The 55,892-nt window shown below is 72.5% G+C and carries 52 protein-coding genes (1 of these 52 running past the window's edge); 19 read left to right on the forward strand and 33 right to left on the reverse strand.

Annotated elements, in window-relative coordinates; all coding sequences use genetic code 11:
• A partial coding sequence (locus tag ACWC94_RS09920; protein WP_450795994.1) for an amino acid adenylation domain-containing protein occupies positions 1-5,294 on the reverse strand: 5,294 nt, incomplete at its 3' end.
• 166 nt (positions 5,295-5,460) lie between these two features.
• On the opposite strand from ACWC94_RS09920, the gene ACWC94_RS09925 reads away from it, so the two are divergent.
• On the forward strand, positions 5,461-6,012 hold the full coding sequence (locus tag ACWC94_RS09925; protein ID WP_450795996.1) for a hypothetical protein: 552 nt from the start codon (positions 5,461-5,463) through the stop codon (positions 6,010-6,012).
• On the opposite strand, the gene ACWC94_RS09930 is transcribed toward ACWC94_RS09925, so the two are convergent.
• From ACWC94_RS09930 to ACWC94_RS10045, 24 genes are all read right to left on the reverse strand, one after another.
• Complete coding sequence (locus ACWC94_RS09930; RefSeq protein WP_450795998.1) at positions 6,009-8,741, reverse strand: amino acid adenylation domain-containing protein; 2,733 nt, start codon at positions 8,739-8,741, stop codon at positions 6,009-6,011. The two genes, ACWC94_RS09925 and ACWC94_RS09930, sit on opposite strands and share 4 nt — an antisense overlap.
• A 69-nt stretch (positions 8,742-8,810) precedes the next feature.
• Positions 8,811-9,680 carry an SDR family oxidoreductase gene (locus ACWC94_RS09935; RefSeq protein WP_450796000.1) on the reverse strand — a complete coding sequence of 290 codons (870 nt, stop codon included), beginning with the start codon at positions 9,678-9,680 and terminating at the stop codon, positions 8,811-8,813.
• Positions 9,677-10,384 (reverse strand): thioesterase II family protein, encoded by a 708-nt coding sequence (locus ACWC94_RS09940; RefSeq protein WP_450796002.1) that lies wholly within the window; start codon positions 10,382-10,384, stop codon positions 9,677-9,679. The genes ACWC94_RS09935 and ACWC94_RS09940 overlap by 4 nt, the downstream gene beginning before the upstream one ends.
• Positions 10,385-10,611: 227 nt before the next feature.
• Complete coding sequence (locus ACWC94_RS09945) at positions 10,612-10,827, reverse strand: MbtH family protein (RefSeq protein ID WP_450796003.1); 216 nt, start codon at positions 10,825-10,827, stop codon at positions 10,612-10,614.
• 52 nt (positions 10,828-10,879) lie between these two features.
• Complete coding sequence (locus ACWC94_RS09950) at positions 10,880-11,500, reverse strand: DsbA family protein (protein ID WP_450796004.1); 621 nt, start codon at positions 11,498-11,500, stop codon at positions 10,880-10,882.
• Positions 11,501-11,564: 64 nt separating this feature from the next.
• A complete protein-coding gene (fabG, locus tag ACWC94_RS09955) occupies positions 11,565-12,311 on the reverse strand; it encodes a 3-oxoacyl-[acyl-carrier-protein] reductase (protein ID WP_450796006.1) in 747 nt (248 codons plus the stop codon).
• 24 nt (positions 12,312-12,335) lie between these two features.
• Positions 12,336-12,815 carry a 3-hydroxyacyl-ACP dehydratase FabZ family protein gene (locus ACWC94_RS09960; protein ID WP_450796008.1) on the reverse strand — a complete coding sequence of 160 codons (480 nt, stop codon included), beginning with the start codon at positions 12,813-12,815 and terminating at the stop codon, positions 12,336-12,338.
• Positions 12,812-13,213 (reverse strand): 3-hydroxyacyl-ACP dehydratase FabZ family protein, encoded by a 402-nt coding sequence (locus ACWC94_RS09965; RefSeq protein WP_450796009.1) that lies wholly within the window; start codon positions 13,211-13,213, stop codon positions 12,812-12,814. The genes ACWC94_RS09960 and ACWC94_RS09965 overlap by 4 nt, the downstream gene beginning before the upstream one ends.
• A complete protein-coding gene (locus ACWC94_RS09970; RefSeq protein ID WP_450796011.1) occupies positions 13,213-13,461 on the reverse strand; it encodes an acyl carrier protein in 249 nt (82 codons plus the stop codon). Before ACWC94_RS09970 ends, ACWC94_RS09965 begins: the two co-directional genes overlap by 1 nt.
• A gap of 45 nt (positions 13,462-13,506) precedes the next feature.
• Positions 13,507-14,619 (reverse strand): beta-ketoacyl synthase N-terminal-like domain-containing protein, encoded by a 1,113-nt coding sequence (locus tag ACWC94_RS09975; RefSeq protein WP_450796013.1) that lies wholly within the window; start codon positions 14,617-14,619, stop codon positions 13,507-13,509.
• 81 nt (positions 14,620-14,700) lie between these two features.
• Positions 14,701-15,102: a hypothetical protein gene (locus tag ACWC94_RS09980; RefSeq protein WP_450796015.1), complete on the reverse strand. Its 402-nt coding sequence runs from the start codon at positions 15,100-15,102 to the stop codon at positions 14,701-14,703.
• Complete coding sequence (locus ACWC94_RS09985) at positions 15,102-15,509, reverse strand: hypothetical protein (protein WP_450796016.1); 408 nt, start codon at positions 15,507-15,509, stop codon at positions 15,102-15,104. Before ACWC94_RS09985 ends, ACWC94_RS09980 begins: the two co-directional genes overlap by 1 nt.
• Positions 15,510-15,872, reverse strand: a complete 363-nt coding sequence (locus ACWC94_RS09990) for a hypothetical protein (protein ID WP_450796017.1) — start codon at positions 15,870-15,872, stop codon at positions 15,510-15,512.
• A complete protein-coding gene (locus ACWC94_RS09995; protein ID WP_450796018.1) occupies positions 15,869-16,855 on the reverse strand; it encodes a hypothetical protein in 987 nt (328 codons plus the stop codon). Before ACWC94_RS09995 ends, ACWC94_RS09990 begins: the two co-directional genes overlap by 4 nt.
• Positions 16,852-17,700 (reverse strand): alpha/beta fold hydrolase, encoded by an 849-nt coding sequence (locus ACWC94_RS10000; protein ID WP_450796020.1) that lies wholly within the window; start codon positions 17,698-17,700, stop codon positions 16,852-16,854. The genes ACWC94_RS09995 and ACWC94_RS10000 overlap by 4 nt, the downstream gene beginning before the upstream one ends.
• A 41-nt stretch (positions 17,701-17,741) precedes the next feature.
• Positions 17,742-18,623 carry a beta-ketoacyl synthase N-terminal-like domain-containing protein gene (locus ACWC94_RS10005; protein ID WP_450796021.1) on the reverse strand — a complete coding sequence of 294 codons (882 nt, stop codon included), beginning with the start codon at positions 18,621-18,623 and terminating at the stop codon, positions 17,742-17,744.
• Positions 18,620-19,771, reverse strand: coding sequence for a beta-ketoacyl-[acyl-carrier-protein] synthase family protein (locus tag ACWC94_RS10010; RefSeq protein WP_450796022.1), 1,152 nt, complete (start codon positions 19,769-19,771; stop codon positions 18,620-18,622). Before ACWC94_RS10010 ends, ACWC94_RS10005 begins: the two co-directional genes overlap by 4 nt.
• The gene (locus tag ACWC94_RS10015; RefSeq protein WP_450796023.1) at positions 19,768-21,066 is read right to left on the reverse strand and encodes a beta-ketoacyl-[acyl-carrier-protein] synthase family protein; all 1,299 of its coding nucleotides are present in this window, start codon (positions 21,064-21,066) and stop codon (positions 19,768-19,770) included. The genes ACWC94_RS10010 and ACWC94_RS10015 overlap by 4 nt, the downstream gene beginning before the upstream one ends.
• 31 nt (positions 21,067-21,097) lie before the next feature.
• Positions 21,098-21,352, reverse strand: a complete 255-nt coding sequence (locus ACWC94_RS10020) for an acyl carrier protein (protein ID WP_069777941.1) — start codon at positions 21,350-21,352, stop codon at positions 21,098-21,100.
• A gap of 132 nt (positions 21,353-21,484) precedes the next feature.
• Positions 21,485-22,258 carry an IclR family transcriptional regulator gene (locus ACWC94_RS10025; RefSeq protein WP_450796024.1) on the reverse strand — a complete coding sequence of 258 codons (774 nt, stop codon included), beginning with the start codon at positions 22,256-22,258 and terminating at the stop codon, positions 21,485-21,487.
• Positions 22,252-23,004: a thioesterase II family protein gene (locus ACWC94_RS10030; RefSeq protein ID WP_450796025.1), complete on the reverse strand. Its 753-nt coding sequence runs from the start codon at positions 23,002-23,004 to the stop codon at positions 22,252-22,254. Before ACWC94_RS10030 ends, ACWC94_RS10025 begins: the two co-directional genes overlap by 7 nt.
• A 32-nt stretch (positions 23,005-23,036) precedes the next feature.
• Positions 23,037-23,960: an ACP S-malonyltransferase gene (locus ACWC94_RS10035; protein WP_450796026.1), complete on the reverse strand. Its 924-nt coding sequence runs from the start codon at positions 23,958-23,960 to the stop codon at positions 23,037-23,039.
• Positions 23,961-24,187: 227 nt separating this feature from the next.
• Positions 24,188-24,979 carry a LuxR family transcriptional regulator gene (locus tag ACWC94_RS10040; protein ID WP_450796027.1) on the reverse strand — a complete coding sequence of 264 codons (792 nt, stop codon included), beginning with the start codon at positions 24,977-24,979 and terminating at the stop codon, positions 24,188-24,190.
• 110 nt (positions 24,980-25,089) lie between these two features.
• A complete protein-coding gene (locus ACWC94_RS10045; RefSeq protein ID WP_450796028.1) occupies positions 25,090-25,878 on the reverse strand; it encodes a DNA-binding response regulator in 789 nt (262 codons plus the stop codon).
• 631 nt (positions 25,879-26,509) lie between these two features.
• On the opposite strand from ACWC94_RS10045, the gene ACWC94_RS10050 reads away from it, so the two are divergent.
• From ACWC94_RS10050 to ACWC94_RS10085, 8 genes are all read left to right on the forward strand, one after another.
• Entirely contained in the window at positions 26,510-29,374 is a 2,865-nt protein-coding gene (locus tag ACWC94_RS10050; RefSeq protein WP_450796030.1) for an alpha/beta fold hydrolase, read from the forward strand.
• The gene (locus ACWC94_RS10055; RefSeq protein WP_450796031.1) at positions 29,371-30,324 is read left to right on the forward strand and encodes an NAD-dependent epimerase/dehydratase family protein; all 954 of its coding nucleotides are present in this window, start codon (positions 29,371-29,373) and stop codon (positions 30,322-30,324) included. Before ACWC94_RS10050 ends, ACWC94_RS10055 begins: the two co-directional genes overlap by 4 nt.
• A 16-nt stretch (positions 30,325-30,340) precedes the next feature.
• Positions 30,341-30,808, forward strand: a complete 468-nt coding sequence (locus tag ACWC94_RS10060; RefSeq protein WP_450796032.1) for a nuclear transport factor 2 family protein — start codon at positions 30,341-30,343, stop codon at positions 30,806-30,808.
• Positions 30,809-31,015: 207 nt separating this feature from the next.
• On the forward strand, positions 31,016-31,354 hold the full coding sequence (locus ACWC94_RS10065; protein ID WP_450796033.1) for a hypothetical protein: 339 nt from the start codon (positions 31,016-31,018) through the stop codon (positions 31,352-31,354).
• A 65-nt stretch (positions 31,355-31,419) separates the two neighbouring features.
• The gene (locus tag ACWC94_RS10070) at positions 31,420-32,196 is read left to right on the forward strand and encodes an ATP-binding cassette domain-containing protein (protein WP_450796035.1); all 777 of its coding nucleotides are present in this window, start codon (positions 31,420-31,422) and stop codon (positions 32,194-32,196) included.
• 71 nt (positions 32,197-32,267) lie between these two features.
• Positions 32,268-33,479 (forward strand): DUF7224 domain-containing protein, encoded by a 1,212-nt coding sequence (locus ACWC94_RS10075; protein WP_450796239.1) that lies wholly within the window; start codon positions 32,268-32,270, stop codon positions 33,477-33,479.
• Positions 33,479-34,099 (forward strand): hypothetical protein, encoded by a 621-nt coding sequence (locus tag ACWC94_RS10080; RefSeq protein WP_450796037.1) that lies wholly within the window; start codon positions 33,479-33,481, stop codon positions 34,097-34,099. Before ACWC94_RS10075 ends, ACWC94_RS10080 begins: the two co-directional genes overlap by 1 nt.
• A gap of 12 nt (positions 34,100-34,111) precedes the next feature.
• Positions 34,112-35,569 carry a glycosyltransferase family 39 protein gene (locus tag ACWC94_RS10085; RefSeq protein ID WP_450796039.1) on the forward strand — a complete coding sequence of 486 codons (1,458 nt, stop codon included), beginning with the start codon at positions 34,112-34,114 and terminating at the stop codon, positions 35,567-35,569.
• Between the two features lie 77 nt (positions 35,570-35,646).
• Here ACWC94_RS10085 and ACWC94_RS10090 read toward each other — a convergent pair whose 3' ends face one another.
• Together ACWC94_RS10090 and ACWC94_RS10095 are read right to left on the reverse strand one after the other, a co-directional pair.
• Positions 35,647-36,228, reverse strand: coding sequence for a Uma2 family endonuclease (locus ACWC94_RS10090; RefSeq protein ID WP_450796041.1), 582 nt, complete (start codon positions 36,226-36,228; stop codon positions 35,647-35,649).
• A gap of 40 nt (positions 36,229-36,268) precedes the next feature.
• A complete protein-coding gene (locus tag ACWC94_RS10095; RefSeq protein ID WP_450796043.1) occupies positions 36,269-37,252 on the reverse strand; it encodes an SMP-30/gluconolactonase/LRE family protein in 984 nt (327 codons plus the stop codon).
• A 117-nt stretch (positions 37,253-37,369) separates the two neighbouring features.
• Here ACWC94_RS10095 and ACWC94_RS10100 point away from each other — a divergent pair, with 117 nt between their 5' ends.
• Entirely contained in the window at positions 37,370-37,807 is a 438-nt protein-coding gene (locus ACWC94_RS10100; protein WP_450796045.1) for a MarR family winged helix-turn-helix transcriptional regulator, read from the forward strand.
• Here ACWC94_RS10100 and ACWC94_RS10105 read toward each other — a convergent pair.
• Positions 37,773-38,993: a serpin family protein gene (locus ACWC94_RS10105; RefSeq protein WP_450796047.1), complete on the reverse strand. Its 1,221-nt coding sequence runs from the start codon at positions 38,991-38,993 to the stop codon at positions 37,773-37,775. The genes ACWC94_RS10100 and ACWC94_RS10105 overlap by 35 nt on opposite strands.
• A gap of 351 nt (positions 38,994-39,344) precedes the next feature.
• Between ACWC94_RS10105 and ACWC94_RS10110 the strand changes: the two genes are divergently transcribed.
• The 5 genes from ACWC94_RS10110 to ACWC94_RS10130 all read left to right on the forward strand — a co-directional run bounded on the left by ACWC94_RS10110 (position 39,345) and on the right by ACWC94_RS10130 (position 44,574).
• Positions 39,345-40,097, forward strand: a complete 753-nt coding sequence (locus tag ACWC94_RS10110) for a GntR family transcriptional regulator (RefSeq protein ID WP_450796049.1) — start codon at positions 39,345-39,347, stop codon at positions 40,095-40,097.
• Positions 40,098-40,528: 431 nt separating this feature from the next.
• A complete protein-coding gene (locus ACWC94_RS10115) occupies positions 40,529-40,720 on the forward strand; it encodes an SPOR domain-containing protein (RefSeq protein WP_450796050.1) in 192 nt (63 codons plus the stop codon).
• Between the two features lie 30 nt (positions 40,721-40,750).
• A complete protein-coding gene (locus tag ACWC94_RS10120; protein ID WP_450796052.1) occupies positions 40,751-41,188 on the forward strand; it encodes a (deoxy)nucleoside triphosphate pyrophosphohydrolase in 438 nt (145 codons plus the stop codon).
• 100 nt (positions 41,189-41,288) lie between these two features.
• Positions 41,289-41,717, forward strand: a complete 429-nt coding sequence (locus ACWC94_RS10125) for an ATP-binding protein (protein ID WP_450796054.1) — start codon at positions 41,289-41,291, stop codon at positions 41,715-41,717.
• Positions 41,718-41,988: 271 nt separating this feature from the next.
• On the forward strand, positions 41,989-44,574 hold the full coding sequence (locus ACWC94_RS10130; protein ID WP_450796055.1) for a SpoIIE family protein phosphatase: 2,586 nt from the start codon (positions 41,989-41,991) through the stop codon (positions 44,572-44,574).
• A 72-nt stretch (positions 44,575-44,646) separates the two neighbouring features.
• Here the strand turns inward: ACWC94_RS10130 and ACWC94_RS10135 are convergent, their stop codons facing one another.
• On the reverse strand, positions 44,647-46,221 hold the full coding sequence (locus ACWC94_RS10135; RefSeq protein WP_450796056.1) for a hypothetical protein: 1,575 nt from the start codon (positions 46,219-46,221) through the stop codon (positions 44,647-44,649).
• A gap of 80 nt (positions 46,222-46,301) precedes the next feature.
• On the opposite strand from ACWC94_RS10135, the gene ACWC94_RS10140 reads away from it, so the two are divergent.
• Positions 46,302-47,474 (forward strand): hypothetical protein, encoded by a 1,173-nt coding sequence (locus ACWC94_RS10140; protein WP_450796057.1) that lies wholly within the window; start codon positions 46,302-46,304, stop codon positions 47,472-47,474.
• A gap of 89 nt (positions 47,475-47,563) precedes the next feature.
• Positions 47,564-47,869 carry a hypothetical protein gene (locus ACWC94_RS10145; RefSeq protein WP_450796058.1) on the forward strand — a complete coding sequence of 102 codons (306 nt, stop codon included), beginning with the start codon at positions 47,564-47,566 and terminating at the stop codon, positions 47,867-47,869.
• On the opposite strand, the gene ACWC94_RS10150 is transcribed toward ACWC94_RS10145, so the two are convergent.
• Genes ACWC94_RS10150 through ACWC94_RS10165 form a run of 4 tightly spaced genes read right to left on the reverse strand, consistent with a single transcriptional unit; the run spans position 47,850 to position 51,751 of the window.
• Positions 47,850-48,620 (reverse strand): succinate dehydrogenase/fumarate reductase iron-sulfur subunit, encoded by a 771-nt coding sequence (locus ACWC94_RS10150; RefSeq protein ID WP_450796059.1) that lies wholly within the window; start codon positions 48,618-48,620, stop codon positions 47,850-47,852. The genes ACWC94_RS10145 and ACWC94_RS10150 overlap by 20 nt on opposite strands.
• On the reverse strand, positions 48,617-50,593 hold the full coding sequence (locus tag ACWC94_RS10155) for a fumarate reductase/succinate dehydrogenase flavoprotein subunit (protein ID WP_450796060.1): 1,977 nt from the start codon (positions 50,591-50,593) through the stop codon (positions 48,617-48,619). The genes ACWC94_RS10150 and ACWC94_RS10155 overlap by 4 nt, the downstream gene beginning before the upstream one ends.
• A 22-nt stretch (positions 50,594-50,615) precedes the next feature.
• Entirely contained in the window at positions 50,616-51,437 is an 822-nt protein-coding gene (locus ACWC94_RS10160) for a hypothetical protein (RefSeq protein ID WP_450796061.1), read from the reverse strand.
• A 23-nt stretch (positions 51,438-51,460) separates the two neighbouring features.
• Positions 51,461-51,751 carry a hypothetical protein gene (locus tag ACWC94_RS10165; RefSeq protein ID WP_450796062.1) on the reverse strand — a complete coding sequence of 97 codons (291 nt, stop codon included), beginning with the start codon at positions 51,749-51,751 and terminating at the stop codon, positions 51,461-51,463.
• Positions 51,752-52,065: 314 nt separating this feature from the next.
• Here ACWC94_RS10165 and ACWC94_RS10170 point away from each other — a divergent pair, with 314 nt between their 5' ends.
• Entirely contained in the window at positions 52,066-54,258 is a 2,193-nt protein-coding gene (locus ACWC94_RS10170) for an ABC transporter family substrate-binding protein (protein ID WP_450796063.1), read from the forward strand.
• 154 nt (positions 54,259-54,412) lie between these two features.
• Positions 54,413-55,892: the 5' portion of a translational GTPase TypA gene (gene typA, locus ACWC94_RS10175; RefSeq protein ID WP_450796064.1), read on the forward strand. Its footprint extends 428 nt past the window's final position; only the first 1,480 of its 1,908 coding nucleotides appear in the window; it begins with the start codon at positions 54,413-54,415; the stop codon falls past the right edge of the window.

Consider the following 55,892-nt stretch of genomic DNA (forward strand, 5'->3'; position numbering starts at 1 on the left):
GCCGGTGCCGTACCGGCCTGCCGTGCCGCGTAGGCCTCACCGAGGTCACGGGCCAGGGGGCCCATCGACCAGCCGTCCCCCGCGATGTGGTGCACGACCACCAGCAAGGCGTGGTCGTCGGGGGCGATGGTCAGCAGGTGGGCGCGGACGGGGAGTTCGCGGGTGATGTCGAAGCCCTGGCCGGCGGCGCGGGCGAGCGCGTCGTCGAGGTCGCCGGCCGGGATCCGCGCGCGGTGCAGAACGGGCTCGGCCGCCGGGTCGGCGGGGTCCAGGACGAGCTGGCGGGGGTGGCCGTCGGTGTCGGGGAAGAGGGTCCGCAGCGCCTCGTGGCGTCGTGTGACGTCGGTCAGGGCGGCCTGGAGGGCCGCCGGGTCGACGGTGCCGCGCAGCCGCAGGGACAGGCCGAGGTTGTAGGTGCCGTTGGGGCCGTCGAAGTGGCTGAGGAACCACAGGCGGCGCTGGGCGTGCGAGAGCGGGATCTCGACGGGGCGGGGGCGTGGGCGTACGGCTGCCCGGGCACCCGTCGCCGCGTCGAGGGTGGTGGCGAGCGCGGCGACGGTGGGCGCCTCGAAGAGGGCGCGCACGGTCAGCTCGGCGCCCAGGTCGGTGCGGACGCGGCTGATCAGGCGGGTGGCGAGCAGCGAGTGGCCGCCCAGGTCGAAGAAGCTGTCGTCGACGGAGACCCGCTCCAGTTCGAGGACCTCGGCGAACAGGGCGCACAGCGCCCGCTCGCGGTCGGTGCGCGGTGCGCGGCCCTCGCTGAGACCGGCGAAGTCGGGGGCGGGCAGGGCGCGCCGGTCGAGCTTGCCGTTGGGGGTGACGGGCAGCGTGTCGAGGACGACGACGGCGGCGGGCACCATGTAGTCGGGCAGCGCGGCGGCGACGTGGGCGCGCAGCGCGGCAGGGTCGGCCGGGTCGGTGCCGGCCGGGACGACGTAGGCGACCAGGCGTCTGTCGCCGGGCCGGTCCTCGCGGGCCAGGACGGCGACCTGGGCGACGGTGTCGTGACGGGCGAGGACCGACTCGATCTCGCCGAGTTCGATGCGGAAGCCGCGGATCTTGACCTGGTCGTCGGCGCGCCCGAGGTAGTCGAGTTCCCCGTCGGCGGTCCAGCGCACCAGGTCGCCGGTGCGGTACATACGGGCCCCGGGGGCGCCGTACGGGTCGGCGGCGAACCGCTCGGCGGTCAGGCCCGGCCGGCCCAGGTAGCCGAGGGCGAGGCCGGCGCCCGTCAGGTACAGCTCGCCGGGGACACCGGGCGGGACGGGACGCAGGGCGCCGTCCAGGACGTGGACGCGGGTGTTGGTGATGGGGCGGCCGATGTTCGGCAGGCCGGTGCCCGGGCGCAGGTCGCCGCTCATGGTGGCGCAGACGGTGGACTCGGTGGGGCCGTAGGCGTTGACCATGCGGCGGTCGTGGGACCAGCGGTCGACGAGTTCGGCGGAGAGCGCTTCGCCGGCGGTGACCAGGGTCATGCCGTCGGGGAGCCGTGCCTCGCCCATGGCGGCGAGGACGACCGGCGGCAAGGTGGCGTGGGTGACGCGCTGCTCCGCGAGCAGTGCGGCGAGCGGTTCGCCGGCGGCGAGCCGCTCGGTGGGCGCGAGGACGAGGGCCGAGCCGCTGAGGAGGGTGGTGAGGATCTCCCAGATGGAGGCGTCGAAGCTGGGGGAGGAGAACTGCAGCACGCGGTGGCCGGCGCCGCCCCCGAACCATGTCAGGTGGGCGACGACCATGCTGGCGACGCCGGTGTGGCTGACGACGACGCCCTTCGGGCGGCCGGTGGAGCCCGATGTGTAGATGACGTAGGCCGGGTCCAGCGGGAGGAGGGCGGTGTCCGGGAGGGGTTCGGCGGGCAGGGGTTCGGCGTCGACGAGGAGGCGTGCCGGGCCGTCCTCGGGCAGCACCGACTGCAGGGCGGTGGTGGTGACGACGAGCGCGGGGCGGGCGTCGTCCAGCATGTACGCGATCCGGTCGGCGGGGTAGGCCGGGTCGACCGGCAGGTAGGCCGCGCCCGCCTTCATGGCGGCGAGCAGGGCCACGATGGTGTCGGTGCCGCGGCCGAGGGCGACCGCGACCCGGCTGCCCCGGCCGGCGCCGCGCGCGCGGAGCAGCCGGGCCAGCCGGGCGGCGCGCTCGTCGAGGTCGCGGTAGGTGAGCGTGGTGTCCTCGTGGACGAGCGCGGTCGCGTCGGGGGTGCGGGCGACCTGCCGGGCGAACAGCTCGGTCGTCGTGGCGTGGGGGACCTCGACGGCGGTGTCGTTCCACTCGGTGAGGATGCGGGCGCGCTCCTCGCCGGTGAGGACGTCGACGGCGCCGACGCGGGCGGAGGGGTCGGCGGTGAGGGCGTCGACCAGGGTCAGGAAGCGGTCCGCGAAGATCCGGACGGTGTCGTCGTCGAACAGGTCGCGGGCGAATTCGACGGTGCCCTCGACGCCGGCCGGGGCGCCGGAGTCGGTGAAGCGTTCGCCGAGCCGGAAGGACAGGTCGAACTTGGCGGTGTCGGTGTGCAGGGGGCGCGCGGTGGTGGTCAGTCCGGGCAGGTCCAGGACGGGTGCGGCGTTGTCCTCGAGCGCCAGGGTGACCTGGGCGAGCGGGTGCCGGGCGAGGGAGCGGACCGGGTTGAGGATCTCCACCAGGCGCTCGAAGGGCACGTCCTGGTGGGCGTAGGCCGCGAGGTCCGTGTCGCGGACCCGGTCGACGAGTTCGGCGAAGGTGGGGTCGCCGGAGACGTCGGTGCGCAGCACCAGCGTGTTGACGAAGAATCCGACGAGGTCGGTGAGGGCGTCGTCGGTGCGGCCGGCGATGACGGTGCCGACGGGGATGTCGTCGCCCGCGCCGAGGCGGTGCAGCAGGGCGGCGAGGGCGGCCTGCGCGACCATGAAGACGGTGGCGCCGCTGTCCTGGGCGACGGCGATCAGCCGCCGGTGGATCTCGGGCGTGAGGCGGAAGGAGATCCGGCCGCCCTGGTGCCCGGCGACGGCGGGGCGGGGCCGGTCGGTGGGCAGGGCGAGTTCTTCGGGCAGGCCGGCGAGGGTCCGCGTCCAGTGGGCGATCTGCCGGGCGAGCGGGCTGTCCTGGTCCTTCTCGTCGCCGAGGACGTCCCGCTGCCACAGGGTGTAGTCGGCGTACTGCACGGGCAGCGGGGCGAAGCGGGGCGCGCCGCCGGTCAGCCGGGCCGCGTAGGCGTGGCTGAGGTCGCGGGTGAAGGGGGCCACCGACCAGCCGTCTCCGGCGATGTGGTGGACGACGAGGAGCAGGACGTGCCGTTCGGCGGCGAGGGTGAACAGGTGGGCGCGTACGGGGATCTCGCCGGCCAGGTCGAACCCGCGGGCCGCGGCGGCGGTGAGCAGGGTGTCGAGGGCCGCGGGGTCCGCGACCTCGGTGACGGTGAGCTCGGGACGCGCGTCGGCCGGGTCGAGGACGTGCTGCCAGGGTGTGCCCTCGTGGACGGGGAAGACGGTGCGCAGGCTCTCGTGCCGGGTGACGACGTCGGCGAGCGCGGCGCGCAGCGCGCCGGTGTCCAGGGGGCCGGTGAGGTCGACGGTGAGACCGTCGTTGTAGGCGGCGCTGCCGGTGTCCATCTGGTTGAGGAACCACAGCCGGTTCTGCGCGGCGGACAGCGGCAGCCGCTCGGGGCGGGGCCGGGGGGTGAGCGCCTGGCGCGGGGCCGCGGCCAGGCCGAGGGCCTCGGCGAGGGTGGCGACGGTGGCGTTCTCGAAGACGGTGCGCAGGGTGAGTTCCGCGCCGAGTTCCTTGCGGATACGGCTGACCAGACGGGTGACCTGCAGTGAACTGCCGCCCAGGAGGAAGAAGTTGTCGTCGACGGCGACCAGGTCCTGGCCGAGCACGTCGGCGAACAGGCGGCACAGGGCCTCTTCCTCGCGCGTGCGCGGGGCGCGCGGCGCGGCGGCGGGGGCCGTTGCGGTGCCGGTGGTGTCCGCGGTCGGGGCGGTGCGGCGGGCGGGCAGGCCGGTGGTGTCCAGGGCGAGGGTGTCGACGGCCTGGTCCGGGCCGGCGGTGCCGAGGAGGTGCAGGAAGTCGAGGAACGTCGACTGGTAGGCGCGCAGGTCGTCGTCGGCGTACAGGTCGGGGTTGGCGTCGAAGTCGATCTGGAGTCCGGAGCCGGTGCCGCGGTCGTAGACGATGAACGAGATGTCGTCGGCGGGGCCGATGGAGAGGTTGTGCGGTGTGGCCGGGTGTCCGCCGAAGGTGACGTCGTAGTCGAACATCATGATGTTGACGTGCGGTCCGACCAGACGGCGGTCGTCGGCGAGCATGCCGAGGTCGCGGCGCAGGTCCTCGAACTGGTAGCGCTGGTGCTTCATGGCGGAGCGCATCTCGCCGGAGACCTGGTGCAGCAGTTCGCCGACGGTGGTTCCGGGCCGGATGGCGACGCGCAGCGGCAGCACGTTGGAGACCATGCCGGGGACACTGCGGGCGGCGCGGCCGAGGCGGGTGGAGACCGGCAGGCCGAGGACGACCTCGGGGGTGCCGGTGAGCCGCTGCAGCCACAGGGCGACGGCGGCGGTCAGCGCGGGCGGCCAGGTGACGCCGACGTCACCGGCCAGGTCGCGCAGCCGCTGGGTGTCGGGGCCGGAGAGGTGGGCGGTGTGCCGGGCCAGCGAGCGGGCCAGGGCGGGCTGCTGTCCGGAGAGGCTGACCGGCTCGGGGGAGTCCTTGAGCCGGTCGATCCAGTAGGCGCGGTCGGTGCCGAACCGCTCCGAGCCGCGGTACTCGGCCTTGATGTCCAGGAGCTGGGCGAGGGGCGCGAACGGGGTGGCGGGCACGGGCTCGCCGGCCACGAGCGCCGAGTACACCTCGGCGGTGCGGCGGGCCACCTGGTTGACGGTGAAGCCGTCGACCAGCAGGTGGTGGTAGCGGTGCAGCCAGAGATGACGGTCGTCGGCGAGCTTGAACAACGCGAAGAGGAAGAGCTGGTCGTGTTCGGTGTCCAGCGGCCGGGCGAAGTCCTCGGCCATCCAGGCACGGGCGGCCGACCAGGGGTCGGGCTCGGTGCTGACGTCGACGACGTGCAGGGACCAGTCGAGTTCGGCGGCGGGCACGATCCGGGAGACGGGCCCGTCCTCGGCCGGCTGGAACCGCAGGCGCAGCGTCTCGGCCTCGGCGACGACGTGCCGCAGCGCCTCCTCGAGGAGCGCCGCGTCCACCGGGCCGCTGATTTCCAGGAATTCACCCGTGTTGAAGATCGTGTTCTGCGGATTCAGCTGCTGCGCGTACCAGACACCCGACTGGGCGGCGGTCAGCGGCAGCAGGGAACTCCGGAGGTCGGACACAGCCACTCACCCTCAATACGTTGATGGAAATCATGGAAAAGTCGCGCGATCGAAATTTCCGAACACCACGGCCGCATCATGTCTAACAGCGCTCTTCAGCCAGCGACAACGACGGTTGCAGAAAGCTGCCAACCGCCGGGGCGGGTACGCGTGCTAGCGTCGGCACATGAGCGACGAGACGGAATCAGCGACCACTCTCATAGACCGTCACATGCCGGAATGGCATTTCCGTGAACGGCATTGGGTGGCGGTGTCGGCGCCGCGCGAGGAAGTGCTGCGCGCCGCCCGTGAGATCACCTGGCGGGAGGCTCCCGTGGCCCGCTTCTTCCTCGCGTTCACCCGGAACCGGTTGCGTCCCGACGGCCGTGTGCTGGACGACTTCGCGATGGGCGGGGACACCGTACTGGAGGAGTCCGACGACGAGTTGCTGTACGGCGGGATCGGTTCGCAGGCCGGCCCGGTACGGCCGCGGCGCCCGATGCGCGAGGTGTTGCGTGATTACGCGGAACCGGGCTGCACGAAGGTCGTCTTCAATATGCGGTACGCCGACGGAATTCTGTCGACGGAGACCCGGGTGTCGGCCACGGACGAGCGGACCCGGCGCAGCTTCGGGCGGTACTGGCACCTGATCCGCATTCCGAGCGGGATCATCAGGATCGCCTTGCTGTCCGCCGTCAAGCGCCGGGTCGACATTCCCCCGAAGGGGGCCGCGGGCTAGGCCTGCGCGGCTCTGACGAGTTCGATGAAACGGCCTGCCGTGGAGTTGCGGTAGAAGTCCTGGGTGGTGACCTTCGGCAGGCCCTCCTCCCGCATCTGGCGCAGGATCCGGATCACCAGCAGGGAATTCCCGCCGAGTTCGAAGAAGTTGTCCTCCCGGGTGACGTCCGCGTTCAGCTCGTGTGCCCACAGTTTCAGGATCCGGTCGGCCAGCGGATCGGCGTCACCGGCGGTCGGCGAGGACTCGTCCGGCACGCTCTCCGTGGCCGTGGCCGTGGCCGTGGCCGTGGCCGTCGGCGCCGGTGCGGGCAGGGCGGCCGTGTCCACCTTGCCGTTGATGGTCAGCGGAATCGTCTTCAGCCCGGTGACCGACGCCGGGACCATGTAGCCGGGCAGCACGGCCCGGGCGTGGGCGAGGACGTCCGCGGTGCCGGCCGGGCCGCGCAGCGTCACATAGGCGTCGATGCGGGCGGTGGCCGAGTCGCCGGGCACGTCGTACCGGAGGACGGTGGCCGCGCCCGCGACGTCGGGGTGGCCGAGCAGCACGTTGCGGATCTCGTCCAGTTCGATGCGATGGCCGCGCACCTTGACCTGACTGTCCAGGCGGCCGAGGTGGTCCAGGCCGCCGTCCGGGCGCAGCCGCCCGCGGTCGCCGCTGCGGTAGATCCGTCCGCCGCCGTACGGGTCGGTGACGAAGCGTTCGGCGGTGAGCTCGGGCTGTCCCAGGTAGCGGTCGGCGACACCGGCCCCGCCCACACAGATCTCACCCGCGGCGCCCACCGGCAGCAGCCGGCCGCGCGGGTCGCGGACCGACACGGACCATCCCGGCAGCGCGCGGCCGACCCGGCGGCCGGCGGCGAGCACGTCCACGGGGGTCACGGTGTGCGCGGTGACGTGGACGGTGGTCTCGGTGATGCCGAACATGTTCACCAGCCGGCAGGCGGTGGGGGAGTGCCGGGCGAACCACGGGGCGAGCATCCGCACGTCGAGCGGTTCGCCGCCGAAGACGACCAGGCGGACGGCGAGGCCGGCACCGGCGCGCCGGTCCGCCTCGACGAGCTGGCCGAAGGCCGACGGGGTCTGGCTGAGCACGGTGACCCGCTCGGCGGCCAGCAGCTCGTGGAAGAGCTCGGTGTCCCGGGTCACCCAGTAGTCGACGACGACGAGCCGGCCGCCGGTGAGCAGACAGCCCCAGATCTCCCACACCGAGAAGTCGAAGGCGCTGGAGTGGAAGAGCGTCCACACGTCGTCCGCGCCGAGGCGGAAGTCCTCGCGGGTGGCCTCGATCAGGGCGGCGACGTTGCGGTGCGGCACCACCACGCCCTTGGGCCGGCCGGTCGACCCGGAGGTGTAGATGACGTAGGCCGCCGCGGCGGGGTCCTCGGCCCGCGGCGGCAGCGGTGCCGCGCCGTCGCCCATGTCGCGCAGCGCGGCGGGGCTCACGAGCCGTACCCCGTCGAGTGCGGGGAAGACGCCCTCGACACCGACCACGACGGTGGCGCCGGCGTTCTCCACGGTGTAGCGCAGGCGCTCCTCGGGGTAGCGCAGGTCCATCGGCACGTAGGCGCAGCCCGCCTTGAGCACCCCGAGCAGGGTCACCACGAGGTCGGCGTCGCGTTCCAGGGCCACGCCGACCATGGAGCCGGGGGCGACACCGAGGGCGCGGAGCCCTGCGGCCGTGCGTTCGGCGCGGGCGTCGAGCTCGGCGTAGGTCAGGCTGGTGTCCTTCGCCGTGACGGCGACGGCGTCGGGCCGGGCGCGCGCCACCTCGGCGAACAGGCCGTCCACGGTCCGGCCGGTGGCCCCGGGCCTCCCGGTGGCGGGCGAGGAACCGAGGCGCAGCACGTGCGCTGTCTCCTGCGGCGTCAGCAGTTCGACGGTGTCCAGGGCGTCGTCGGGCCGGTCGGCCAACTGCGCGGCGACGTGCGCGACATGGGCGGCGAACCGCTCGGCGACGCAGGCGGCCAGGTGCCCGTGGTCGTGGTACAGGGTCGCGGTGGCGGTGCCGTCGGGACGGCGGGTGACGTGCAGCAGTCCGGGGAACACCGGCGCGAGGTACGGCACGTGCCGCTGCCCCGGGCGGGCGTCCTCGACCAGGACGCCGATGCCGGACAGCTGGTGCGGTGCGCCGGCCGGCCCGGCCGCCCGCTCCCGCCACGCCCCGACGTGGTCCGCGGCGCTCAGCGTCTCGTCGACCTGCTCGCCGGCGCCGTAGCGGGCCAGGACCAGCGCGACGGCCGCGAGGAGCAGCGCCTCGTCGGCGGGGACCCGGCCGTCGAACGGCACGGGCACCTCGCCGGCGCGTCCGGCCGAGGCCGGGTCGCCCAGGCCCCACTCCGGGGCCGGGGTTCCGGCCGGTGCCGGACCGTCGGCGCTCCCGGCCCCGGTGCGGTCGGCCAGCACGAGCGGGTCGGGCGTGCCGAAGGCGAGGTCGTGGCGGGCCACCAGCACCAGGTCGGCGTCGCCGTCGCGGTGCCGCAGCAGCACGGCACGCAGCGCCGGTCCGCCCGCCCGCAGCGGGCGGGCCGCCTCCCGGGCGGTCCGCGCGCGGGCGGCGGCCGGGTCGTCCGCGTCCGGCGGCGCGGGCTCCTCCCACAGCCGCAGCCCGGCCAGCTCCGGCCGGCTCTCCGGAACGCCCGCGCGCAGGCGCCGCTCCAGTTCGGCGGCATCGACAGGGCCCGGCATCCGGACCACCAGGCTGTGGCAGGACGCGGCCTGAGTTCGGGACATGGTCGGACTCCTGGGGTACGAGACGGAAGGGCGGTGGGCGGAGGAGAGCCGGGGCGGGCGGGCAGGGGGTCAGCGGGCGCTGAAGCCGCCGTCGACGGTGAGGGTGGTTCCGGTGACCTGGCGGGAGTCGTCGCCGGCCAGCCAGAGGGCCGCCCCGGCGATGTCCCGCGGCTCGATCAGCGCGTTCATCGGCTGCGACTGGACGAAGATCTCCTCGTGTTCGTCGACGTCCACGTCGAGGGAGCGGGCGATCTCCGCGAGCATCCGGCCCTCGTGCAGCGGATCGTCCCGTACGGAGCCGGGGCACAGCGCGTTGACCCGGACCCGGAACGGGGCGTAGTCGAGGGCGGCGGCCTTGGTCAGGCCGATCAGGCCGTGCTTGGCGGCGACGTAACCGGCGAAGTGGCGGTAGCCGACGAGCCCGGCGGTGGAGGCGACGTTGACGACACTGCCGGAGCGCTGCTCGATCATGGCCGGTACCAGGGCCTTGGTCATCCGCCAGGCGCCGGTGAGGTCGATGCCGACCATCAGCTCCCACTCGTCCTCGGCGATCTCGTGCACGGCCTTGCCCGAGGGGGCGGCGATACCCGCGTTGTTGAGCAGCACGTCCACGGTGCCGAAGCGGTCCAGGGCGTGGGCGGCGACCTCGTCGACGGCCGTGTGGTCGCGGACGTCGGCGGCGGCGGTGACCACGGCGGCGCCCTGCGCGCGGCACAGCTCGGCGGTGTGCTCCAGCTGGCTGCCGCTGCCCAGCGGATAGGGCACGCCGGGCAGGTCCCCGGCCACGTCGACGAGGACCAGGTCGGCTCCTTCGGCGGCGAACCGTACGGCGCAGGAGCGGCCGAGACCGCGGGCGGCGCCGGTGACCACGGCGACCTTGCCCGTCAGCTGCCCGGTGCCGGTGGCGGTGCCCGTGCCCGGGTGTGTCGCGGTGCTCATGACCGCGGGCCCGCGAGGGCTTCGGCGACCGCGCCGAGAAGGGGCAGCGGCGACTCGGTGAGGTACATGTGGCCACCGGGCAGTTCGGTCACGCGGAAGGCCGCACCGGTGGTCTCACGCCACTCCTCGGCCTGCGCCCGGGTGACCAGGGTGTCGTCCGCGCCGCGCAGCGAGGTGACGGGCACGCGCAGGGGCTCGGCGGAGTCCGGTCCCTTGTAGTTCTCGTGCATCTCGACGTCCGCGCGCAGCAACGGCAGCAGCAGCTCGCGCATGTCGGGGTCGGCGAGGGCGTCGTGCTCGTACCCGGCGAACTCCTGGACGCGGGCGAGGAACTCGTCGTCGTCGAGGCCGGTGGCGTGCCGGCTGCGGCCGGTCCAGGGCCCGGGCGAGCCGCTGACGAAGAGGTGGGTCAGGTCGACGTCGGCGGACTGCTGCAGGCGCCGGGCGAGTTCGAAGGCGAGGACCGCGCCTAGGCTGTGCCCGAACAGCGCGACCGGTCCGCCGCCGGCCTGCTCGGCGGCCGTCCGGCTGAGGGCGTCGGCGGCGTCGGCCACGTCGTGGAAGGGCTCCTCGGTGAACAGTTCCTCTCGCCCGGGCAGTTGCAGCGGGACGATGCGCGGAGCACCGTCGGGGAGGTCTCTCCAGGCGCGGTAGAAACCGGCGCCGCCTCCCGCGAAGGGAAGGCACAACAGGGAGTGGGTCATCAGCGGCATCGCTTTCTGGGGAAAACGGCTTCCCGTCACCGGCCGGACGGCTTCCGTCACGGGCCGGACGGCTTCCGTCACGGGCCGGACGGCGTCACGGCCGGGCGCGGCCCGTCGCCGCCCCTGCCGGGCAGCGGCTCGGCTGCCACGCTGTCATCGGCGGGCGGCCGGGGCAACGGGCGTTGCAGATAGCTGCCACGCCCGCCGCCCCGTCCGGCACGGGGCGGTCAGGCGGCGTCCATCGCGTCGGCGAGCGACTTGGGCCGCATGTCGGTCCAGTGCTCCTCGACGTAGGCGAGGGCGTCCTGCCGGTCCGTCTCGCCGTGCACGACGGTCCAGCCGGCCGGGACCTCGGCGAAGGCCGGCCACAGGGAGTGCTGGTTCTCGGCGTTGACGAGCACCAGGTAGCGGGCGTCGTCGTTCTCGAAGGGGTTGGTGGCCATGGTCGTTCGGTTCCTTTCGTGAGGGTGTGCCGGACGGCGGTGGGGGCGCCGGTCACTTGGCGCGGGCGCGGAGCTGCTCGACGAAGTCGGGCAACCGGTCCACGCCCCAGTACTTGTCGAACCCGGAGATGAAGAAGGGCACGCCGAAGACGCCGTCGCGGTGCAGGGAGTCCAGTGCGGCCAGCCCGTGCTCCCGGATCTCCGGGTCCTGGTGGGCCAGGGCGAGCACCTCAGGATCGACGCCGAGGGCACGGCCGATGCGGCGCACCGTGCCGGGGTCGGAGATGTCCTCGCCGAGCTCCCAGCGCGCCCGGTAGGTCTCGGCGATGAACGCGCGTCCGGCGCCGAGGCGTTCGGCGGCGAGATAGGCGAGGTGCGCGACCTCCCAGCGCGGTGCGGGGTCCACCGGCCAGACCATCTCCAGGCCGCGCGCACGAGCGAGGCGGCGCACGTCCTGGAGGATGTACAGGTGCTTCTCCTTCGACATGGGGACGTACGGCAGTTTGACGTTGCCGCGCTCCAGTTCGTCCAGGGCCGGCTGGTCGGGCTCCCAGAACGGCAGCCACTCGATGCGGTCGGCGACGTCCGGGTAGTGGTCGAGCAGGTCCCGGTAGGCCATCCAGGAGTAGGGGCTGCGGAAGGAGAAGTACCAGCGCGGTCCGCGTCGTGCCATCACCGCCTCCAACTGTCATGAGAACAAGGGTGGTTCGAGGGATCCGGGGGTCCGGGTTCCGGGCTCAGATGGTGATGCCGCCGTCGATCTGCAGCACGGCGCCGGTGATGTAGGCGGCCCGGTCCGAGACCAGGTAGGCGACCAGGTCGGCGACCTCCTCGGCGGTGCCCATGCGGCGCAGCGGAATCGCGGCGAGGGCTTCCTTGCGGGCCTGGTCGTTCATCTCGGCGACCATGTCGGTGTCGATGAAGCCGGGGGCGACCGCGTTGACCCGGATGCCCGCGCGTCCGGTCTCCTTGGCCAGGGCCCGGGAGAAACCGATGATCCCGGCCTTCGAGGCGGAGTAGTTGCTCTGGGTGGCGTGGCCGTACACCCCGGCGACGGAGGAGATGTTCACGACGGCGCCGCGGCGGCGCTTCATCATGCCGAAGACCGCGGCACGGCACACGTGGTAGACACCGTCCAGGTTGGTGTCCATCACCTGTCGCCACTGCTCGTCCGCCATGAGGACGAGCGGGTTGTCGCGGGTGATGCCGGCGGCGGTGACGACGGCGTCGAGGTCACCCAGGTCCGCTTCGGCCGCCTCGACCCACGCGCGCACCGCGGCGGCGTCGGCGACGTCCACGCGGGTGCCGGCGATCCGCACGCCGTGCTCCTCGCCCTCCTTCTCCAGGGTGCGGGCCGCGGCGTCGTCCGAGCGGTAGCAGAAGGCGACGTCGAAGCCGTCGCGGGCCAGCGCCCGGACGGTGGCCCGTCCGATGCCGCGCGACCCGCCGGTGACGAGCGCCACCCGGTTGGTGCTGTCGGTCATGGATGTCTCTTTCGTGAGTGCGTGTCAGACGCCGTCGGGGCGCAGGGCGGAGGCGGGGCGGAAGGCCATGACGATGCGTTCCACGGTCATCACCGGCTCGCCCGCGGAGCGGCACTCGCCCTCGAACAGCACGGTGTCGTCGATCCTGCGGTCCAGCCGGACGCGGTGTTCCAGGACCTCGCCGGGCAGCACCGGACGGTGGAGGGCGACACCGGTCATCCCGCCGAAGAGCATCACCTGCCCCCGCAGCACGTCCGGGTTGGGCTCGTCCCAGGTGGCGAGGACACCGGCGGCCTGGCACCAGGACTCCACCAGGAGGGCGGGCGGGTAGGCGAAGTCCTCGTCGGGGGTGTCGGGGCCGAGTTTCTCGTACCAGGGCTCGTTGCAGGTGACCGCCTTCAGGGCGACCAGCCGCTCGCCGGGGACGACGTCGACGAGCCGGTCCACCAGCAGCATCGGGAAGCGGTGCGGCAGCCGGGCCCGGATCTCACGCTGACCGGTCATGCCGCCGCCTCCGGGGCCGGCGGGCGGGCGTAGCGCAGCCGGACGCTCGCGGCCGGTCCGCGCGGGGTGCTGAGCCTGGCCCGGCACTGCCAGTCGCCGTCCGCGGTCCGCTTCCACGTCATCGCGATGTCCACCTGGTCGCCGGGGAAGACGGGCCCGGTGAACCGGGTCGACTCCACGGCGGCCAGCGCGGTGCCCCGGGCGCCGTCCGGCGCGGTGGCGAGGGCGCCCTGGTGGGTGCACTCCACGAGGCAGACGCCGGGGAAGATCGGGAAGCCCGGGTAGTGGCCGGGCAGCACGGTCTCGGCGGCGTCCACCGTGAAGCGGGCCGCGGTGGCGGACTCCCCGTCGCCGGGCAGCACCTCCACGGCCCCCGCGAGCGGACTGGCGCCGGTCATCAGGCCACCCGCGCCGTGTCGAGCTTGCCGAGCAGCAGCTCGTAGGCGCTCTCCAGGGTGACGATCCGCTTCAGGTCCGACTCCGGCAGTTTGATGCCGTACTTCTTCTCCAGGATCACGACGACCTCGAGGGCCATCAGGGAGTCGACCTCCAGGTCGTCGACGAACCGGGCGTCGTCGGTCACCTCGGTCACGTCGACGTCGAGCACCTGCGCCACGAGGGCGCGCAGTTCTTCCTTGTCCAGCACGGTCGGGTCCTTTCCGGAACTTCGGGAGGCGGGCGGGTACGGGGTTCAGCGCAGCCGGAGCAGGGCGCAGCCGACGCTGCCGGTGCGGTCCACGGAGGTGATCACACCGATGCGGCCGGCCGCCTGCTCCGGCCGGTCCGCGGCGTACGAGAGGAGGGCGGCGGCCTGGAAGGCGGCGGCCGCGGCGCCCGTGTCGCCGATCAGCGGGGCGGGCGTCAGATCGGCGGGGTCCGCGGCGCCGAGCACCTCGCGCACCGCCTCGGTCTCCGCGCCACCCGCGCGGCCGGGCGCGCCGGAGCGGGCGACGGCCGCCACGTCGGCGGGTGTGGTCCCGGCCCGGCGCAGCGCCGCGCGCAGGCAGCTCACCAGGGCCGGGCGCGGGTCGGTGCCGTCGAGGACGACGCCGAGCTCGACGGAGAGGATCTCGGCGAGCACGGGCTGCCCGGCGTCCTCGGGCGCCCGCGGTTCCACCAGGAGCATCGCGCAGCCCTCGCCGAGCGGCGGGGCCGTCCCGTCGGCGCTGTCGCCGCAGTGGTGCTCCAGCCAGGCACGGGCCTGCGAGAACTCCTCGGCGGCCCCGCACAGCACGGTGCGGGCCCGTCCCGAACCCAGCAGCCGGCGTGCGTAGTTGAGGGCGTGCAGGCCCGCTGTACGACCGCCGGCGATGGTCGCGTTGGGGCCCTTGAGCCGGTACCAGATGGCGCTCTGCCCCGCGGCGCAGTTCATCACGGTGTTGGGGAAGCGTGCCGGGTCGACGAAGAAGGGCTGCTCACCGGTGAGCGAGTCGCGGGTGAAGTCCATCATCGACTGGGCGCTGCCGGTCGTGGTGCCGAGGGTGAACGCGGCCCCCTCGCCGGTGCCCACGGCCCGGTTGCGCTCGGCGTCGTCGAGGAGTGCCCCGGCGGCGGTGACCGCGAGACCGGTGACCCGGTCCATGGAGCGGGTGCCCTTCTTGCCGAGCACCTGGCGGACGTCGAAGGAGGGCACGACGCAGCCGACGCCGTCGGGAGTGGTGCCGTGTTCGGGTCCGAGGCCGGTGACGGTGGAGCGCCGCTCGCGCAGACCCGCGGCGTACGCGTCCCTGCCGATGCCGTACGGCGACACGGCCGACCATGCGGTGATCACCGGGTGGCCGGTGTCCGTGACGAGGGTGGTCATGACCGTCACGTGGTCCTTTCCGTCGGAAACTCTCAAGGGGTCGGAAGGTGGGGGAGGAGGACAGGGAGGGGCGGGGGCGGGTCAGAGGAAGAAGACCATCCGGTACTCCTGCCAGCGGGCCGCCACCTCTCCGTCCCGGGCGAGCCGGATGCCTGGCAGGGGCGGGCGGGGCGAGCCGAGCGCCGCGAGGGCGGGCTCCTCGACCCAGACGCCGACGCCCGCCCCGAGCAGCGAGCGCAGCCCCGCGCGGGGGTCGGTGAGGGTGTCGAGGGTGCGTGCGCCGATGCGCAGGGCCGGGGGCGGCGGTGCGTCGAGCGCGTAGCCGACGGCCGTGCCGCGCAGCAGGATGTCCAGGCCGCCGAGCTGGCGGTGCAGTTCGGTGGCGAGGTACAGCTCGTCGAAGAACTGCTTGTCCAGGGCGCCCCGGAAGCCGCGTTCCACGATCGCCAGCACCCGTTGCCGGCCGCCGGGCCGCTCGGTCATCAGATCACTCCGATCAGCAGCGTCTTGTCGGCGGCGGCGACGTTCGCGGCGTACCCGGCCGGCGGGCGGAGCACCACCTGGGGCAGGTGCTCCGTCACGCCCCGGTCGTCGCTGCAGAACCGGCAGCCGTACCAGTGCAGCCGGCCCGGGAAGGCGTCCAGCAGCTCCTCGGCCAGCCCGGGCAGGGACGGGTAGTCCCGGTTCCACTCGGCGAGGTTGCGCGGCTTGTCCGGGCCCTGCCCCCGCTGCGTCAGCAAGGTGGCGTACCCGCACGTCCAGACCTGGACGGCGGCGCCGCGCTCCAGCAGCGCCTGGGTGAGCCGCAGCGCGCTGGTGACCTGGTCACCGGCGTGCGGTGCGCCCATGAGCGTGAGCAGCACATCGGTGTGCGGAATCTGCCTGGCCACTCAGTGCCACACCACCCGGACCGCCGGGTCGAGGATCCAGCCCGCCACCACGTCCATGCCGACGACGCGCAGCTCGGGCCTGAGACCGGCGGTGTCCAGCCCGTGCTGGGCGAGGGAGAAGCTGTCCGCCGCGAGCACCCCGCCCTCCTTCTGGAACCGGTCCAGGTCGGCGTCGCTGCCCGGCACCGCGAGCACCACGCCGTCCTGGACGAGGAAGAGCAGGGCGGACTGCCCGGTGATCACCTGGGTGACCGCGTCGCGCCGGAATCCGGTGTCCGCGGCCGTGCCGCTCTGGCTCTCGATGAGCAGCAGCCGCGGAGCGCTGCTCTCCCAGTCGGTGCCGTGTAGCGCCTGCTCCGTCACGCCTGCGGCGCCTTGCCGTTCGGGGCGGACCCGTGCAGGGCGTCGAGGACGTGCTGGTCGAAGTTCACCAGCTTCCAGTCCCTGCGGTTCTCGATCAGGGCGTAGCCGTGCACGATCCGCCCGGTGGCGGTCTTGACCAGCTTGCCGTCGCGCAGCACGTACCAGTCCATGCGGGAGGTGTACGTGAAGTCCTTGAAGACCTCCTCCACCGTGTACACGGTGTACAGGTCCTCCTCCATCAGGGCCTCGTCCAGGATGCGGATGTCGGAGCGGGGCACGACGGGGATCCAGCGGCGGTCGTCGAGCAGGGTCTTGATGGAGATGCCGCGGTCGGCGACGAAGCGGTCCTTGCCCTCCTCCATCAGCCTCAGGTAGCCGGACATCTGGATGCGCTCGGTGAAGTGGCAGTAGGGGTAGGGGATGTTCCACTTCCAGGCGTAGGCGTTCTGCCCGGCGGTCAGCGCGGCGAGGATCTCCTCCTCGGCCGGGGCCGCGGTGCCCGGCTCGCGCTCCAGGTCGTCGCCGAGTCGGGAGACGGCGAACCGGGCGAGCTGCTCGGGCACCTCGCCGGCCGCCTCCAGGTAGGTGTCCATCCGCAGCGAGACACGGACCTTGGAGGTGACGGCCTTGTGGATCTCGCCGCCGCGCTCGAACTGGACGGTCACCTTGAAGCCGAGGGTGGTGTCGTCGTCCTTGGTCCAGGGCACGACCTGCGCCTCGGCGACGTCGTCCATGTGGAAGGCGTGCAGGATGCGGGTGTCGAGGGAGACCAGGTCCAGGCCGAGGCCGTGCTCCTCGTACAGCGCGCGCGCCGGCAGCCCGGCCTGCCGGAAGTGGTCCAGGACGGCTTCCTCGACCAGGTAGTTGACGTGCTTGAAGCCGATCCAGGTGCAGATGTTGGAGCCCTCGTAGCGGGGGCGCACCTGCGTGCTGGTGGCGGTGGTGAGCAGTGCCTTGACGGCGGTGTCCGTGACGAGGGTCATCGCTGGGGCTCCAGGGCGTGGACGGGGGCGGCTCCCGCGTGCGGGGAGAGGCCCAGGGTCGAGTTGACGAAGCTGCTCACCTCGGCGGCGAAGTCCTCGGCCGCCTCGAGCATCGGGAAGTGTCCGCAGCCGGGCAGGATGCGGGCGGTGGCGTCGGGCAGGGCCCGGGCGAGCGTCAGGCTCTCCTCGGGACGGGCGGCGAAGTCGGTCTCGCCGCCCAGGACCAGGGTGGGGACGGTGATGCGACCGGTGTCCAGCGCGGGGGTGCGCAGGTAGAGGTCGAAGAACCGCAGCCAGCCGTGCGGGCCGACCCGGTCGCGCACCCGTACGCCCATGGCCTGCTGGACGTCGGCGGGGAGCCGGCCGTCCGAATGGACGCGGATCCCCTCCTCCATGATCAGATGGAAGTCGTTGAGGTAGTAGGTGATGGTGTTCCAGTCGAAGTCCTCGGCGGCGGCCCGGTAGAAGGGCGAGACCAGGACGAGGGCGCGGATGCCGAAGCGGCGCAGGGCGTCGACGCCGCCCCGCTGCGTCTGGTCGAGCAGGTCCAGCAGGACGTTGGCCGCCATGGAGTGGGCGACCACCACCTCGGCGCCGCCGGGCACGCCCGTCAGGGCGTGGGCGAGCCGGCCGCGCAGGTTGGGCTGCTCGCCCCAGTCGGCGATGGTCTCGGTGCGCCAGGGCAGCCGGGCGGTCCACAGCCGCAACCCGTCCGGCAGCAGCGGCAGGGTGCGCTCCCAGACGGTGTCGTTGGCGGCCAGGCCGTGCAGCAGCAGGACGCGGGGGCCGTTGCCGTCGGTGCGCTGTTCGAGGGAGACGGGTCGCAGGTCGATGTGAGTGTTCACCGGGATCTTCTCCTCGCGGTTCCTCGCGGTTCCCCGCTGTGTCAGGCCGCTTCGGCCGCTTCGGGCGCGAGCAGCAGCAGGCCCGCCCCGGCGTCGTGGCCGGCGCCGCCGGCCACGGCCCGCACCGGCTCGCGGTGGCCCGCGTCGAACCGGCCGACGGCGGCGGCCACCTGCAGCACCCCGTACGCCCCGGAGGCGCTGCCGAGGTGGGCCGGCGGTTCCCAGCCGGCCGGCTGCCGTGCCTCGTCGGCCGCCCTGCGGTAGGGGCCGAGCACGGCGCGGACGGTGGCGGAGCGCCGGTCGGCGGCCGGGCGGGCCTCCAGGACGAGGGCGGCTCCGCCGTCGACGGCGCGGCGACCGCCCAGCAGACGGCGTACGACCTCGTTGTCGGGTTCGACGCCGAGCACCAGGAACCGCTCGGCCCGGCCGGCGGTGATCATGGTGGCCGCCCAGTGCACGGCGTCCAGGCCGGACGTCTCGCCGTTGCACACCATCAGGTTGGGGCCGCGCAGCCCGTAGCGGATGGCCGCCGAGGAGGCGATGACGTTGCTGGAGGCGTTCGGCAGGTCCATCGGGCTGGTGGCGGTGACGGTCTCCTCGCGGATGGTGTCGAGGGCCCGGGCCACCGTGTCCAGGTTGCCGAAGTTGGAGCTGGCGACGATGCCGGTGGTCTCGGCGGGCACCGTCAGGCCGTCCTCGCCGAGCAGTCCGGCGTCCCGCAGGGCGGCGGCGGTCAGGGCGTAGCCGAGCTGGGTGGCCCGGTCCTTGTAGCGCAGTCCCTTGCGGCCGACGTGGTCGGCCGGTTCGACGGGGGTGCCGCCGGGGGCCGGTCCGTCGACCAGGGCCCGTACGTTGTCGGCGCCGGGCAGCAGTACGGCGGCGCCGGAGACCACCACGGTCGTCGGGGGGGTCGCGAGAGTCATCGGGTCCCCTCCACAAGGGCCACGGCGTTGATGCCGCCGAATCCGAAGGCGTTGAGCTGGGCCACGTTCAGTTCGCGGCCGGTGGCGGCCTCGCCGGTGACGAAGCGGAACGACGCGGCCTCGTCGACCGGGTCGTCCAGGCCCACCGTCGGGGGCACTCGGCCCTCCTGCAGGGCGCGGACACCGACGATCAGGTTGAGCAGGCCGGAGGCGCCCGAGGTGTGGCCGGTCATGGACTTCACGGCGGTCATCAGCGGCGCCGCGGCGTCCTCGCCGAGCACGTCCCGCAGGGCGGTGGCCTCCGCCTCGTCGTTGAGCAGGGTGCCGGTGCCGTGCAGCATCACCAGGTCGATGTCGGACGGCTTGACGCCGGCGATCCGGTGGGCGGTGCGCATGGCCTGGGCGATGCCGTCCGGGGACGGCGCGGTGACGTGGTAGGCGTCGCAGTTGACGGCGACACCGCGCAGCCGTCCGTGGACCCGGCGGGTGCCGTCGTCGGTGCGGCGCAGGACGACGGCGGCGGCGCCGTCACCCATGAGCACACCGGTGCGGTTGCGGTCGAAGGGCCGCACCCGGTCCGGGGGCTCGGGGTGGACGCGCTCCAGCAGCCCGTACATGGACTCGGTCAGCACGTCGACGCCGGCGACGATCACCGTGTCGGGGGCGCCCTCGCCGTCCTGGTCGAGCAGGTCGGAGGCGAGCGCGAGCGCGTACAGCGAGGCGGAGCAGGCGTTGGAGAAGGTGTGGGTGACGTCGGCGTTGAAGCGTTCGCGCAGTCCGGTGCCGAAGTGCAGTCCCGAGTCGGCGAACGGGGAGCCGTCGCGCCACCACAGCTCCAGCGAGCGCAGCTCCCGCAGGCCGGTGCCGACCAGTACGGGAATACCGCTGAGGTCCTCGCCGAGGCCGGCGTCGGCGGCGGCCTGGCCGACCGCGTCCAGCAGCAGCCGGGTCGCACGGCCGGGTATGTCCTCGCCGGTCACGGGCCGGTCGTCGATCTCGTAGGCGTGCTGGGCGCGGAATCTGCTGCGGTCGAAGCCGCGCAGTTCGGCGCGACCGCTGGTGCCGCGGCACAGCGCGTCGAAGAGCGCGTCGACACCATGGCCGGTGGCGGCGACCGCGCCCATGCCGACGATGGGACGGTTCGTCATGACGCCTCCCTGAGCGCGTCGGTCGGGTGGCCGGTGCCGGCCGTGTCGGTGTCGTACCGGCCGAGGAGGACCGCCGCGTTGTTGCCGCCGAACGCCAGGCCGTTGTTCTGGACGATCCGCAGGTCGGCCGCCACCGCGTGGTTGGGCACGCAGTCGACGTCGCACTCGGGGTCGGTGGTGACGTGGTTGATGGTGGGCGGGATGAAGCGGTTCTTGATGGCCAGGGCGCAGCCGATGGCGCCGAGCGCGCTGGCCGCGCCCATGGTGTGGCCGAGCATGGACTTCATGGAGACGGTGCGGGGCGGGGTGTCCCCGAACACCTGGCGGATGGCGCCCGCCTCGGTGATGTCGTTGGCCTTGGTGCCGGTGCCGTGGGCCGAGATGAGGTCCACCTCGTGCGGGGCGACGCCCGCGTTGTCCAGGGCGAGCCGCATGAGCCCGGCGACGCTGTCCTGGTCGGGTGCCACCTGGTGGTGGGCGTCGCAGTTGAGGCCGTAGCCGAGCACCTCGGCGTAGATGGTGGCGCCGCGCTCCAGGGCGGTCTCGAGCCGCTCCAGCACCAGGACGCCGGCGCCCTCTCCGGTCAGGATGCCCTTGCGGTCGACGTCGAAGGGCTGGCAGCGGTCCGGGGCGATGGTGCCGAGCCGGTAGAAGCCGGTGAAGGTCTTGCGGCACATGGCGTCGGCGCCGCCGCAGAAGGCGAAGTCCGCCTCGCCGGAGCTGACGGCGTCGAAGCCGTAGCCGATGGCGTAGTTCCCCGCCGAGCAGGCGGTGGGGATGGTGAGCGCCTCCACGTCGCTCAGGCCCAGTTCCTGGGCAATGGCCACCGACAGCCGCCCGGCCGGCACCCGCCGGGCGGCCGCGGGGTCGAACGTGCCTGTGCCGTGGGCGAGTTCCCGCTCGACCAGCTGGTCGAGGTCGTAGCTCTCGCCGTCGGTGGTGCCGATGGAGATCAGCCCGCGCCGGGCGCGCAGCCAGGCCAGGTCGAGACCGGAGTCCTCAAGGGCCATCCGGGCAGCCGCCGCCGAGAACTGCGCGGCCCGGCCGAGCTGTTCCACGTCGAGCGTGCTGATCCAGTCCCGCGGGTCGAATTCCGTGATCTCGCACCCGTTCGCGTGGGTGAAGCCCTCGGTGTCGAACACCGTGATGGGCCGGGCACCGCTGCGGCCCTCACGGAGTCCCTGGAGGAACTCCTTCGCGCCGAGTCCGATGCTGGAGACCACCCCGAGTCCGGTGAGGACCACCCGGTGCCGCTCCGGCCGTCTCCGGCCGGGGCCGCTCACTGCCGTCGTCATGCCAACCTCCCAGTCCGCGTGCGCGGTTCGACTACCAGCCGGCCGGCTCCGCGACGACCTCGTAGACGCCCTTGAGGTTCACCATGCGGGGCAGTTCGCTCTGGTTGATGACGACACCGAACTCCTTCTCCAATGCGGCGAGAATCTCGATGGCGCGCAGCGAGTCGGCGTTGTGCTCCTCCTTGAAGAGGCTGGTCTCGGTGACCTCGTCCTCCTCGATCTCGAGAATGTCGCAGACGATTTCCTTGATGGTTTCCAGACGCTCGTCGCGCGTGGCAGTGGTCACGCTCTTACCCCTTTTTCGAATGAGCCGCAGAATGAATGTGCGGCGTATTTTTGATCGGCATGGGAATGGTGCGGGCGGAGCCGGTGCCCGCACAATGGCGGCTGCAACAAGCTGCCAGTGCGGTACTGGAATTCAGGCGGAGTCCGGCTCGTTCGGGCGGACGTCCGCGCGCAGGCGCAGCAAGGCGTCGGTGAGGCCGGCCACCGCGTCGAACATGGCGTTGCCGAGGCGGCGCGTGGGCGCCTCGGGCATGCGCGCGGCGGGCCCGGTCAGGGCGAGCGCGGCGGCGATCCGGCCGTCCGGGGTGCACACCGGTACGGCGTAGGAGACGCTGCCGGGCGGTACGGCGTCGGGTCCGTAGGCCCAGCCGCGGCGGCGTACGACGGTGAGCTGGGCGGCGGTGAACCGGGCGGAGGTCAGCGCCTGGTACAGCTCGTCGGGTTCCGCCCAGGCGAGCAGGACCTGGGCGATCGGTCCGGCGGAGGCCGGCCGGACGGCACCGACGGGCACCGGCCCGGTCCGGCCGGGCGGTCCGGAACAGGCGGCGACGCAGATCTGCAGCCCCTCGCGGCGGCGGTGGAGCCGGGCGTCCAGACCGGTTCTGGTGTGCAGTTCGGCGAGGATCGGTCCGGCGGCGCCGGCCAGCCGGTCGTGGTGCACACCGATGGCGGTGGCGTCGAGGCGGGGGCCGAGCACCCAGCGGCCGTGCCGGTCGCGGGTGAGCAGTCCGAGCCGCTCCAGAGCGATGGCGAGGCGGTGCACGGTCGCCTTGGTCAGGCCGCTGAAGGTGATCAGGTCGCCGAGGGTGGCCGGCCCGCCCTCGACGATGTCCAGCAGGATCGCCGCCTTGTCGAGCACACCGATCCCGCTGGTCTGCCGGGGCCGGGTGGCGGTGCCGCTCACCATCGCGGTGCCAGCCGTGCGCGGAGGTCCGCGACGAGGGCGTCGCGCTGGGCCGTCAGGTAGAAGTGGCCGCCGGGCAGCTCGGTCAGGTCGAAGCCCTTCGGCGCCACGTCGGCCCAGCCGGCCATCTCGTCGGCGGTGATGTCCGGGTCACCGGAGCCGAGGTAGCCGGCCACCGGGCAGTCCAGGGGGATGCCGGGTCGGGCGGTGTAGCGGGCGACCGCGGCGAAGTCGGCGCGGAGCGCGGGGAGCACCAGCTCGCGCAGGTCCGGGTCGTCGAGCAGCGCGGCGTCGGTGCCGCCCAGGCGCCGGACCTCGGCGACGAGCGCGGTGTCGTCGGCGAGGGCGGCGGTGCGCGGGGTCAGCAGGTGCGGGGGTTTGCGGCAGGAGACCATCAGCAGCGCCGGGGTCACCCGGTGGCGGGCCTGGAGCCGCAGCGCGAGTTCGTAGCCGACGGACGCGCCCATGCTGTGGCCGAAGACGGCCAGCGGGGCGTCCAGCAGGGGCCGCAGCTCGTCGGCGAGGGCGTCGGCGAGTTCCTCGACGGTGTCGCAGGGGTCCTCGGCGATGCGTTCCTGACGGCCCGGGTAGCGGGCGGCGAGGACCTCCACGTCGTCACCGAAGGCGCGCCCCCAGTCGTGGAAGAAGCCGGCCGAGCCGCCGGCGTGCGGCAGGCACAGCAGCCGCAGCCGGGGCGGTGCGGCGGTGGCGTGCCTGCGCAGCCAGATGCTTTCGGTGCCAAGTGCCATGGCGGGTGGGTCTCCTTGCGGCGTGGAAGTGGTCAGTCCAGGGCGCCCGGCGTGTCCAGCGACACGACGTCGGTGTCCGGGGTGATCCGGCGGACCAGCCCGGCCAGCGTGCGGCCGGGACCGAGTTCGACGAGGCGGGCGCAGCCGAGCGGGCCGACGAGGGTGTGCACGCTCTGCTGCCACAGCACAGGGGAGGTGAGCTGGCGCGTGCCGAGGTCGGTCCAGTCGTCGTCGGCGGTGTGGGCCTCGGCGTCCACGTTGGCCACGACCGGCAGGTGGGCCGGGGCGAAGACGGTGTTCTTCAGGGCGGTGCGCAGGGTGTCGGCGGCGGGCGCCATGTACGGGCTGTGGAAGGCGCCGCCGACCTGGAGCCGGATCAGCTTGGCGCCGATGGAGGGCGCCTCGGCGGCGATGCGGTCGACGGCGTCGGCGGCGCCGGAGACCACGGTCTGGCCCGGGGCGTTGACATTGGCGAGCCAGATCTCGAAGCCGTCCGCGCGCACCTGCTCGGTCAGGGCGGCCACCTGCTCCAGCGGCGCGGCGACGAGGACGCCCATGGTGCCCTCGTGGGCCTCGGCGGCCTCGCGCATGGCCCGGCCCCGGGCGGCGACCAGCGTGGCCGCCGCGGGCACGGTGAGCGCGCCGGCGGCGACGAGCGCGGCGTACTCGCCCAGGCTGTGGCCCGCGCAGGCGATCACCGGGCCGCCGAGCGCGTCGCGGCGCACCGCCTCGGCGTGGGCGATCACCGACAGGCTGAACACGGCGAGCTGGGCCAGGTCGGTGCGGCGCAGCCGCTCGCCCGGGGTGTGCAGCAGAAGTTCGGCGACGTCCTCTCCGGTGACCTCGGAGATGTCCCGGGTGAGTTCCCAGGACGGGGTCTCCCGCCAGGGTTCGCCCATGGCCTCTTTCTGTGTTCCCTGCCCCGGAAAGATCAGGGCGATAGGCATACGACTCATGGACCCGCCTTCCGCGTGAATGCACCGGGAGGGCGGGGACCCGTACGGGAATGGTCAGCGCACGGGTCCCCGCACACCGGCGGACCGGAAACGGGGGATTCTCGGGTGCCGCCGGGGAAGGAATTCAGGAAAGCCCCGCGAGGGGTGAATCCCTTTCTCGCGTCCCATACAACTGGCGGTGCGCGCCGGGCGGCAACAGAGGTTTCAGGAAGCTGCCAGCGACGAGGTCACGACCGGTGGCCGGGGCGGTCGGCGGGCGGTGCGGCCGGGGGCAGCAGGCCGAGCTCGGCGGCGCGCACCCCGGCCTGGAAGCGGGAGTTGGCGCCGAGGAGCGCCATGATCTCGGCGACATGGCGGCGGTAGGTGCGCACCGAGACGGCCAGGTCGCGGGCGGCCACCTCGTCGGTGACCCCGGCCCACAGGGCGGCGAGGATCTGGCGGGCGAGGGCGCCGCGGTCGCGGTTGCCGAAGACGATGCGCTCGCCGGCGGGCACGGCGTCGCGCCAGACGTTCTCGAACAGGGTGGCCAGGGTGTGCAGCAGCTCGGGCGCCCGGATGAGCGACGCCCGGCGGCCGACCGCGGACTCGGCGACGACGAGCGCGGTCGTGCCGTCGACCATGAGCGCCTGCAGTGGCGGCACCCGGGCTATCCGGATGGCCACGGGCCTTTCCTTGTCGAGCTGTTCGCGGACGAAGTCCTCGTCGACACGGGCGGGGCTGGTCAGCAGCCGGACCGTGACCGTGTCCGCCGCGTCGTAGATCAGCCGCCGTTCGGCTCCCTCGCCCCCGCCCGGCTCGTCCGTGGCCTCCGGCATCCGGGCGTGCACGATGTCGATGCTCCGTGTCGCCCCATGGATGAGTTCCCGCGCCTGGCGCAGCACCGCGTGGTAGCCGCCGTCGATCACGGTGATGCGTTCTTCCTGGACACTGCGGTCGCGGTGGATGGCCACCGTCGACTCGATCAGGGACTGCACCTGGAGGAGTGTCTGCTCCAGTTCGTCCTCGGCCCGGTCGGACACGTCGTACTCCCCGTTCCCCGTTCGTTCCCCGCCGGGCGTGCTGTCCTGCGAGTCCTGCGCCCTTCCCGTCGGCGGCCGGGCGGCGCGTGTCCACGGTGCGGTGAGCCGGCCTACTTCTCCCGCATCAGCCCCAGTTCGACCGCGCGCGCACCGGCCTGGAAGCGGGAGCTGGCGCCCAGTTCCCGCATGATCTCCGCGACGTGGCGGCGGTAGGTGCGCAGGGAGACGTTGAGTTCGCGGGCCGCGACGTCGTCGGTCTGGCCGGAGCGGAGCCGTTCCAGGATCCTGCGGCTGAGCTCGCTGTGCAGCCGCGGTCCGAGGGCGAGGTGGTCGTCGAGCCGGCGGCAGCGGGACCAGGTGCCGGCGAAGAGCAGTTCCAGGGCGCGCACGGCGGCGGTGTCGGTCACCAGGGTGGCCTGGGCCTCGCCGTCGTCGCCGGGCAGGGTGCGGACCAGGGCGCGGGCGCCGTCGACCACGACCGCGTCCCGCAGTTCGCCCTCCGAGCACCGTACTTCGAAGCGGCTGCCGCCCGCGGCGCTGAGCCGGGCCAGGGAGCAGTCCACGACCGCGGTGGCGCACAGCACCCGGACGTTCGGGCCGGGCCTGGCCGCGGTCAGCAGGGCCTTCACGGTGGCGCTGAACTCGTCGGGCGCGGTCAGCGCGACACACACCGTGTGGCGGGCCTCGCCGAGGAGCCGGGCGAGCGCCTCCCGCGGCACCGCGACGCTGGTGTGGGTGCCGTCGGATCCCCCGGGCCGGTGCTGCCGGTAGAGGGACACGGTGGATGCGATGAGCGCCCGCGCCTGCAGCAGTGTCTGCTCGACGTGGGCCGCGTGGTCCCCTGGGTCGGCCTCCCGCCCCAAGAGCGCCCCTGGTGAGTCGATGACGGCTCCGGTCACTGTTCCCCCTTGGTTACCCGAGACGTGGTCGTGCCTCACACGCACCGCTCGCCGTTGTCCGGCGAGCCCGTCTGCCCCCGCCAAGGTATGTGAATTCAAAAGTGTTCAATAGTGAACTTACTTGGCGGCGGGCGAGGTTGAGATTCGGCTGAGACACTAGTTCGTTTGCTCACAGCCAGTCAACAAGATCAAGCCTGTCCGCGTAATCGGAGATGCGCCTCTTCCTTTTCCGGCGGTCGGCGTTTTCTCCCGGCGGCGCTGACAGCAAACTGACACCCGTATCCCCGAAGTCGACGCTCCACTTCCGTTTGCGCCACGGTCCGCCACCGTCGTCCTCACGCGTTGTCGCACCGCTGTCCCCTTCCGGCCAACCCCTCTGTCTCGAACCGTGCTTGAGTCGTGCTCAAGCCTACGGTGACCGGGTGACAACAAGCCACCCGGGCATCGCTTTACGACCGCGCCGGGGCTGTCGACCGGTGGCGGGAAATGCAGGTCGGACAGCACGCCCGGCATGATCCACAAATCCCGGACGGAGAACCGGTATTTCGCACGACGTCCGAGGAAAAGGACAGCCGGCCGGTGAGACCGGCGCGGATATGTCACCCCCTTGGCACCAAACGTCCGTTCCTTCATGTTCTTCACGTTCCGGCCCGCGCGGTGTCCGCCGCGTCGTCCGGAGACAGGGAGAGATACGACGGTGAACCCCCCACTGCCCGCCCCGCGTTCCCTCGCCGACCTGCTGCTGACCGCGGCGGACCGGTATCCCGACTCGGGTGTCGGCTACTGTCTCGGCCCGGCCGGCGCACCCTTCCGGCACCAGTCGTACCCGGACCTGCTGGCCGAGTCGGCCCGCCTGCTGACCGCGCTGCGCGCCCGCGGGCTGCGGCCGGGTGACCGGGTCGTACCGGTCCTGGAGCGGCCGCAGGACTTCCTGCCGGTGTTCTGGGCGGCGGTCCTCGGCGGCTTCGTCCCGTGCCCCATGGCGCCGCTGCGCGGCGACCGGGAGCGCTGGGGCGCCCAGCTGGAGCACGTGAACACCCTGCTCGGCGGACCGCTCGTGGTCACCGGTGAGGCACTGGCCGCCGAACTGCCCCCCGTGGCCGGACTGTCGGTGGTCTCCCTGGAGGAGCTGCGGACCGCCGGGGGGACCGCCGCGGACGATGTCCACCACGCGGCGCCGGAGGACACCGCCGTGCTGGTCCTGACCTCCGGATCGACGGGCCACTCCAAGGCGGTCGTGCTCAGCCACGCCAACCTGCTGGCCTCCATGTCCGCCAAGAACGGCCACCACCGGCTCACCGCCCGGGACACCACCCTCAACTGGGTGTCCTTCGACCATGTGGCCGCCCTGCTGGAGTGCCATCTGCTGCCGCTGTCCACGGGCAGCCGCCAGGTGCACGTGGAGGCACCGGTCGTCCTCGGGGATCCGCTGGAGTTCCTGCGGCTGATCTCCCGGCACGGCGTGACGATGACCTTCACCCCGAACTTCCTGCTCGGACTGATCAACGCGGCCGGTGACCGGCTGCGCGCGAGCGGCGAGCGGCTGGACCTGTCCGGGGTGCGGCACATCATCAGCGGCGGCGAGGCCGTCGTCGTCGCCACCGGCGAGGCCTTCCTCGACCACCTCGCCCCCTACGGGCTGGCACGGGACGCACTGTGGCCCGCCTTCGGCATGACGGAGACCTGCGCGGGCAGCGTGTACTCCCGCAAGGCGTTCCCGGACGCCGACCGGGGCGCGGAGTTCGCCGGGCTCGGCACCCCGGTCCAGGGCCTGCGGATCCGTATCGCCGACCCGGAGGACCGCCCGCTGGCCGAGGGCCGGGTGGGCGAACTCCAGCTGCGCGGCCCGATGGTCACCTCCGGGTACTACAACAACGAGGCGGCCACCCGGGAGGCGTTCACGGCGGACGGATGGTTCCGCAGCGGCGACCTGGGCCGGCTGGACGAAGGACGGCTGACGCTGGTCGGACGCAGCAAGGACAGCGTCATCGTCAATGGCGTCAACTACTTCAGCCACGACCTCGAGTCCGTCCTCGAACCACTCGACGGAGTCGCCCGCTCCTACGTCGCCGCCTTCCCCGTCCGTCCGGCCGGCAGCGACACCGAGCAGCTCGTGATCGCCTTCACCCCCGAGGCCGACGTCACCACCGAGGCCGGCCTGCACCGGGTGCTCACGGCCATCCGCGGCACCGTCGTCCTGCACTGGGGTTTCCGGCCCGCCCTGGTCCTGCCGCTGCCCCCGGAGGCCTTCCCCAAGACCAGCCTGGGCAAGATCCAGCGCTCGCTGATGCGCCGGCGCCTGGAGACGGGAGCGTACGACGCCGAGCGGCGGGCCGTGGACGAGCTGACCCTGCGCATGCTGGGCGGCCACACGGCCCCCCGGAACGGCACCGAACGGGTGCTCGCGGAGATCTACGCCGAGCTGTTCGACACCGCCCCGGAGCGGATCAGCGCCACCGCCAACTTCTTCGACCTGGGCGGTACCTCGCTGGACATCCTGCGGCTGCGCTCCCGGGTCGCCGAGCGGCTCGGGGTGCGCGGCCTGGAGGTCATCACGGTCCTGCGGGCGCCGACCGTCCGCGCCCTCGCCGCCCGGCTCGACGCGGGCACCGCCTCGGGCGCCGGGGAGTACGACCCGGTGGTGCCGATGCAGACCGGCGGCACCAAGACGCCTCTGTTCTGCGTGCACCCGGGCGTGGGCGAGGTGCTGGTCTTCGTCAACCTCGCCAAGTACTTCACGGGCGACCGGCCGTTCTACGCCCTGCGAGCCCGCGGCTTCGACGAGGGCGAGAAGCCGTTCGCGACGTTCGAGCAGATGGTGGACTGCTACGCCGACGCCATCCAGCGGCGGCAGCCGCACGGCCCCTACGCGGTCGCCGGGTACTCCTTCGGCGGCGCGGTCGCCTTCGAGATCGCCAAGGTGCTGCGGGAGCGCGGAGAGCGGGTCGACTTCGTCGGCAGCTTCAACCTGCCCCCGCACATCAAGTACCGCATGGAGGAGCTGGACTTCGCCGAGACGGCGACGAACCTCGCCTTCTTCCTGGCTCTCATCGACAAGAAGCAGAGCCTGGAGCTGCCGGAGCGGCTGCGCCCGCTCCCCCGCGAGGAGCAGGTCGCCCGGCTCATCGCCCTCGCCCCGGCCGGACGGCTCGCCGAACTCGACCTGACCGCCGACCGGTTCGCCGCCTGGGCGGAGCTGGCCGACTCCCTCACCGACCTCGGCCGCACCTACGAGCCCAGCGGCACGGTGCCCTCGATGAGCGTCTTCCACGCGCTCCCGCTGCGCGGTGACAGACAGGACTGGCTCGACAACGAACTGCGCCGCTGGGACGCCTTCACCACCGGACCCAACCGCTACCTCGAGGTACCCGGCGAGCACTACACCATGCTGGCCCCGCAGCACGTGGCCACGTTCCAGGCGGTCCTGCGCCGGGAGCTGGACCTGCGCCTCGCCGAGGCCGACGAGACCGCGATCCGGCGGGGTGACGACCGATGACCTCCCACGCCGGGCCCGCGTCTGCGCTGCGCGGCGCGAAGATCCTGATCACGGGCGGCACCGGGCAGGTCGCCCGGCCGGTCGCCGAGGCGCTGGCCGAGCACAACGACGTGTGGTGCCTGGGCCGCTTCGGCGACCCGGCCGTGGAACGCGCCCTGACCCGGCGCGGGATCACCACCTTCCGCTGGGACATGGCCGACCCGTCCCCGCACGCCCTCAAGGGCCTCCCCGAGGACTTCACCCATGTGCTGCACTCGGCGGTGCGGCGCGGCGAGGACGGCGACTTCAACGCCACCGCCGAGATCAACGCGGTCGCCACCGGACGCCTGATGCACCACTGCCGTTACGCCGAGGCCTTCCTGTACGTCTCCACCGGCGCGCTGTACAAACGGCAGACCCTGGACCACCGGTACACCGAGGACGACCCGGTGGACGGCGCCGCGGACTGGCTGCCCGCCTATCCGATGGGCAAGCTCGCCACCGAGGGCGCGGTGCGCGCGTTCGCCCGGGTACTGGGCCTGCCGACCATCATCGCCCGGCTCAACATCGCCTACGGCCCCGGGAGTTACGGCGGCGTGCCGATGCTCTACTTCCGGCAGATGCTCGCCGGCGCCCCCATCGCCGTACCGCTGGAGGGCCAGAACTGGTGCTCGCTGCTGTACACCGATGACCTCGTCGACCAGGTCCCGCATCTGTGGCGGGCCGCGTCCGTCCCGACGACGCTGGTGAACTGGGGCGGTGACGAGCCGGTCGGCGTCACGGACTGCATCCGGCACATCGAGGCCCTCACCGGCGTGCCGGCCCGGCTGGAGCCGAGCGCGGTCACCCGGGAGACCTATCAGTTCGACCCGGCCCTGCGCCGCCGGCTGACCGGCCCGTGCCAGGTCGGCTGGCGGGACGGCATCGAGCGCACACTGCGCGCCCTGCACCCCGAACACCTCCACACCTGAACAAGGGACCGACGGCATGCCGACAGCAGTGATGACGACAGCGACGACAGCGACGACGGCGACAACGACGGCGACGACGGTGACTGCGACCGAGCGCAATCTGCGGCTGATCCGGCGCGCCTACGCGGCCTTCCAGGCGCGCGACGTGGACGCGCTGCTGCAGACCCTCGACCCCCAGCTCGAGTGGGTGCATCCGGACGGGATGGCCGACTACGGGCTCGGCGGCACCAAGCGGGGACACGCGGGCGTCAGGGAGTTCCTGGCCCGCGTCCCCTCCGTGCTCGGCGGGATGCGCCTGGAGCCCCGGGAGTTCGTGGCCGACGGCGACCGGGTGGCGGTGTTCGGCGTGCGCGAGGTGACCTCGGTGCGCGGCACCTCGGCGACCCTGTCGTTCGTCCACTCCTGGGTGCTGCGGGACGGGCTGGCGGTCCGCATGGAGGACATCTTCGACACGGTCGAGTTCCGTCGCCTGATCGAGAGCTGAATCGGGCAGGCGCCGGTCGCCGATCTGTACGGATATCGCCCGGGTGTTCCAGGATCGGCTCACCCGTATGGGCGAGATCCAGCCAACTGGCGGTATCCGTACGGCCGAAAACGATCTTGTTCGGGGGGTGGGTGGTCCCTAAGGTCTCGATGTTTGTGCCCGTCTCGGCAGTGAGACGGGCGGATGTGCCTGACCTTGAGGGGAAGAATGAAGACGGGGATCGCAAAGGGGAGCCTGACGAAGACCATCGGGAAGGCGGCTGTCGTGGCGGCCCTGGCCACGGCGGCGTTCTCGATGGCCGGGCCGTCGGCGAGCGCCTCCGCGGAGAGCCACTGGACGTACGGATGCCGTGGGTACTGGTACAGCACCTCCGGTCACGCCTACTGCGACCACGCGTACGCTCCGGCGGACTCGTATCTCGTGACGTACGACTGCGACAACGAGCTGGACGAGCAGAAGTTCGCCCACGCCAAGTGGGGTTACGTCGGGAAGATAAGCTCCTACGAGTGCACCTTTAAGATCAACAAGACGCGCGTCACTGTCTAGTCGTCGTCCGTCTCAACTTGTGGGGCAGGAGTCATTCCTGCCCCACAAGGCGTTTGGAGAACTTGATGCCTGACAGGGCTATCGCCACGCTGACCGCCCTTTCGCAGGGGTACGGGGACAGGCTGGTCATCGACAGGCTCGATCTGACCGTCACGCCCGGTGTCACAGGCCTGTTGGGGCCGAACGGAGCGGGCAAGACGACCCTGTTCCGCACCCTCAGCGCAGTGACGCCTCCGCTGTCGGGGTCTCTCGAGCTTTTCGGTGCCGCGATCACCGGCGAGAAGGAAGCCCGTGCCGCTCGACGCGACATCGGCTATCTGCCGCAGGACTTCGGTTATTATCCCGCGTTTTCCGTCGGTGACTTCGTGCGTTACTGCGCCTGGCTGCGCGAGGTCCCGGACAAGGAGGCGGGCCGGGCCACGGACCGCGCCCTGAGCGCGGTGGGTCTCACGGACCGGGCCAGGCACAGGATGAAGTCCCTGTCCGGGGGGATGCTGCGCAGGGCGGGCATCGCCAGCGCGATCGTGGGTTCGCCGAAACTCATCCTGCTCGACGAGCCGACGGTCGGTCTCGATCCCGCGCAGCGACTGGAGTTCCGCAGCCTCATCCGCGACCTGTCGGGGCAGGGCGCCGCCGTCGTCCTGAGCACCCACCTGGTCGAAGACGTCAGTGCCGCCTGTGACACCGTCGTCGTACTGCGGGACGGCAAGGCGATCTACCGCGGCACACCGGCACAGATGGCCGACGAGGCCGATCCGGCCGCCCCCGGGGACAGCCCTCTGGAACGCGGATACATGACCAAGCTGGGGAACCGAGTCGGTGAAGCGGACATAGCATGCTGAGCATTTTCCGTATGGAGTTGCGTCGCTCTCCCGTTCTCACCGCGTTGCCCGTTCTCATCGCCGTCGACCTGGTGGTGCTCTTCGGACGCACCCGGTACTGGGTGGGCGTGTGGCCCGAGGCCAGCGCGGCCGCGCAAGTGGTGACCCTCTTCCTGGGACCGGTCCTGGCCGCCGTCGCCGCCTGGCAGGCCGGACGGGCGTCCCGCGCGCAGATGCCGGAGTCGCTGCTCGCGGCCGCGCGCCCGGGCTGGCATGTCGAGGGCGCACGGCTGGCGGCGACGCTCACCCTCGGCTTCACCGCCTATGCCATCGGCTGCCTGGTCGCCGCCGCGGTGTCGTTGTCCGACGCGGGCCCCGGCTTCCTCTGGCCCTCCTACGTCCTGATGGGCGCCAACACGCTGATCCTCTTCGCCGCCGTCGGCCACCTGGCCGGCCGCTGGTCGCCGTCCCCCGCGTTCACCCCGGTGGTCTGCGCCCTGGGCGGCTTCGTCGTCATGATGGGAGTCGGTCAGCACTTCGGCCTGTTCGTCCTCTCCGGTACGCCGGACCAGATGCTGCGTTTCCAGCCCCTCGCCGTGCACTTCGCGTTCGCCGCCGCCCTGACGGTCCTCGCGGTCACGCTTCCCCGGCCGCACGCGACCACCGGCCGTCTTCGGCGGTGGTCCCCCTCCGGCGTCCAGCGCCTCGCCGTCGTCGTGCCCGCGGCCGGTGCGGCCTTCGCCCTGGTCGCCCTCCCGGCGGCCGGGGAGGTTCGGGTCGACCGGCCCGCCACGGCCGTTCAGCCGCTGTGCGGGCAGGTCGCCCATGGCTCCTCCCGCATCTGCGTGTGGCCCGAGCACCGCAAGTACCTCGCCGACCTCGTGAGCATGGCCGGTCATGTGTCGCGCATCCCCCAGCCGTGGATCAGGATGCCCCACCGCATGAGTGAGTACGGGCTGATGCCCACGTCGATGGGGGACGACGGATTCGACGTGACCGAAGGGCACGTACGCACCGCGGCCATCGCCATGTCGAACAGCGTCTTCTACACCTCGTTCCCGAAGTGCCGGCCGCCTGCCGCGCGGCGCGACGCTTGGCAGCTGGCCAAGGACCGGGTCACCCTGTGGCTCGAGTACAGGGCGATGGCGGAGGACCCGAGTGTCGCCGACGCGGGTCTGTCCATGAGCGGTGTCTCGCAGGCCCAGGCCGATGCCGCCGCCGCCGTCCGCATGTCCGAACCCGCACAACGCAAGTGGATCGACCAGCAGTTCACGGTTCTCCACAAGAGTGGTTGCAGCCCCTGATGCAGGTCACCGCGCTCATACGCTTCGCGCGCCTTCACCGTCTCTGGCCGATCCTGGCCGGGGTCACCCTGGTGGCGCTGCTCTCTGCCCTCCTGGGCGGTTTCGAGATACCTCTGCCCTCCCTGGACGACGGAGTCACCACCGGCATCCCGTTCAGGCGTGATCTGCCCCTGCTGTCGGGTGTCTTTCTGGCGGCGGCCGGCACCAGCAGCATGGACGCGTACGAGCGGGCCGCCGGGCCACGCTACTTCGGCCTGCTCGGTGTCCATGTGCTGGTCCTCACCGTCGTGGCGAGCCTCTGCTCGTTCGCCGTCCAAGGGCTGGCCGCGGGGGCGGACACCGGAGTCTGCTTCGTTCGCTCGATGCTGATCTGGTTCGGTCTCGCCCGGGTTTCCGCAAGGGTGATCGGCTGGAACCTGGCGTGGGTGCTGCCGGTCGCCTCGGTCCTTCCCCTCATCTGGCTGAGCGACGGCGCCTGGTGGGACTGGACGGCCGCCCCTGCCCCGGACCCCGTCAGCTGGTGCACCGCCGCCCTCTCCCTGTCGCTCGGTGTCCTGTCGACGGCCGCCACTCCCTGGCGGGTGCGTTCTCTCGTGCGTTCCGTCCGCCGCCACCCGTAGGACCTGGACCCCATGACCTCTGCCATATCCGTTCCCCGTCGTGCGCTTCCCGTCTGGCCGATCGCGATGCTGTGGACCGTCGCCCTCGGCCTGTGGGGGCTGTCCCGGCAGCACAGCGTGTGGCGGGACGAGGCCGCGACCTGGCAGGTGGCCCGGCGCTCCGCGGCCGACATCTGGCACATGCTGGGGCACGTCGACGCCGTGCACGGGCTGTACTACCTGCTGATGCACGTACTCTTCGCATGGTTCGGGCCCAGCACCACCACCCTGCGGCTGCCCTCCGTGCTGGCGATGGCGGTGGCGGCGGCCTGCGTGGCCGCCCTGGGCCACCGGCTCGCCGGGGCATGGGCGGGCCTGGGGGCGGGGCTGGCGCTCGGGCTGCTGCCCTCCGCGCAGTTCTATCTCCAGGAAGGCCGCCCGTACGCGCTGGTGGCGGCGGGGGCCGGGATCTCGACCCTGCTGCTGGTGACCCTGCTGGAGGGGCGCGGCCGGGCGATCGGCTGGGTGGCGTACGGCGCAGCGGTCCTCGCCTGCGGGCTGTTGAACTGGCTGTCCTTGCTGGTCCTGCCCGCACACGCCGCGACCCTCCTGTGGACCCGGCGCGGGCGGGGCGTGTGGGTGCGCTGGACGGCCGCCGCGGTGGCCGCCGTGGCGGGCGATCTGCCGTTGGTTCTCTTCAGCCGCGGCCAGTCCGGCCAGATAGCGTGGATACCGCCGCTGACCTGGCACATGCTGATCGGCCCAGCGGTCCTCCTGGCCATCGGCGGCCTCGGAGCCCTGCTGGACCGGCCCGCAGCGGGGCGACTGTCGGCGGCGGCCGTCGGACTGCCCCTGCTCGCGGTGCCGCAACTCGCCCTGATCGGCATCTCCCTGGTCAAGCCCCTGTTCGTGGACAGGTACGTGCTGTTCAGCCTGTTGGGTCTGGCGCTTCTGATCGGTGCGGCCCTGGGCTCGGCGGTCCGGGCGGCCGCACCACGGTTCCCGAGGGCGTCGAGGTGGCTCGTCCCCGTGGCGGTCGTCGTGGCGTTCGTGGCGCTGCTCCCGCAGTCGCTGGCCAAGCGGTCCCCGTCGAGCCGCGTGGACGACGTCCTGGCAGTGGCGGCGGACGTGCGGCGTCTGAAGGAGACCGGGGACGCGACGCTGTTCGTACCGGCGGCCCGGCGGGACACCGCGCTGGTGTCCCCCGACGCCTTCACCGGTCTGCGGGACATCGCGCTGGGGGAGAGCCCGGTGGCGTCCGGGACACTGAAGGGCGAGGAGACCGGCCCGGCCCGGATCCGGACGGCGATGCTGGCCGAGCGGCGGATCCTGCTGGTCACGGACGCCACGGGGGTGGCGCAGCCGGTGACGGCACAGCGGGACAGCGTGAAGCTCTCGGTGCTGGAGAAATACTTCACGGTGGTGGCGGACGAGCAGGTCCGTGGACGGCGGGTGACGGTGTACGAGCGACGCGGACGAGCCGGACGGTGACCCCGGCGCGTGGGACCGACGCGCGCCACGCGCCACCCGCGAGGGGACCGGAGTGTTCACCGGTCCGCCGCCTTGGTTCAGGTGTCCCGCGACGGGAGGAGCTTGTCGAGGTCCAGGCTGATCTCGAACGGCACCGGACGCGTCAGGGTGCCCCGGAAGATACCGGCGGGCGCATAGGCGCCGGTCGGTTCGTCCAGCTCGTAGACGTGGACGACGGGAGCGCCGTCCTCCTCCTCGACGCACCAGTAGTGCGGGATGCCGGCTTCCGCGTACTTGCGCAGCTTGACCGTGCGGTCGCGGTGCGCGGACTCGGGGGAGACGACCTCGATCACGAGGAGCACCTCGTCCGGGGCGAACCAGGTGCGATCGCCGTCGAAGTCGGCCTTCGCCAGGAGCAGGTCCGGCTCCGGACGATTGCGCTCGTCGAGCCTTATGGTCATCTCGCGGCCGACCCGCACATCGGCGGGCGCCTGCTCCATGAGGGCGACGGTGAGCATGGTGACGAGGTGGCCGTGCCACCACCTCTGCGGCGACATCCTGAAGACGAGAGCTCCATCGATCAGCTCGGTGTGGCGGGGCGCCTCGGGGAGGCGGTCCAGGTCCTCCGCGAACCAGCCTTCGTCGCGCGGTGGGCGCATCCAGTCGGGCAGTGCGGTCATGGCACAACCGTAGTGACCCGGCGAGGCCCCGGCCACGAGATCACATCCCCGTCACCCGTGCCACCGTGAACGGCGTCTGAGGCACCCCCTGACCCATCGGACCGCCCTTGTCGAACTGGGAGCGGACGACGAGGAGGCCGTGGTGGTCGTGGGCCAGGGTGGTGGGGATCCGCAGGGCGGGGGTGGTCAGGGTGCGGGTCAGGCGGGCCCTGGTGCCGTCGGGGGAGAGGTGCCAGCGGGTGAGGGTGTTGGTCGCGTTGTGGGCGGCCCACAGGGTGCCGTGGGCCAGCTCCAGCCCGTCGCCGTGCTTCAAGTCGCCGCCGTGCAGCGTCACTTGCCGTATCGAGCCGTCGGCCACGCCGACCCGGTACAGGCCGCCGCCGGTCATGTCGACGGCGAACAGCAGGCGTCCGGCGGGATCGGCGACGATGCCGTTGAGGTTGTAGTCGTCCGGCGAGTGCGCGGGTACGGCGCCGCTGAGGTCGTACTGCGCGGTCAGCGGCGCCCGGCCGCCGCGGGCGCGGGCCAGGTCGGCCGGGGTGACGCGGTAGATCACCGGACGCACGCTGTCGGTGGCGTAGGCCGTGCCGTCCGCGGTGATCACGAGGTCGTTCAGGAAGTGCGGGTCGCCCTCCGGTACCTCGAAACGGGCCAGCAGGGAGCGGTCGTCCAGGTCGTAGACGTCGATCCCGGTGGTGTGGTCGATGACCCACAGCCGGCCCGCCCGGTCGGCCTTCAGGCCGTTGGCGGTGGTCCGGCCGTCGGTGCCCGCCGGCAGGAAGACCTCGGCGGTGCCGCTGCCGGCGGCGGCGCGGTAGATCGCGCCGGTCGTGAAGGAGCCGACGTACGCGTCGCCCGTGCGCGGGTCGAGGGCGATGCCCTCGGGGTAGGCGCGGTCGTCGGGGAGGGTGAAGGCGGTGGAGACGCGCGGGCCGGTGGCCGCGCTCGCGGTGGGCGCGGCGACGGCCACGGCCGCCGCGGCGGCGCCGGTCAGGAAGGTACGGCGGTGGATCGAACGGGACACGGCGGTGCCTCTCGGTTCGGCTGCTCACTCAAAGACGACTATGAATCTATATTAGAGTTCTAATCTTTGCCAGCGTATTAATCCTCGCCCAGGCATTAATGTGGCCGGGTGACCTCCATGCCCGCGTCCGAGCGCCTCGGCTCCCATCTCAAGCGGGCCGAGCAGGCCCTCAACGCGACCAAGACGGCGGTCCTGAAGCCCGCGGGCCTGACCGTCGCCCAGTACGCCGCGCTGCTCCACCTCTCCGCCAACCCCGGCATCTCCGCGGCGGCCCTGGCCCGGCTGTGCGGGGTCACCCCACCGACCATGAACACGGTCCTGAAGAACCTCCAGGACCGCGATCTGATCACCCGCAGCCCGCACGAGTGGCACAGGAACGTCCTGGAGACCCGGCTCACGGACGAGGGCCGTGCCGTACTCGCCGACGCCGACACCCGTGCCGTGCGCGTCGAGCGGGCCCTCGCCGCGGAGTTCACCGACGCGGAGCGGGACACCCTGACGGGGCTGCTCGCACGCTGCGTCAGAGTGCTGGAGGAACAGCGCCCGGGAAGCTGACGACGGGCTCCGGCGCCGGATCCGTCACCCAGCCCGCCGCCAGCACCAGCCGGGAGTCGCGGTCGACGGCGAGGAAGCCGAACGGGCGGTCGTAGACGGCCCGGACGACCGTGGACTCGTAGCGGTACCGCGGCGGCGCGCCGCCGTACACCTCCGCTACCGCCGTGGCCGCCGCCGCCCGGAAGCCGAGCGCGCCGAACTGGGCCACGGCCGACTGGCGGGCCTCCCCGACGGCCAGCGGGGAGGCGCTCACCCCCGGGAAGTGACCGAACCGGGTGTCCGCCGCCGACGTCAGGCCGAACAGGTCCGACAGGGCGAGCAGGTCGTGGTCGGCGCGCACCTCGTACACCACCGTCCGCACGTCCAGCACCGGCGGGCCCGGCTCGACGGCCGGCTGCTGCTCCACGTACAGGCCCGGCCCCACGTGCCCGTGCGACAGCGAGCCGCCTCCGGTGAGCGGCAGCGCCCGCTCCACGATCCCCACGCCGGCCGCGAGCACCTGACCCGGGGTCATGCGTTCCTCGCCGAGCAGCAGATGGACGTCGACGCCGTTGTCGCCGGGCACCGTCAGCGCGGTGACGAAGCCGTCCGGCGTGCCCGTCACGCCCACCCGGTCCGGCCGTACGCTCCGCCGGTGCAGCCCGCGCAGCGTACGCCCCTGCCAGGGGCCGGCGTCCGGCCTGAGCGGCAGCTCCGTGAAGGGCTGCCGCCAGGTCGTGCGCAGCGCGAGCGCGCCGGCCAGCACCAGCCGCGCGTCCCGGGTCAGCGTCACCGGCATGCGCTCGACCAGCCCGCCGGTCCGTTCGGCCGCCCAGGCGTCCAGCCGCTCCTGCGCGGTGACGAGGTCGTCCCCGAACACCCCGTACGTCCCGGCCGGCAGCCCCGCCCGCCACTCCTCGCGCGGGGCGAGCGCGTGGTGCGCCCACAGGCCGAGCGCCGCGTCCAGACCGGACACCGCCTCCAGGGCCCCCAGCAACTCCCGTGCCGCGTCCGCCGCCTGATCCGCCGGCAGGCCGAGGGCGCCGCCGAGCTCCGTGCGCGCCGGGCCCGTCGCCCCGTCGGCCAGGAAGGCGAGCAGGGGCCAGACGTTGGGCGCGGAGAAGACCGTGCCCTCGGACAGGGCCTGCGCCCAGCGGGCCGTCAGCCCGTTCACCCGACGGACCGTCTCGGCGGTCACCTTGCTCACTGGTCGTCCTCCCACGAGGCCCCGCCCGCTCCTCGTCCGGTTGTCGCGTATGTGTCCTCGGGGAACGGCGGTGGATCCGTCACCAGGAAGGCGAGCAGGGGTCAGGGTCGCCCCCTCGTTCCGCCCCCGTCTCACTGCGCCCGCCCGCCCCAGGAGCACGGTACCGGTGTCCGTACCCCCGCCCCCCGGCCCCCACAGGTGTGAGCGCAGCTATACGGGGGAGAAAGTGCCTGGGTAAAGCCCCCGCGCATGCCATGTCATCACATCGAGTGATTCTCTGGCCTTTGCTTGCACGGCACAACCCACGGTTGCCAGGCTGTTGCTGTCTGTACAACCTGATGGGAGCGGCCAGTGACTTTCGGTGAGCAGCCGGCGTACCTGCGTGTCGCGGGTGATCTCCGCAAGAAGATCGTCGACGGTTCACTGCCGCCCCACACCCGGCTGCCCTCCCAGGCCCGCATCCGCGAGGAGTACGGCGTCTCGGACACGGTCGCGCTGGAGGCCCGCAAGGTGCTGATGGCCGAGGGGCTGGTCGAGGGTCGGTCCGGCTCCGGGACGTATGTGCGCGAGCGGCCGGTGCCCCGCCGGGTGGCCCGCTCCGGGTACCGCCCGGCCGGCGGCGCCACCCCCTTCCGGCAGGAGCAGGCCGACGCCTCGGTGCGCGGGACCTGGGAGTCCAGCAGCGAGCAGGTCGAGGCCGGGGCCGTCATCGCCGATCGGCTCGCGATCCGGACCGGCGACCGGGTCATGCGCACCAAGTACCTGTTCCGCGAGGCCGGCGAGCCGATGATGCTCTCCACCTCCTGGGAGCCCCTCGCGGTCACCGGACGCACCCCCGTGATGCTGCCCGAGGAGGGCCCGCTCGGCGGCATGGGTGTGGTCGAGCGCATGCGTGCCATCGACGTCATCGTGGACAACGTCACCGAGGAGGTCGGCGCGCGCCCCGGCCTCGCCGAGGAACTGCACGTCCTCGGTGGCGTCCCCGGCCATGTGGTCGTGGTCGTCCAGCGCACCTACTACGCCTCCGGCCGCCCGGTGGAGACCGCCGACGTGGTGATCCCGGCCGACCGCTACCGGGTGGCGTACCACCTGCCCGTGAAGTGACGGCCGGCGGTCGGTGGGGGCCGCCCGCCCGTGACGGGACGGCCGGAGTCCCGGGCGGGTGCGCAAGCCTCGTGAGTGAGGTAGCGCACACCCTGGGCGCCCTTCGCGCCCTGACAGCCCGGCGGCACGGCCCCGGCCGATGCCGACCGGCCGCTGCAATCCGGCCGTTTTCCCAGGTGACCACGGGTCACTCGGGTATGCCCACGACGCACGACGACGGCGCTCACGACGGCGCGTTCACTTCCGTGCGCCCCCGGTGTTCTGGCTGGTTGCGTACCTCTTTGTGAAAAGGCGTATTCGCTGCGTGAAGGTTGGGCGTACGCTCGGGCATATGCGGATTGCGGTTTCCTTAGGCGGGGCTCGGCGGGGGCCCGGGACAGGAAGCGGGTGGCGGGGCGGTGCGAGAAGGAACGGCGCGGGTGGTGGGGGCCATGAGTGAGGGGACGGTCTCGCTGCCCTGGCTCGTGATACGGCAGGACGACAACGGCAATCGCTACCGCGTCGGGCGGTACGCGACCCGCGCCGAGGCGCAGAAGATCGCCGACAGCCTCGACGACCGGGGCCACAAACAGCTGTACTGGGTCGAGCGCGTCGGCCAGAACGGCGACGGCGCCCGGAACTGACCGCGCGGCGCCTGCCGTAGGCTCCGCCCCATGACGCCCACGACGCCCAGGACACCCCCGACGGACCGGACCGTGGTGGTGGGAGCGGCCCTGCTCGACGGCGGCCGGCTCCTCGCCGCGCGCCGCAGCGCCCCCGCCGACCTGGCGGGTCGCTGGGAGCTGCCCGGCGGCAAGGTCGAGGCGGGCGAGCGGCCCGAGGACGCCCTGGTGCGTGAACTGCGCGAGGAACTGGGCGTCGACGCCGAACCGGTCGAGCGCGTGCCGGGCCAGTGGCCGCTGCGGGCGCCGTACGTCCTGCAGGTGTGGACCGCCCGCCTGCTCCCCGGATCACCCGTGCCCCGGCCCCTCCAGGACCATGACGAACTGCGCTGGCTCACCCCGGCCGAGGTCTGGGACGTGCCCTGGCTGGACCAGGACGTCCCCGCCGTTCGCGCAGTCACCCCCCACTTCGCCCAGGGCATCCACTGAGCGCCCCGATACGCCGTTCGTGCCACAGTGCGCCCTCCCGCGCGGTACTGCCCACTGGATATCGGGTATGTGCCCATTAACCCCATGAAACCGGACATGGGTGGGCTCGCTGGCCTGGGAAGTGATCGGCGTGATCGACACCGATGGCGACTGCGTCGAGTGGACCTTTCCCGCGGAAGCGGGCGCCGTGCGCACCGCACGCGCCGCGGTCCGCGGGAAGTTGCACGGCTGGGGCCTCGACTGCCTCGCCGACCTCGCCGCCTTGCTGGTCAGCGAGCTGGTCACCAACTCGCTGCGGCATGCCACCGGCCCCATCGGTGTACGGCTCGTACGCCCCGGGGGGCCGGCCGACACCCTGCGGGTGGAGGTCTCCGACCCGCTGCCCGACCCGCCGCGCGAGCGCGTCGCCCGCGACGAGGACGAGAGCGGGCGCGGGCTGCAACTGGTCGCCGGCTCCTCGCGCCGCTGGGGCACCCGGCCCGGCACGAGCGGAAAGACCGTCTGGTTCGAACTGGCGGTGCCGGGGTGAGCCGGAAGCATCCGGGGGGCACGGGGGTGTACGGCCGGCGGTGGCCCGCCCGTCGTGCGCTCCGGGCGCGCGGCCGGTCCCGCGGTGCGTGATTCGAGGGCGTGTTCCCTGGTTAGAAGACTGGAAGTGTTGTCACGGGCCGGTCCGAAAAACATCTGGACCGAGCTGTGATCGTGAACACCGTGTCGTGCGGCACCGTAGTGCTGGATACTGCGGGCAGCCGCCGCCGGTGACCGGTGCCGGACGCGGTGAGCTGGAGGGGACGGTTCGCGTGAGCGAGATACCAGCGAAGGCCACGGAGTCCGAGGACCCGTCGGACGGCGCGAGGCACCAGGCCGCGGAGACTGCCGCGGCCCCCGGCGACGCCATGTGGCAGAGTAGTCCGCCCGGTTCGATCTACGACTACATCAAGGTCGCGTCCTTCTCCATCGGCCCCGGGGGGCTGGTCGACCAGTGGAGCCTGCGCGCCGAGCAGCTCTTCGGCATCCCGGCCACACGCGCCGTCGGCATGGACCCCATAGAGGCCTTCATCGACCCCGACCTGCGCGAGCGCGGCCAGCGCAAGATGGCCGAAATCCTCGACGGGCGGGAGTGGACCGGGGTCGTGCCCTTCCGCATGCCGGACAAGGCGGACGGCACCCGCGGCGAGGACGGCCTCGCCGAGGTCTACGTCATGCCCACCCGGACCGGCGAGGGCGAAAGGGCCGCCGTCTGCATCGTCGTGGACGTGCGCACCCTGCGCAGCATCGAGACCGACCTCGCCGCCTCGCAGGCGATTTTCGGTCAGTCCCCCTTCGGATTCCTGCTGATCGACATCGATCTGAGGGTCCGTCGGGCCAACGAGCGGTTCGCCTCCGTCTTCGGCGGGACACCCGACGACCACCGGGGCAAGGGCGTGCACGACTATCTGCCGCGCGGTGAGGCCGAGCGGGTGTCGGCCACGCTGCGCCGGGTGCTGCAGTCCGGTGAGTCCATCACCGACATGCATGTCACCGGGTACGTCCCCGGCTCCGAGGAACGCCGGCACTGGTCCGTCAACCTCTACCGCGTGCACAGCGGCAGCGGCCGGCCCATCGGCATCGCCTGGCTCGGCACCGACATCACCGCCCGCCGGGCCGCCGCCCGCGAGGCCGCCGCCGCCCGGCGCAACCTCGCCCTGCTCAACGAGGCCGGCGCCCGCATAGGGAACTCCCTCGACCTGGAGACCACGGCCAGGGAACTGCTCGACGTGGTCGTCCCCGGCTTCTGCGACCTCGCCACCGTCGACCTCTACCAGGGCCTGCTCTCCGGTGACGAGACCCCGCCCGGCCTCGCCGACGGCAGCGCCGAACTGCGCCGCGTCGCCTTCGCGAGTGCCGTCGCCGGCGTCCCCTTCACCAGCTCGGGCGAGTCCGTCGAGCTCGGCGCGGTCCACCACTTCCCCTTCAACTCGCCCTGTGCGGACGCCCTGCGCACGGCCCGGCCGCAGCGGGTGCCGGCCGAGGAGGGCGGTCTGGTGCAGTCCACGCTGGCCGTGCCGATGGTCGCCCACGACACCGTCGTCGGCCTCGCCCAGTTCGCCCGCACCAAGGGCAGCGAGCCGTTCGGCGACCGTGACCGGGAGCTGGCGGTGGAGCTGGCCGCGCGCGCCGCCGTCTGCATCGACAACGCGCGCCTGTACCGGCGGGAGCACGAGCGGGCACTGATACTGCAGCGCTCGCTCCTGCCGCCGGGTGACCCCGAGGCCTCCGGGCTGGACATCGCCTGCCGCTATCTGCCCGGCAACGCGGCCACCGAGGTGGGCGGCGACTGGTTCGACGTGATCGAACTGCCGGGACACCGCACCGCGTTGGTCGTGGGCGACGTCATGGGGCGGGGCCTGCGGGCGGCGGTCGCGATGGGCGAACTCCGCACTGCCGTACGCACCTTGGCCCTGCTGGACCTCGAACCGGCCGAGGTGCTCTCAGCGTTGGACGAGATCGCCCGGGGTCTCGGCACCCCGGGTGTCCAGCAGGCCACGCGTACGGCGCGCCAGCCCCGGGACGCCGACCTGTCCGAGGTGTACCTCGCGACCTGCGTGTACGCGGTGTACGACTCGGTCACCAGACGCTGTACGTTCGCCAACGCCGGCCATCTGCCGCCGGTGCTGGTCGAGCCCGGTGAGGCCGCCCTGATGCTGGACGTGCCGCCCGGCATGCCGCTCGGCGTGGGCGGTGAGCCCTTCGAGGAGGTCGAGGTCGAGCTGCCCGAGGGCGCACTGCTGGCCCTGTACACGGACGGCCTGGTCGAGTCCCGCGACCATCCCCTGGACGAGGGCCTCCAGGCCTTCGTCGGGGCGCTCACCGACCCCTCCCGCCCCCTGGAGGACGTCTGCGACCACGTCCTGAGCACCCTCGACACCCACCACGGCGAGGACGACATCGCGCTGCTGATGGCGAGGGTGCAGGGGCTGCCGGCCGATTCCGTCGGCGACTGGACGCTGCCGCGCGAGCCGCGGAGCGTGGGGCGGGCGCGGGAGTACGCCCGGGCGCAGCTGGTGAGCTGGGATCTGGAGCCACTGGTCGACACGGCGGAGCTGCTCGTCAGCGAGCTGGTCACCAACGCGCTGCGGTACGGGGAGGGGGACATCCGGCTGCGGCTGCTGCTGGACCGCACACTGGTCTGCGAGGTGTGGGACTCCGGCCTGGTGCAGCCTCGGCGGCGACGGGCCCGGGACACGGACGAGGGGGGCCGCGGGTTGCAGCTCGTCGGGTTGTTGAGCGCGGCGTGGGGCTCCCGCAGGACGCCCCGCGGCAAGACGGTGTGGTTCGAGTTGCCGTTGCCCGGTGGCGAGGCGGGGCTGACCGACCCGGCGGAGGCCCTGCTGAGCCTCTTCTGACCCGGACCGCCCGAAAACCCCGCCCCCACCCCCTGGTGCGGCCTGCCGGTGCCGGCGGCGCGATCCCGTCGGCTACGCACGTGGCCGGAAGCCGTGGCGGCCCCTTGTCTCCGGGCCGCCGTAGCCGGCCGGCGGGCCCCCGTCCTGGTCCTCGGCCAGGAGCACACCGCCCAGGACCGCACCGGACAGTCCCGGCGCGTCACCGCCGGCGCCCGGGTACGGGTTGCCGTGTGCCCGTACGTCCCGTTCGGCCAGGTCCCGGGACTCGCGGGCGAGGGCGTCGGCCCGGTCGGCGCGGCCCGCGCCCAGCTCCCGTACCGCCTCCGCCAGGAGGACCCGTGCCTCCGGGCCCACCGCGCCCCGGTGCACCGCGACGAACTCCTCCGCCCCGGCGACGGAACTCCTCGCCACGAGCAGCGCCGCCACGGCCGGCGCGCCCACGTGGCCGGTGTCCAGCCGCTCCACTGCCCGCGCGATCCGGCGCAGGGCGTCCAGCGGGTCGTACGGGCCCGCCGTCCGCTCCTCCCTTACGGCGGCCAGTACGCCGTCCGCGTGGGTCAGTCGCGCGTGCAGCTCCCCGCTCGTCAGCGGCTTGCGTCCACCTCCCTGCCGGGCCGCCGCGATCTCCGCCTCCGCGCCGGTCAGCGCGGCCGGCACCAGCTCCGCCGCCTCCCGGAGCCGGGCCGCGAGCCGTTCCACCCCGGTCACCAGGACCTCGGCCTGGGCCACCGCGCCCTCGGCGGCGCGCAGCTGTCCGGCGGCTCGCCCGCCGTCACCCACGTCGGCCGCCTGACGGGCCTCGTTGAGCCGGACGGTGGCGAAGACCAGCCGGTCCTTGGCCTGTTCGACGTACCCGGTGACCGGCCCGGCGGCCGAGGCGGTGTACCGCACGTGCAGCTGTGCCAGGGTGTCCTGCGCGACCACGGTGCGCCCCGTCAGCTCCCGGAACCGTCCCTCGGCGGACACCAGCGCCCCGGGCACCCCCGGCCCGTCCAGTTCCCGCAGCCGGTCCAGCGCGGGGGCCGCCGTGTCCAGCCGGCGTCCCGCCTCCGCGCACCGGCCGACCACGCCGACCAGCGCCTGCCGCCGCGCCGCCGCGTCCTCCGGTGTGCCCTGCGCGTACCGCCGCCAGATCGCGCACGCGGCCGTCAGCTCGGTCTCGGCGGCCCGCAGGGCGTGGGCGAGGGGTTCTGTCTCGGCCTCCCCGAACTGCCGCTGGACGAAGGAGAGTTCCTCGCGGCTGGTCCGTACGCAGTCGTCGGCCAGGACCAGCGCCGCGCGAGCCTGGCGCTCGAGGTCGGCCGGGGTGGGGACGGGCGGGGCGACGGAGACGGTCCCGGGGGTCGTACGGGTGCGGGCGCGGCGGGTGCGGCGCAGATAGCCGTATCCGGCCAGCCCCACGGCCGCGACCCCCGCGACGAGGGGCAGGACGAGATCGACGGTGGACGTCTCGTCCTGCTGCGGCGCGGCGGCGCTCGCGACCGTGCCGGCGGGGGCCACGGGAACCGGATCTTGCGTGCCGACCGTCATCACCGGCAACACCAGCCACCCGGCCCCGGCCACGGCACCCAGCACGGCCTGCGCCACCCGCACCGATATGTGCGCCGTGGCACGCCGGGGCCGGCCCCGGATCAGGGAGGACGTCACATTTCGGAGCGTATGGGCAGGTAGACGCCTTCGCGAGCGGAATGGACACGGGTGGGGGAAGAGAAGGGCAGGGGGCAGAAATGGACACCGGAGGACACTCGGCCGGCACACCGGCCGGACGGCGGCCCGCAGCCGCCGGCGGCGAGGACGCACCACAGGGGCCGCCGCCCGCACCCGACGGCGAAGGCCGCACGGGCGGTCCGGGCGGGAAGGACGTCCCCGCCGAAGGCGGAGCCGAGGCGCGCCGCCCAAGGCGCCGCCGAGCCCTCCGCTGCACCCTCGCCGTCCTCGCCCTCCTGCTCCTGCCCCTGCTCACCGCCGAGACGGCCCTCCGCATCAACTACACCGGCACCCCGGAACCCGGTACCACCACCCGCCACCAGGACGCCCTCTGGCTGGGCCACGCCTGGGTGGACGGCCGTAAGACCGACCGCGACGTCCAGGCCCTCGCCCGCCGCCTGAAGACCACCGGCATCCGGGACCTGTACGTCCACGCGGGCCCCCTGGAACACGACGGCACCCTCCCCAAGTCGTCCTATGCCGGAGCCCGTTGGCTGACAACGGCCCTGCACGGCGCGGCACCCCGCATCCGCGTACAGGCCTGGCTCGGCGACAAGCTGGCCAGTGAGAGCCCCGACGGGCTGCGTCTGGACCGCCCCGCCACCCGCGCCGCGATCCTCGCCTCCACCCGCCGGATCCTCGCCGCCGGCTTCCAGGGCGCCCACTTCGACCTGGAGCCCCTCCACTCCGGCGACCGCGACTACCTCGCCCTCCTCGACGACCTGCACGCCCTCACCCACTCCCGGGGCGCGGTGCTCTCCGTCGCCGCCCACCAGATCGACCCGCTCCCGGCCTTCCACTCCTTCTGGGGCGCGACCACCGGTCACCCCAAGTGGTGGTCGCAGTCCTACTTCGGGCAGGTGGCCCGCCGCGTGGACCAGATCGCCGTCATGTCGTACGACACCATGCAGCCGCTGCAGAGCCTCTACGGCGGCTATGTGGCCCAGCAGACGAGCCTCGCCCTGGAGGTCACCCCGCAGACCACCGACCTCCTCATGGGCCTGCCCTTCTACCACGAGAACCGCTTCGGCCACCGGGCCCGCGCGGAGACCGTCCCGGCCGCCGTGCGCGGTGTCCGCCTGGGCCTGTCCCGCACCGACGCCGACCGCGTCCGTTTCGGCGTCGCCCTGTACGTCGACTTCGCGGCCACGGAGGCGGACTGGCGGGCGTACGAGGAAGACTGGGTCCGCTGAGCGACGCCCGCACCCCTTGACGGAACCCATACGCGGCAGCGCGGAACACCACCTGGCGCGGGCGCTGGCCTGGTGAGACGATGATCGCCATGCACATGTACTTGGTGGTGGCGGCCGGGCTGGCCGTGGCCCTGCTCGCGGTGGTCGGTGTCGCGGCCGCCGCGACGGACTGGATGCCGCCCCTGGCCCGTCCCAGGGTGCTGCGGCCGCGGCTGTGGGGATACGGGACGCTGGTCAGCGCGCTCGGGCTGGGCCTGTACATGTTTCTGGGGCCGCTCGCCGACGCGGGGCTGTCCGCCCTGCCCCTCGCCGGCTGGGTGCTGTTCATGGGCGGGATGATCGTCCAGCTCCTGGCCCGGCGCCCCGGACGCCCCGTTACGAAGACCGCCTCCTGATCTTCGAGCCGAGCCACACCAGCGGGTCGTACTTGCGGTCGACCGCCCGCTCCTTCAGGGGGATCAGGGCGTTGTCGGTGATCCTGATCCCCTCGGGGCAGACCTCCGTGCAGCACTTGGTGATGTTGCAGTAGCCGAGGCCGTGTTCGTCCTGCGCCGTGCGTTTGCGGTCGAGGCCGGTCTCGGCGGCCGCGTCCAGCGGGTGCATGTCCAGTTCGGCGATCCGCATCAGGAAGCGCGGGCCCGCGAAAGCGCTCTTGTTCTCCTCGTGGTCACGGACGACGTGGCACGTGTCCTGGCACAGGAAACACTCGATGCACTTGCGGAACTCCTGCGAGCGGTCCACGTCCTCCTGCATCATCCGGTACTCGCCGGGCCCCACACCGGCCGGTGGCACGAACGCCGGGACCTCCCTCGCCTTCTGGTAGTTGAAGCCGACGTCCGTCACCAGGTCACGGATCACCGGGAAGGCGCGCAGGGGCGTGATGGTGATCGTCTCCGACCGGTCGAAGACCGACATGCGGGTCATGCACATCAGCCGCGGGCGGCCGTTGATCTCCGCCGAGCACGAACCGCACTTGCCGGCCTTGCAGTTCCAGCGCACGGCCAGGTCGGGCGCCTGGGTGGCCTGGAGGCGGTGGACGATGTCCAGGACCACCTCGCCGTCGTTGACCTCGACCTCGAAGTCCCGCAGGCCGCCGCCCTGTTCGTCGCCCCGCCACACCTTGAAGCGGGCCTCGTAGCTGCTCACTCGTACAGCTCCTCTTCGGCGAGGTACTTGACCAGCTCCTCCTTCTCGAAGAGGGCGAGCAGGTCCGGGCGGATGGGGTCGGTGGTCTCGCGGGTCAGGCGGATCTGGCCGCGGCCGGGGTCGGTCGCCGCGAGGCCGCCGGTGGGGTCGGCGAGGGCGCACAGGAGGTTCACGTTGCGCCAGGCGCGGTCCATCGTGGGATGGTCCTCACGGGTGTGCCCGCCGCGCGACTCGGTGCGCTCCAGCGCGGCCCGGGCCACGCACTCGCTGACCAGCAGCATGTTCCTGAGGTCGAGGGCCAGGTGCCAGCCCGGGTTGAACTGGCGGTGGCCCTCCACGCCGGCCCGGCGGGCCCGTACCCGCAGCTCGGCCAGCTTGCGCAGGGCCTGCTCCATCTCGCCCTCGCGGCGGATGATGCCGACCAGGTCGTTCATGGTCTGCTGGAGTTCCTGGTGCAGGGTGTACGGGTTCTCCGGGGGGCCCGCCTCGCCCTCCCGGTCCGTCTCCGCCGAGAACGGGCGCAGCGCCTCCGCCGCGGCCGTGTTGACCTGGGCGTCGTCCACCGCCGGGCGCCGGCCCGCCAGCCCCTGCGCGTACTCGGCCGCGTGCCAGCCCGCCCGCCGGCCGAAGACCAGCAGGTCGGACAGGGAGTTGCCGCCGAGCCGGTTGGAGCCGTGCATGCCGCCGGCCACCTCACCGGCCGCGTACAGGCCCGGTACGCCGCGCGCCGCCGCCGTGTCGGAGTCGACCGCGATGCCGCCCATCACGTAGTGACAGGTCGGCCCGACCTCCATCGCCTCCGCCGTGATGTCGACGTCCGCCAGCTCCTTGAACTGGTGGTACATGGACGGCAGCCGGCGCCGGATCACCTCGGCGGGCATCCGGGTGGACACGTCCAGGAAGACCCCGCCGTGCGGCGAACCCCGCCCCGCCTTCACCTCGGCGTTGATCGCGCGGGCCACCTCGTCACGGGGGAGGAGTTCGGGCGGGCGCCGGTTGTGGTCCGGATCGTCGTACCAGCGGTCGCCCTCCTCCTCCGACTCGGCGTACTTCTCCTTGAACACGTCCGGGACGTAGTCGAACATGAACCGCTTGCCCTCGGAGTTCCTGAGCACCCCGCCGTCGCCGCGCACCGACTCGGTGACGAGGATGCCCTTCACCGACGGCGGCCAGACCATGCCCGTCGGGTGGAACTGCACGAACTCCATGTTCAGCAGCGGCGCCCCGGCGAGGAGCGCGAGTGCGTGTCCGTCGCCGGTGTACTCCCACGAGTTCGACGTCACCTTGAAGGACTTGCCGATCCCCCCGGTCGCGATCACCACGGCGGGGGCTTCGAGGACGAAGAAGCGGCCGCTCTCGCGGTCGTAGGCGAAGACCCCGGAGACCCTCCCCCAGCCTTCGGCCGGGGGGACCCCCATCTCGCTTCGCTCGCCGTCCTTCAGGACCCGGGTGACGGTGCACTCCTGGAAGACCTTCAGCCGGGACTCGTAGTCCCCGGTCTCCTTGAAGTCCTCCTGCTGGAGCGCGACGATCTTCTGTTGGAGGGTGCGGATCAGCTCCAGGCCCGTACGGTCGCCGACGTGGGCGAGGCGCGGGTACTCGTGGCCGCCGAAGTTGCGCTGCGAGATCCGGCCGTCCTTCGTACGGTCGAACAGCGCGCCCCAGGTCTCCAGCTCCCACACCCGGTCCGGGGCCTCCTGCGCGTGCAGCTCGGCCATCCGCCACTGGTTCAGGAACTTGCCGCCGCGCATGGTGTCGCGGAAGTGGACCTGCCAGTTGTCGTGCTCGTTGGCGTTGGCCATCGCCGCCGCGATGCCGCCCTCGGCCATCACGGTGTGCGCCTTGCCGAACAGCGACTTGCAGATCACCGCCGTACGGGCGCCGCGCTCACGCGCCTCGATCGCGGCCCGCAGTCCGGCGCCGCCGGCACCGACCACGACGACGTCCCACTCCTGGCGGTCGACCACGGACATCAGCTCAGTACCTCACTGGTCTCTAGAAGAAGCGGGGATCGGCGAAGACACCGGACGCGACGAGATACACGTAGAAGTCGGCGAGCGCCACGCTCAGCAGCGACGCCCACGCCAGCTGCATGTGGCGGGCGTTGAGCCTGCCGACGAACTGCCACGCCCTGTAGCGCACCGGGTGTTTCGAGAAGTGCCTGAGCTTGCCGCCGACGATGTGCCGGCAGGAGTGGCAGGACAGCGTGTACGCCCAGATCAGCACGATGTTGGCCAGGAAGACCAGGGTGCCGAGCCCCATGTGGCCCCACCGGTAGTGCGTGTCCCGGAAGGAGAGCACCGTGTCGTAGGTCAGCACGCCGGCGACCAGCAGGGCGGCGTAGAAGAAGTACCGGTGGAGGTTCTGCAGGATCAGCGGGAAACGGGTCTCGCCGGTGTACGTGCGGTGCGGCTCGGCCACCGCGCAGGCGGGCGGGGACGCCCAGAAGCTGCGGTAGTACGCCTTGCGGTAGTAGTAGCAGGTCAGCCGGAAGCCGAGCGGGAAGATCAGGATGATGATCGCGGGGGAGACGCCCCACCAGCTGCCGAACAGCTGCCAGTTCGGCCCGGCGTGCATGACCTTGCAGCTCTGCGCCAGGCACGGCGAGTAGAACGGCGAGACGTAGGGCGCCGCGTAGTAGTCCGCGTCGGCGAAGGCCCGCCAGGTCGAGTAGACGACGAAGGCCAGCAGACCGGCCGCGGTGACGGCGGGCGCCAGCCACCAGCGGTCGGTCCGCAGGTGCGGGGCGGCGATCGCGGCGCGCGTACCGGTGCGTACACCGCCGCTGTTCTGTTGGGGTTCCGTACCAGTAGCCAAGGGGGACTCCGGTCGGTCGGGGGTCAGGGGGCGCGGCGGTCGCGGGCGCCCAGGCCCTCGTCGTCCGAGTCCGTCCACAGGCTGATGTCGTACGGCGTGTCGGAGATGGTGACGAGGTCGGGCCGGCGCGGGGCGTCCGGCGCGGCGGTCGCCTCGCGCAGGAGCGCCACGCTCTCACGCAGATGGTCGGCGTCCAGACGGACCCGGCGCATCTCGAGGCCGCCGCTGTCGAGCTGGTGCTCCAGGCGTCCCAGCGACCGGTACAGGTCGTCGAGGGAACGCTGGACCGAGGTGATGTCGTCGTGCACGGACATGACTTGCCCTCACTTCCGTGGTCCGGCGGACCCTGGGCGGCAACGTTCATGCGCCTTGGAGTGTTGCGCGCCGCACCTGCCGGTGTGAAGGCATGTGCAGCGATTGGCGGAGGCGCACCGGTGCATCTCGGGTGGTGTTGCGCCGCACGGGTGGGGTTACCGCCCGTCGTCGCCGTGTCGCCCGCGGTTGCCGGATCCTTTCCTCTTCAGTGGGCCGCATAGATCTGATCAGCTCCATATACCGCCAAAGGTGATCAGCTCCATATACCGACAAATGTGAGCATAAAGCCCGCGGCTCCCCGGAGGTAGCAGAGATGTCCCACGACGGCGTCGGAGCCCGCTCGCGGCACCCCCAGCGGAGCGTCATGCGTTCGGTCACGTTTCTGACCGCCGGTGTGCTCGCCGTCCCCCTCCTTGCCGGATGCGGCTCCGACGACAAGCCCCCCAAGCCCCTCGCCGGGCAGGACATCGCCCCGGCCGCACGTGATCTCGTCGCCGACGGCGGCACGCTGAAGTGGGCCGTCGACGCCGTCCCGGAGACCTTGAACACCTTCCAGGCCGACGCCGACGCGGGCACCAACCGGGTGGCCCAGGCCGTGCTGCCGTCGATGTTCCGGCTGGATGCCACCGGCCGGCCGGTGCCCAATCCCGCCTACCTGGAGTCGGCCAAGGTCATCGAGACCGAACCGCGCCAGGTCGTGCTGTACAAGCTGAACCAGCAGGCGGTCTGGAGCGACGGCCGGGAGATCGGTGCCGCCGACTTCGTCGCCCAGTGGCGCGCCCTGTCCGGAAGGAACAGTGCCTACTGGACCGCCCGCAACGCCGGCTACGACCGCATCGAGAAGATCGAACGCGGCGCCAACGACCTCCAGGTCCGGGTCACCTTCTCGCGCCCCTACGCCGACTGGAAGTCGCTGTTCTCCCCGCTGTACCCGAAGGACGTCATGGGCACCCCGGACGCCTTCAACGACGGCGCCCGCCGCAAGCTGACGGTCACCGCCGGCCCCTTCAAGGTGGAGAAGGTCGACCCCGCCGCGAAGGACGTGGTCCTCACCCGCAACCCGCGCTGGTGGGGCAGGCCCGCCAAACTGAACGGGATCGTGCTGCACGCCGTGGCCCGCGACCAGCGGTCGGTCGCGCTCGCCGACGGCACCGTGGACCTCGCCGACGTCAACCCCGCCGATGCCGAGCGGATCGGGCTCGCCGCCCGCGGCACCACGAACCCGCTGCAGGGCTCCGGCAGGACCTCCCTGACGAAGCTGCGCTCCTGGGCGCTCGCGCACGGCTTCGGCTCCGACCGGGCCGGGGCGGGCCGGACGAAGCTGCGCGCGGCCATCGCCGCGTACCTGGACGAGCAGCAGGCGCTGCGCGACGTCGAGGTCCGCAAGTCGCTGGAGCCCGCCTACACCCAGCTCGCCCTCAACGGCTCCGGGGGTCCCCTGGCCGACGAGCGCGTCCGCCGGGCCGTCGCCCGCGCCCTGGACCGCAAGGAACTGGCCAAGCTGGTGCTCACCCCGCTGGGCCTGCCCGCCGTCCCGGTCGGCAGCCACCTCGCGCTGAGCGGGCAGGCCGCCTACGCCGACAACAGCGACGCGATCGGCGACGAGGACACCCAGGCGGCGCAGGCGCTGCTCGCCGACGCCGGCTGGGTGCCGGGCGGCCCGGTCAAGGAGGAGAGGAAGGGCGAGAAGGCCGCTGGCCCCGAGGGCGATCGCGGGAAGGGCAAGAAGGAGCAGGAGGACAAGTCCGACGGCGGTGACGACGGCGCGTACATCGTCGGCGAGGACGACAAGAGCGGGGACGGCAAGAGCGGGGACGGCAAGTCGGGGGGCCGCGACGACGGCGGGGACCGGCACATCGCACAGGAGGGCAAGCACGGCGGTGTGCCCGGCGCGTACGCCCCCAAGGGCACGGCCGCGCCGGCCGCCGCCCCGGCGGGCCTGCTCGCCAAGGACGGCAAGGCGCTCGCGCTCCGCTTCGTGCTGCCGTCCGGCGCCGGCTCCGAGGTGCTGAACTCGGTCGCCCTGCGGATCTCGGCCATGCTGGAGCGGCTCGGGATCCGGACGACGATCACCAAGGTCTCCGACGAGAGCTACTTCAAGGACCACATCGCCTCCGGCGACTACGACCTCGCGCTGTACTCGTGGCCGTCCTCCGCGTTCCCGGCGACGGACGACCGGCCGGTCTACGCGAAGCCGGTACCGGCGGCGGACGGCTCCCTGAACGTCGAGCAGAACTACACGCGGGTGGGGACCGACCAGGTCGACCAGCTCTTCGACCAGGCCGTGGCGACGCTGGACGAGGACGAGGAGGTCTCCCTGATCCGCAAGGCGGACTCCAGGATCTGGGCCGCGGCGGGCTCGATTCCCCTGTACCAGCGGCCCCAGCTGGTGGGTGCGCGGAAGAACCTGGTCAACGCCGGGGCGTTCGGTTTCCAGACGCCGGTCTACGAGGACATGGGCTTCCTGAAGAAGGGGGCGAAGATCTCCCCCAGTCCCACCGGGTGACCTGCGCGGAGATCACCGCGTGGCCCTGAGAGGGCCGACTCACTCGGGGCCACGTACCATGGGGTGAGGCCGTGGCGTGTCCAGCCCGGCAGGGCCCGTGCGACACAGACGTACGCGCAGGGCGATCCTCACCACTCCGGGAGTACGGCAGCTTATGGCCACGCGCCACGACATCCGCAACGTCGCCATCGTCGCTCACGTCGACCACGGCAAGACCACCATCGTCGACGGCATGCTGAAGCAGGCCGGCGCGTTCGCCGCCCACCAGCTCGACTCGGTCGACGACCGCATGATGGACTCGAACGACCTGGAGCGTGAGAAGGGCATCACGATCCTCGCCAAGAACACGGCGGTCAAGTACCACCCGAAGGACGGCGGGGACCCGATCACCATCAACATCATCGACACCCCCGGCCACGCCGACTTCGGTGGCGAGGTCGAGCGCGGTCTGTCGATGGTCGACGGTGTCGTGCTGCTGGTGGACGCCTCCGAGGGCCCGCTGCCGCAGACCCGCTTCGTCCTGCGCAAGGCGCTCCAGCAGCGCCTGCCCGTCATCCTGTGCATCAACAAGACGGACCGTCCGGACTCCCGCATCGACGAGGTCGTCAACGAGACCTACGACCTCTTCCTGGACCTGGACGCGGACGAGGAGCAGATCGAGTTCCCGATCGTCTACGCCTGCGGCCGTGACGGCGTCGCGTCGCTGACGAAGCCGGCCGACGGCACCGTCCCGGCCGACAGCGACAGCCTGGAGCCGTTCTTCTCCACGATCCTGGAGCACATCCCGGCGCCGACGTACGAGGAGGACGCGCCGCTGCAGGCCCACGTCACCAACCTCGACGCCGACAACTTCCTCGGCCGGATCGCGTTGCTCCGCGTCGAGCAGGGCGAGCTGCGCAAGGGCCAGACGGTGGCCTGGATCAAGCGCGACGGATCCATCAGCAACGTGCGCATCTCCGAGCTGATGATGACCGAGGCGCTCACCCGCAAGCCCGCCGAGAAGGCCGGTCCCGGCGACATCTGCGCCGTCGCCGGTATCCCGGACATCATGATCGGTGAGACCCTCGCCGACACCGAGAACCCGGTCCCGCTGCCGCTGATCACGGTCGACGAGCCGGCGATCTCCATGGTCATCGGTACGAACACCTCGCCGCTGGTCGGCCGTGGCGGCACCGGCAAGGGCGCCGACGCGAAGGCGGCCGTGAAGGACCGCAAGGTCACCGCCCGCCAGGTCAAGGACCGCCTGGACCGCGAGCTGATCGGTAACGTCAGCCTCCGTGTCCTGGAGACCGAGCGTCCGGACGCCTGGGAGGTACAGGGCCGCGGTGAGCTGGCGCTCGCCATCCTGGTCGAGACCATGCGCCGGGAGGGCTACGAGCTCACCGTCGGCAAGCCGCAGGTCGTCACCAAGGAGGTCGACGGCAAGGTCTACGAGCCGGTCGAGCGCATGACGATCGACGTGCCCGAGGAGCACATGGGCGCCGTCACGCAGCTCATGGGTGTCCGCAAGGGCCGCATGGACAACATGTCCAACCACGGCTCGGGCTGGGTCCGCATGGAGTTCGTCGTCCCGTCCCGCGGTCTGATCGGTTTCCGTACCGAGTTCCTGACCCAGACCCGCGGCACCGGCATCG

It is taken from the genome of Streptomyces sp. NPDC001135 (assembly GCF_053598395.1).

What these genes read in the sequence shown, in the direction of transcription:
- ACWC94_RS09950 (WP_450796004.1), bottom strand. Translation starts at nt 11,500, where the DNA reads ATGGCACGACGCGGACCGCGCTGGTACTTCTCCTTCCGCAGCCCCTAC.
- ACWC94_RS10100 (WP_450796045.1), top strand. Translation starts at nt 37,370, where the DNA reads ATGCCCGCGTCCGAGCGCCTCGGCTCCCATCTCAAGCGGGCCGAGCAG.
- ACWC94_RS10085 (WP_450796039.1), top strand. Translation starts at nt 34,112, where the DNA reads ATGACCTCTGCCATATCCGTTCCCCGTCGTGCGCTTCCCGTCTGGCCG.
- ACWC94_RS09925 (WP_450795996.1), top strand. Translation starts at nt 5,461, where the DNA reads ATGAGCGACGAGACGGAATCAGCGACCACTCTCATAGACCGTCACATG.
- ACWC94_RS09965 (WP_450796009.1), bottom strand. Translation starts at nt 13,213, where the DNA reads ATGACCGGCGCCAGTCCGCTCGCGGGGGCCGTGGAGGTGCTGCCCGGC.
- ACWC94_RS10060 (WP_450796032.1), top strand. Translation starts at nt 30,341, where the DNA reads ATGCCGACAGCAGTGATGACGACAGCGACGACAGCGACGACGGCGACA.
- ACWC94_RS10140 (WP_450796057.1), top strand. Translation starts at nt 46,302, where the DNA reads ATGGACACCGGAGGACACTCGGCCGGCACACCGGCCGGACGGCGGCCC.
- ACWC94_RS10165 (WP_450796062.1), bottom strand. Translation starts at nt 51,751, where the DNA reads ATGTCCGTGCACGACGACATCACCTCGGTCCAGCGTTCCCTCGACGAC.
- ACWC94_RS10115 (WP_450796050.1), top strand. Translation starts at nt 40,529, where the DNA reads ATGAGTGAGGGGACGGTCTCGCTGCCCTGGCTCGTGATACGGCAGGAC.
- ACWC94_RS10080 (WP_450796037.1), top strand. Translation starts at nt 33,479, where the DNA reads ATGCAGGTCACCGCGCTCATACGCTTCGCGCGCCTTCACCGTCTCTGG.
- ACWC94_RS09930 (WP_450795998.1), bottom strand. Translation starts at nt 8,741, where the DNA reads ATGTCCCGAACTCAGGCCGCGTCCTGCCACAGCCTGGTGGTCCGGATG.
- ACWC94_RS09945 (WP_450796003.1), bottom strand. Translation starts at nt 10,827, where the DNA reads ATGGCCACCAACCCCTTCGAGAACGACGACGCCCGCTACCTGGTGCTC.
- ACWC94_RS09975 (WP_450796013.1), bottom strand. Translation starts at nt 14,619, where the DNA reads ATGACCACCCTCGTCACGGACACCGGCCACCCGGTGATCACCGCATGG.
- ACWC94_RS10055 (WP_450796031.1), top strand. Translation starts at nt 29,371, where the DNA reads ATGACCTCCCACGCCGGGCCCGCGTCTGCGCTGCGCGGCGCGAAGATC.
- ACWC94_RS10065 (WP_450796033.1), top strand. Translation starts at nt 31,016, where the DNA reads ATGAAGACGGGGATCGCAAAGGGGAGCCTGACGAAGACCATCGGGAAG.
- ACWC94_RS10010 (WP_450796022.1), bottom strand. Translation starts at nt 19,771, where the DNA reads ATGACGAACCGTCCCATCGTCGGCATGGGCGCGGTCGCCGCCACCGGC.
- ACWC94_RS10035 (WP_450796026.1), bottom strand. Translation starts at nt 23,960, where the DNA reads ATGAGTCGTATGCCTATCGCCCTGATCTTTCCGGGGCAGGGAACACAG.
- ACWC94_RS10070 (WP_450796035.1), top strand. Translation starts at nt 31,420, where the DNA reads ATGCCTGACAGGGCTATCGCCACGCTGACCGCCCTTTCGCAGGGGTAC.
- ACWC94_RS09960 (WP_450796008.1), bottom strand. Translation starts at nt 12,815, where the DNA reads ATGACCGGTCAGCGTGAGATCCGGGCCCGGCTGCCGCACCGCTTCCCG.
- ACWC94_RS10090 (WP_450796041.1), bottom strand. Translation starts at nt 36,228, where the DNA reads ATGACCGCACTGCCCGACTGGATGCGCCCACCGCGCGACGAAGGCTGG.
- ACWC94_RS10145 (WP_450796058.1), top strand. Translation starts at nt 47,564, where the DNA reads ATGCACATGTACTTGGTGGTGGCGGCCGGGCTGGCCGTGGCCCTGCTC.
- ACWC94_RS09980 (WP_450796015.1), bottom strand. Translation starts at nt 15,102, where the DNA reads ATGACCGAGCGGCCCGGCGGCCGGCAACGGGTGCTGGCGATCGTGGAA.
- ACWC94_RS09995 (WP_450796018.1), bottom strand. Translation starts at nt 16,855, where the DNA reads ATGACCCTCGTCACGGACACCGCCGTCAAGGCACTGCTCACCACCGCC.
- ACWC94_RS10030 (WP_450796025.1), bottom strand. Translation starts at nt 23,004, where the DNA reads ATGGCACTTGGCACCGAAAGCATCTGGCTGCGCAGGCACGCCACCGCC.
- ACWC94_RS10005 (WP_450796021.1), bottom strand. Translation starts at nt 18,623, where the DNA reads ATGACTCTCGCGACCCCCCCGACGACCGTGGTGGTCTCCGGCGCCGCC.
- ACWC94_RS10015 (WP_450796023.1), bottom strand. Translation starts at nt 21,066, where the DNA reads ATGACGACGGCAGTGAGCGGCCCCGGCCGGAGACGGCCGGAGCGGCAC.
- ACWC94_RS09940 (WP_450796002.1), bottom strand. Translation starts at nt 10,384, where the DNA reads ATGACCCACTCCCTGTTGTGCCTTCCCTTCGCGGGAGGCGGCGCCGGT.
- ACWC94_RS10170 (WP_450796063.1), top strand. Translation starts at nt 52,066, where the DNA reads ATGTCCCACGACGGCGTCGGAGCCCGCTCGCGGCACCCCCAGCGGAGC.
- ACWC94_RS10155 (WP_450796060.1), bottom strand. Translation starts at nt 50,593, where the DNA reads ATGTCCGTGGTCGACCGCCAGGAGTGGGACGTCGTCGTGGTCGGTGCC.
- ACWC94_RS10025 (WP_450796024.1), bottom strand. Translation starts at nt 22,258, where the DNA reads ATGGTGAGCGGCACCGCCACCCGGCCCCGGCAGACCAGCGGGATCGGT.
- fabG (WP_450796006.1), bottom strand. Translation starts at nt 12,311, where the DNA reads ATGACCGACAGCACCAACCGGGTGGCGCTCGTCACCGGCGGGTCGCGC.
- ACWC94_RS10120 (WP_450796052.1), top strand. Translation starts at nt 40,751, where the DNA reads ATGACGCCCACGACGCCCAGGACACCCCCGACGGACCGGACCGTGGTG.
- ACWC94_RS10050 (WP_450796030.1), top strand. Translation starts at nt 26,510, where the DNA reads ATGTTCTTCACGTTCCGGCCCGCGCGGTGTCCGCCGCGTCGTCCGGAG.
- ACWC94_RS09935 (WP_450796000.1), bottom strand. Translation starts at nt 9,680, where the DNA reads ATGAGCACCGCGACACACCCGGGCACGGGCACCGCCACCGGCACCGGG.